54 protein-coding genes (2 of these 54 cut by a window edge) are annotated in these 57671 nt (G+C 54.8%); 29 read left to right on the top strand and 25 right to left on the bottom strand.

Annotated elements, in window-relative coordinates; translation table 11 throughout:
* The 3 genes from GP473_RS06215 to GP473_RS06225 form a co-directional block, all read left to right on the top strand.
* Window positions 1–22, top strand: partial view of a magnesium transporter gene (locus GP473_RS06215; RefSeq protein ID WP_185770058.1) — the 3' end only. 1289 nt of this gene lie to the left of the window's left edge; the window shows 22 of its 1311 coding nt (coding positions 1290–1311); its start codon lies off the left edge, out of view; the stop codon is at window positions 20–22.
* 28 nt (window positions 23–50) lie between these two features.
* Window positions 51–611, top strand: coding sequence for a DUF1003 domain-containing protein (locus GP473_RS06220; protein WP_185770059.1), 561 nt, complete (start codon window positions 51–53; stop codon window positions 609–611).
* 125 nt (window positions 612–736) lie between these two features.
* Window positions 737–1867, top strand: coding sequence for an Mrp/NBP35 family ATP-binding protein (locus GP473_RS06225; RefSeq protein ID WP_186276726.1), 1131 nt, complete (start codon window positions 737–739; stop codon window positions 1865–1867).
* A gap of 81 nt (window positions 1868–1948) precedes the next feature.
* Here GP473_RS06225 and GP473_RS06230 read toward each other — a convergent pair whose 3' ends face one another.
* The 3 genes from GP473_RS06230 to sigE all read right to left on the bottom strand — a co-directional run bounded on the left by GP473_RS06230 (window position 1949) and on the right by sigE (window position 3693).
* A complete protein-coding gene (locus GP473_RS06230; RefSeq protein WP_186276727.1) occupies window positions 1949–2575 on the bottom strand; it encodes a twin-arginine translocase TatA/TatE family subunit in 627 nt (208 codons plus the stop codon).
* Between the two features lie 40 nt (window positions 2576–2615).
* Window positions 2616–2984: an anti-sigma factor family protein gene (locus GP473_RS06235; protein ID WP_186276728.1), complete on the bottom strand. Its 369-nt coding sequence runs from the start codon at window positions 2982–2984 to the stop codon at window positions 2616–2618.
* A gap of 121 nt (window positions 2985–3105) precedes the next feature.
* Entirely contained in the window at window positions 3106–3693 is a 588-nt protein-coding gene (gene sigE, locus GP473_RS06240; RefSeq protein WP_246394715.1) for an RNA polymerase sigma factor SigE, read from the bottom strand.
* A 237-nt stretch (window positions 3694–3930) separates the two neighbouring features.
* On the opposite strand from sigE, the gene GP473_RS06245 reads away from it, so the two are divergent.
* Window positions 3931–4599: an O-methyltransferase gene (locus GP473_RS06245; RefSeq protein WP_246394717.1), complete on the top strand. Its 669-nt coding sequence runs from the start codon at window positions 3931–3933 to the stop codon at window positions 4597–4599.
* A gap of 119 nt (window positions 4600–4718) precedes the next feature.
* Here the strand turns inward: GP473_RS06245 and glgC are convergent, their stop codons facing one another.
* Window positions 4719–5936, bottom strand: coding sequence for a glucose-1-phosphate adenylyltransferase (glgC, locus tag GP473_RS06250; protein ID WP_185770064.1), 1218 nt, complete (start codon window positions 5934–5936; stop codon window positions 4719–4721).
* A 232-nt stretch (window positions 5937–6168) separates the two neighbouring features.
* On the opposite strand from glgC, the gene glgA reads away from it, so the two are divergent.
* Both glgA and GP473_RS06260 read left to right on the top strand, forming a co-directional pair.
* Window positions 6169–7353 (top strand): glycogen synthase, encoded by a 1185-nt coding sequence (gene glgA, locus GP473_RS06255; protein WP_186276730.1) that lies wholly within the window; start codon window positions 6169–6171, stop codon window positions 7351–7353.
* A 23-nt stretch (window positions 7354–7376) separates the two neighbouring features.
* Window positions 7377–8927: a glycoside hydrolase family 32 protein gene (locus tag GP473_RS06260; protein WP_185770066.1), complete on the top strand. Its 1551-nt coding sequence runs from the start codon at window positions 7377–7379 to the stop codon at window positions 8925–8927.
* Window positions 8928–9011: 84 nt separating this feature from the next.
* On the opposite strand, the gene GP473_RS06265 is transcribed toward GP473_RS06260, so the two are convergent.
* The 5 genes from GP473_RS06265 to dapE form a co-directional block, all read right to left on the bottom strand.
* A complete protein-coding gene (locus GP473_RS06265) occupies window positions 9012–9884 on the bottom strand; it encodes a methyltransferase domain-containing protein (RefSeq protein WP_185770067.1) in 873 nt (290 codons plus the stop codon).
* A 167-nt stretch (window positions 9885–10051) separates the two neighbouring features.
* Window positions 10052–11509, bottom strand: a complete 1458-nt coding sequence (locus tag GP473_RS06270) for a leucyl aminopeptidase family protein (protein WP_185770068.1) — start codon at window positions 11507–11509, stop codon at window positions 10052–10054.
* Window positions 11506–11874: a DivIVA domain-containing protein gene (locus GP473_RS06275; protein ID WP_185770069.1), complete on the bottom strand. Its 369-nt coding sequence runs from the start codon at window positions 11872–11874 to the stop codon at window positions 11506–11508. Before GP473_RS06275 ends, GP473_RS06270 begins: the two co-directional genes overlap by 4 nt.
* Window positions 11875–11897: 23 nt before the next feature.
* Entirely contained in the window at window positions 11898–12740 is an 843-nt protein-coding gene (locus GP473_RS06280) for an LOG family protein (protein ID WP_186276732.1), read from the bottom strand.
* 267 nt (window positions 12741–13007) lie between these two features.
* The gene (gene dapE / locus GP473_RS06285) at window positions 13008–14204 is read right to left on the bottom strand and encodes a succinyl-diaminopimelate desuccinylase (RefSeq protein ID WP_185770071.1); all 1197 of its coding nucleotides are present in this window, start codon (window positions 14202–14204) and stop codon (window positions 13008–13010) included.
* Between the two features lie 96 nt (window positions 14205–14300).
* Between dapE and GP473_RS06290 the strand changes: the two genes are divergently transcribed.
* Both GP473_RS06290 and dapD read left to right on the top strand, forming a co-directional pair.
* On the top strand, window positions 14301–15692 hold the full coding sequence (locus GP473_RS06290) for an amino acid permease (protein ID WP_185770072.1): 1392 nt from the start codon (window positions 14301–14303) through the stop codon (window positions 15690–15692).
* Window positions 15693–15824: 132 nt separating this feature from the next.
* The gene (gene dapD / locus GP473_RS06295; RefSeq protein WP_185770073.1) at window positions 15825–16808 is read left to right on the top strand and encodes a 2,3,4,5-tetrahydropyridine-2,6-dicarboxylate N-succinyltransferase; all 984 of its coding nucleotides are present in this window, start codon (window positions 15825–15827) and stop codon (window positions 16806–16808) included.
* Window positions 16809–16897: 89 nt separating this feature from the next.
* Here dapD and dapC read toward each other — a convergent pair whose 3' ends face one another.
* From dapC to typA, 6 genes are all read right to left on the bottom strand, one after another.
* Window positions 16898–18028, bottom strand: a complete 1131-nt coding sequence (gene dapC, locus GP473_RS06300; protein ID WP_185770074.1) for a succinyldiaminopimelate transaminase — start codon at window positions 18026–18028, stop codon at window positions 16898–16900.
* A gap of 57 nt (window positions 18029–18085) precedes the next feature.
* Window positions 18086–18403, bottom strand: coding sequence for a ferredoxin (gene fdxA, locus GP473_RS06305; protein WP_185770075.1), 318 nt, complete (start codon window positions 18401–18403; stop codon window positions 18086–18088).
* A 106-nt stretch (window positions 18404–18509) separates the two neighbouring features.
* A complete protein-coding gene (locus GP473_RS06310) occupies window positions 18510–19010 on the bottom strand; it encodes a hypothetical protein (RefSeq protein WP_185770076.1) in 501 nt (166 codons plus the stop codon).
* 28 nt (window positions 19011–19038) lie between these two features.
* Complete coding sequence (mshB, locus tag GP473_RS06315) at window positions 19039–19989, bottom strand: N-acetyl-1-D-myo-inositol-2-amino-2-deoxy-alpha-D-glucopyranoside deacetylase (protein ID WP_246394719.1); 951 nt, start codon at window positions 19987–19989, stop codon at window positions 19039–19041.
* Window positions 19986–22103, bottom strand: coding sequence for an ABC transporter substrate-binding protein (locus GP473_RS06320; RefSeq protein WP_185770078.1), 2118 nt, complete (start codon window positions 22101–22103; stop codon window positions 19986–19988). The genes mshB and GP473_RS06320 overlap by 4 nt, the downstream gene beginning before the upstream one ends.
* Before the next feature lie 175 nt (window positions 22104–22278).
* Window positions 22279–24201 carry a translational GTPase TypA gene (gene typA, locus GP473_RS06325; protein WP_186276734.1) on the bottom strand — a complete coding sequence of 641 codons (1923 nt, stop codon included), beginning with the start codon at window positions 24199–24201 and terminating at the stop codon, window positions 22279–22281.
* Window positions 24202–24592: 391 nt separating this feature from the next.
* On the opposite strand from typA, the gene GP473_RS06330 reads away from it, so the two are divergent.
* Both GP473_RS06330 and GP473_RS06335 read left to right on the top strand, forming a co-directional pair.
* Window positions 24593–25264: an Rv1157c family protein gene (locus GP473_RS06330; RefSeq protein ID WP_185770080.1), complete on the top strand. Its 672-nt coding sequence runs from the start codon at window positions 24593–24595 to the stop codon at window positions 25262–25264.
* Between the two features lie 236 nt (window positions 25265–25500).
* On the top strand, window positions 25501–26034 hold the full coding sequence (locus GP473_RS06335) for a ribonuclease FAU-1 family protein (protein ID WP_185770081.1): 534 nt from the start codon (window positions 25501–25503) through the stop codon (window positions 26032–26034).
* A 750-nt stretch (window positions 26035–26784) separates the two neighbouring features.
* On the opposite strand, the gene GP473_RS06340 is transcribed toward GP473_RS06335, so the two are convergent.
* Window positions 26785–27954 carry an acyl-CoA dehydrogenase family protein gene (locus GP473_RS06340; RefSeq protein WP_185770082.1) on the bottom strand — a complete coding sequence of 390 codons (1170 nt, stop codon included), beginning with the start codon at window positions 27952–27954 and terminating at the stop codon, window positions 26785–26787.
* Between the two features lie 318 nt (window positions 27955–28272).
* On the opposite strand from GP473_RS06340, the gene GP473_RS06345 reads away from it, so the two are divergent.
* The 4 genes from GP473_RS06345 to GP473_RS06360 all read left to right on the top strand — a co-directional run bounded on the left by GP473_RS06345 (window position 28273) and on the right by GP473_RS06360 (window position 33094).
* Window positions 28273–28989 carry a DUF4232 domain-containing protein gene (locus tag GP473_RS06345; RefSeq protein ID WP_185770083.1) on the top strand — a complete coding sequence of 239 codons (717 nt, stop codon included), beginning with the start codon at window positions 28273–28275 and terminating at the stop codon, window positions 28987–28989.
* A 202-nt stretch (window positions 28990–29191) separates the two neighbouring features.
* Window positions 29192–31051 carry a DUF2339 domain-containing protein gene (locus GP473_RS06350; RefSeq protein ID WP_185770084.1) on the top strand — a complete coding sequence of 620 codons (1860 nt, stop codon included), beginning with the start codon at window positions 29192–29194 and terminating at the stop codon, window positions 31049–31051.
* Between the two features lie 87 nt (window positions 31052–31138).
* Window positions 31139–32146, top strand: a complete 1008-nt coding sequence (locus GP473_RS06355; protein WP_185770085.1) for a DUF808 domain-containing protein — start codon at window positions 31139–31141, stop codon at window positions 32144–32146.
* Window positions 32147–32158: 12 nt separating this feature from the next.
* Window positions 32159–33094, top strand: coding sequence for a patatin-like phospholipase family protein (locus GP473_RS06360; RefSeq protein WP_343061379.1), 936 nt, complete (start codon window positions 32159–32161; stop codon window positions 33092–33094).
* Window positions 33095–33229: 135 nt separating this feature from the next.
* On the opposite strand, the gene GP473_RS06365 is transcribed toward GP473_RS06360, so the two are convergent.
* A complete protein-coding gene (locus tag GP473_RS06365) occupies window positions 33230–33949 on the bottom strand; it encodes a hypothetical protein (RefSeq protein ID WP_246394721.1) in 720 nt (239 codons plus the stop codon).
* A gap of 31 nt (window positions 33950–33980) precedes the next feature.
* Entirely contained in the window at window positions 33981–34424 is a 444-nt protein-coding gene (locus GP473_RS06370; RefSeq protein ID WP_186276735.1) for a DUF488 domain-containing protein, read from the bottom strand.
* A 110-nt stretch (window positions 34425–34534) separates the two neighbouring features.
* Here GP473_RS06370 and GP473_RS06375 point away from each other — a divergent pair, with 110 nt between their 5' ends.
* The 3 genes from GP473_RS06375 (at window position 34535) to GP473_RS06385 (ending at window position 36589) form a co-directional block, all read left to right on the top strand.
* Window positions 34535–35605 carry an FUSC family protein gene (locus GP473_RS06375; RefSeq protein ID WP_185770087.1) on the top strand — a complete coding sequence of 357 codons (1071 nt, stop codon included), beginning with the start codon at window positions 34535–34537 and terminating at the stop codon, window positions 35603–35605.
* Window positions 35606–35670: 65 nt separating this feature from the next.
* Entirely contained in the window at window positions 35671–36078 is a 408-nt protein-coding gene (locus tag GP473_RS06380; RefSeq protein WP_222104975.1) for a YccF domain-containing protein, read from the top strand.
* Between the two features lie 10 nt (window positions 36079–36088).
* A complete protein-coding gene (locus GP473_RS06385; protein ID WP_246394723.1) occupies window positions 36089–36589 on the top strand; it encodes a DUF4334 domain-containing protein in 501 nt (166 codons plus the stop codon).
* Between the two features lie 54 nt (window positions 36590–36643).
* Here the strand turns inward: GP473_RS06385 and GP473_RS06390 are convergent, their stop codons facing one another.
* Window positions 36644–37165: a 2'-5' RNA ligase family protein gene (locus tag GP473_RS06390; RefSeq protein WP_185770089.1), complete on the bottom strand. Its 522-nt coding sequence runs from the start codon at window positions 37163–37165 to the stop codon at window positions 36644–36646.
* A 391-nt stretch (window positions 37166–37556) separates the two neighbouring features.
* Complete coding sequence (ychF, locus tag GP473_RS06395) at window positions 37557–38642, bottom strand: redox-regulated ATPase YchF (protein ID WP_185770090.1); 1086 nt, start codon at window positions 38640–38642, stop codon at window positions 37557–37559.
* Between the two features lie 521 nt (window positions 38643–39163).
* On the opposite strand from ychF, the gene GP473_RS06400 reads away from it, so the two are divergent.
* The 4 genes from GP473_RS06400 to GP473_RS06415 all read left to right on the top strand — a co-directional run bounded on the left by GP473_RS06400 (window position 39164) and on the right by GP473_RS06415 (window position 43837).
* The gene (locus GP473_RS06400; protein ID WP_186276736.1) at window positions 39164–40804 is read left to right on the top strand and encodes a sodium-dependent transporter; all 1641 of its coding nucleotides are present in this window, start codon (window positions 39164–39166) and stop codon (window positions 40802–40804) included.
* Between the two features lie 5 nt (window positions 40805–40809).
* Window positions 40810–40974, top strand: a complete 165-nt coding sequence (gene metS / locus GP473_RS06405) for a methionine/alanine import NSS transporter subunit MetS (protein WP_185770092.1) — start codon at window positions 40810–40812, stop codon at window positions 40972–40974.
* A 290-nt stretch (window positions 40975–41264) separates the two neighbouring features.
* Complete coding sequence (locus tag GP473_RS06410; RefSeq protein ID WP_185770093.1) at window positions 41265–42902, top strand: AI-2E family transporter; 1638 nt, start codon at window positions 41265–41267, stop codon at window positions 42900–42902.
* Window positions 42903–42913: 11 nt separating this feature from the next.
* Window positions 42914–43837, top strand: a complete 924-nt coding sequence (locus tag GP473_RS06415; RefSeq protein ID WP_185770094.1) for a DUF6542 domain-containing protein — start codon at window positions 42914–42916, stop codon at window positions 43835–43837.
* A 24-nt stretch (window positions 43838–43861) separates the two neighbouring features.
* Here the strand turns inward: GP473_RS06415 and GP473_RS06420 are convergent, their stop codons facing one another.
* The gene (locus tag GP473_RS06420; RefSeq protein ID WP_185770095.1) at window positions 43862–44881 is read right to left on the bottom strand and encodes a 4-hydroxy-3-methylbut-2-enyl diphosphate reductase; all 1020 of its coding nucleotides are present in this window, start codon (window positions 44879–44881) and stop codon (window positions 43862–43864) included.
* 209 nt (window positions 44882–45090) lie between these two features.
* On the opposite strand from GP473_RS06420, the gene xseA reads away from it, so the two are divergent.
* Complete coding sequence (xseA, locus tag GP473_RS06425; RefSeq protein WP_246394988.1) at window positions 45091–46305, top strand: exodeoxyribonuclease VII large subunit; 1215 nt, start codon at window positions 45091–45093, stop codon at window positions 46303–46305.
* 17 nt (window positions 46306–46322) lie between these two features.
* Window positions 46323–46568, top strand: a complete 246-nt coding sequence (locus GP473_RS06430) for an exodeoxyribonuclease VII small subunit (RefSeq protein ID WP_186276737.1) — start codon at window positions 46323–46325, stop codon at window positions 46566–46568.
* Window positions 46569–46600: 32 nt separating this feature from the next.
* Here the strand turns inward: GP473_RS06430 and GP473_RS06435 are convergent, their stop codons facing one another.
* Entirely contained in the window at window positions 46601–47194 is a 594-nt protein-coding gene (locus GP473_RS06435; RefSeq protein WP_246394725.1) for a DUF4245 domain-containing protein, read from the bottom strand.
* A gap of 108 nt (window positions 47195–47302) precedes the next feature.
* Here GP473_RS06435 and glpX point away from each other — a divergent pair, with 108 nt between their 5' ends.
* The 4 genes from glpX to GP473_RS06455 all read left to right on the top strand — a co-directional run bounded on the left by glpX (window position 47303) and on the right by GP473_RS06455 (window position 52523).
* Entirely contained in the window at window positions 47303–48340 is a 1038-nt protein-coding gene (gene glpX / locus GP473_RS06440) for a class II fructose-bisphosphatase (RefSeq protein ID WP_185770099.1), read from the top strand.
* Between the two features lie 202 nt (window positions 48341–48542).
* Window positions 48543–49943, top strand: coding sequence for a class II fumarate hydratase (locus tag GP473_RS06445; protein ID WP_185770100.1), 1401 nt, complete (start codon window positions 48543–48545; stop codon window positions 49941–49943).
* Between the two features lie 160 nt (window positions 49944–50103).
* Window positions 50104–50862, top strand: coding sequence for a TetR/AcrR family transcriptional regulator (locus GP473_RS06450; protein WP_246394727.1), 759 nt, complete (start codon window positions 50104–50106; stop codon window positions 50860–50862).
* A gap of 71 nt (window positions 50863–50933) precedes the next feature.
* The gene (locus tag GP473_RS06455) at window positions 50934–52523 is read left to right on the top strand and encodes an MDR family MFS transporter (protein ID WP_260620030.1); all 1590 of its coding nucleotides are present in this window, start codon (window positions 50934–50936) and stop codon (window positions 52521–52523) included.
* A gap of 341 nt (window positions 52524–52864) precedes the next feature.
* Here the strand turns inward: GP473_RS06455 and GP473_RS06460 are convergent, their stop codons facing one another.
* The 3 genes from GP473_RS06460 to GP473_RS06470 form a co-directional block, all read right to left on the bottom strand.
* Entirely contained in the window at window positions 52865–53464 is a 600-nt protein-coding gene (locus tag GP473_RS06460; protein WP_246394729.1) for a GNAT family N-acetyltransferase, read from the bottom strand.
* Between the two features lie 624 nt (window positions 53465–54088).
* The gene (locus tag GP473_RS06465; RefSeq protein ID WP_186276738.1) at window positions 54089–54679 is read right to left on the bottom strand and encodes an LGFP repeat-containing protein; all 591 of its coding nucleotides are present in this window, start codon (window positions 54677–54679) and stop codon (window positions 54089–54091) included.
* 331 nt (window positions 54680–55010) lie between these two features.
* Window positions 55011–55625 (bottom strand): LysR family transcriptional regulator substrate-binding protein, encoded by a 615-nt coding sequence (locus tag GP473_RS06470; RefSeq protein WP_246394731.1) that lies wholly within the window; start codon window positions 55623–55625, stop codon window positions 55011–55013.
* A 68-nt stretch (window positions 55626–55693) separates the two neighbouring features.
* Between GP473_RS06470 and GP473_RS06475 the strand changes: the two genes are divergently transcribed.
* Together GP473_RS06475 and GP473_RS06480 are read left to right on the top strand one after the other, a co-directional pair.
* Window positions 55694–56047, top strand: coding sequence for a DUF5997 family protein (locus GP473_RS06475; RefSeq protein WP_185770732.1), 354 nt, complete (start codon window positions 55694–55696; stop codon window positions 56045–56047).
* Window positions 56048–56822: 775 nt separating this feature from the next.
* Window positions 56823–57671, top strand: the 5' portion of a protein-coding gene (locus GP473_RS06480) for an acyl-CoA dehydrogenase family protein (RefSeq protein ID WP_185770103.1). 327 nt of this gene lie beyond the right edge of the window; 849 of the gene's 1176 nt are visible here — the first part of the coding sequence; its start codon is at window positions 56823–56825; the stop codon falls past the right edge of the window.

Genomic DNA, 57671 nt, shown 5'->3' on the forward strand with positions numbered 1-57671 from the left:
CCCCGCGCATCAGAGCAACTAACAACACGGAAAGGAGGGCTTAAGCGCCTATGGCAACCAACTACAAGAAGACCGACCTGGATACTCCCAACGCAAAGGTGAAGCGCAAGCGCATCAACCTAGACGGCGACACCGTCGGTAGGGGGGCGGAGAGCATTGCCCGCTTCCTGGGCACGGGTAAGTACCTCGCCTACCAGACCATCTTCGTGGCAGGCTGGGTGATTGCGAACATTTTGATGACCGTCAAGGCATGGGATCCCTACCCCTTCATCCTTTTGAATCTAGCGTTTTCCACCCAGGCGGCCTACGCTGCCCCTCTGATTCTTCTGGCTCAGAACCGGCAGGATGACCGCGACAAGATCGCCCTCAATGAGGATCGACGCCGCGCCGCCCAGACAAAGGCAGATACTGAATTCCTCGCCCGTGAACTGGCTGGCGTGCGTGTTGCCGTGGGTGAATCCGTCACTCGTGACTATCTGCGCCGAGAACTCGACGAGATCACCGACCTCCTCCATCGCATCGAAGACAAATTGGAGGATCGCAGCCACGACGATAATACCCTCACAGATGACGTCAATAGCACGACGGGCGTTTCGCACCCAAAGATCTAGGTTTCATACCATCGATGATGGCTTTCACATCACCGGAGAAGATCACACCTTCGATGAGATATAGTCCACACAATGTGCTCTACTTTTCTTGCCCATCAACAGCGCTGCGTTAGACTAGAGCAATCATGTCGACTGTCACAGAATCCGCTGTCCGCAGCGCGCTTTCCCGCGTAGAGGATCCCGAACTCAACCACCCCATCACCGAGCTGGGCATGGTGAAATCAATTGACATCAACGGCTCTGACGTGGCTGTTGAAATCTACCTCACCATCGCTGGATGCCCGATGAAAAACCATCTCGTCGAGGCAACTCGCAAAGCTACCGAGTCCGTCGAAGGAGTCGGTAATGTCACGGTTACGACCGATGTCATGAGTGATGAGCAGCGTCGCGAGGTACGTATGAAGGTGCGCGGTAACACCGCGGACCCGGTAATCCCATTCGCACAACCAGATTCCACCACCCGCGTGTATGCCATCGCTTCCGGAAAAGGCGGCGTAGGTAAGTCCTCCGTCACCGTCAATCTGGCTGTCGCCCTAGCACAGCGCGGACTGAAGGTGGGCGTGATCGATGCCGATATTTATGGTCACTCCATCCCTCATCTCATGGGTTCTACCGACAAACCGCACCAAGTTGATGAGATGATCATGCCTCTACAGGCTCACGGAGTGAAACTGATTTCCATCGGCCACTTTGTCGGGGACAATTCTCCCGTGGTCTGGCGTGGGCCCATGCTGCACCGTGCGATACAGCAGTTCCTGGGTGACGTGTTCTGGGGGGATCTTGATATTCTTCTACTTGACCTTCCGCCCGGAACGGGCGACGTCGCTATCTCCGTCGCTCAGTTGGTGCCGAATGCTGAATTGCTCATCGTCACCACGCCGCAAGCAGCTGCAGCAGAGGTCGCTGAACGAGCGGGCTCTATCTCTCAGCAAACCCGCCAGCGCATCGGCGGTGTCATCGAGAATATGAGCTGGATGGTGCTGCCTGACGGCTCACGCATGGAGCCATTCGGTTCGGGTGGTGGCCAGTTCGTGGCGGATCGCCTCACTCAGATTTCCGGGGCAAAGGTTCCTCTCCTAGGCCAGATTCCTTTGGATCCCAACCTGCGCATCGGCGGCGATGTAGGCAACCCCATCGTCAAGGCAGAACCTCACTCTGCTGCCACCCAGGCCTTCGGTGCCATAGCGGACCACTTGTCCCTACGCCGTTCCTCCTTGGCCGGGAAATCCCTGAACTTAGGTGTCACCAGGAAATAGATCAAATACGTCGAACTCCGGTGCCAGCCGGGGGAAGAAAACATTAGCTGAGCACGCTAGCGGTCTACTGGACGGCGCGTGTTAGAGCACGTCGTCCCATAAGTTATTGATGGCAGGCTGTGGCTGAGACTGGGACTGCGCGTCTCCCGAGGGCTGAGGCTGCGAGTGAGGCTGCTTATGTGCTTCTGACGCTTCTGACGAGGCGACCATGTTCTCAGCGGCGCGTTTCACCGCGGAGCCTTGTTCACGAGATTCTCCCACCGCACTTTGCTGAGTCACCGGAACTCCCCCGCTTTCAGAACCTGATGCCGCCGCTTGCGGGCTGTGGGGAGCGGTTTGGCCCCTACCGCGCAGCGCCTCTCGCAGATCGGGCTTTCGAACAGAATCGACGGTGTCTTTGACCTGCTGGGTTGTGGAGCCCATGGACTCCAAGAAGCTATCGTCGCCGTCAAGCAGAGTCTTAGTGAGAAAACCCTTCGCACCCATTTGACGCACCGAGTTCAGCTCGGCCAAGGGCTTCGAGAACTGCTTCATCTCCTCGCCAAACTCGCCGTCGAGCTGTGCGCGTGCTTCGGAGACAGCATTGCGGAATGCCAAAAGGACAGCTCGTACTTCTTTAATGAGACCCGGAAGACGCTCAGGGCCGATAACGAGCAACCCCACAACGAGGAGAACGAGAACCTCTCCCCAACCAACGCTTGAAAACACTCGTTTACCTTATCCCACTTGAGATCGAACCGCCGAAGTATCAGCTGGACTTCGACTTTCTTTGTATTCGACGAAAGAACAGATCCACACCGTCAATAAGAGTTTCGGGCCGGCGGCGACCATCCACGCCAAATCCACGATCGCGGCTATATTCTTCGCAGCATTCGGGTATTCTGGTCAGCCGCTCAATGAGACTTCCAGAAGCGTGCACTCCGCAATCATCACGCAGCCGTTCGGCCGCCCGACGTTGCTCGCGGACTTCATCCCGGCAGCGTTGACAGTGAACCAAGTGAACTTTTGCCCGGTGTTCAGCGCGCGGCGATAGTTCGCCATCAACCAAGGCAGCCATGGCTTCTGGCGAGAGGTGCTCTACAGACAGAGCGTGGTCTGGTTTATACGCATGCACCATCTGACGTTCTCACACCTCCTTGGTCGTTAATCACTGCCGAATGTACCTGTGCACCGAGAAATTGTCAGCCGCAGCTCCACGAGCCTTCAGCCGGCTGGACATCCTCGATCAACTTCTGACGCTAACCGACATAACTCAGCGAGCCTTCCCCTTGATCCCGCTCAAGCATCGCACGTAGCTGCGCACGCGCACGGTGGATACGGGAACGCACAGTTCCCATCTTCACGCCAAGAGTTTGGGCAATCTCGTCATAGGACATTCCTAAACCATCACACAGGACTACTGCGACACGGAAGTCTGGACTGAGCTGATCAAGAGCCTTTTCTAGCGCTGGATCCAGATTGTTAAGTTCGAAGGCGTTTTCAGGGTCTGGTTGGTTACCGGCAATCCGGTCATAGTCATCTGGTAGTGCCTCCATGCGGATAGTGGAGCGGTGACGCACCATATCCAGGAAAAGGTTGGTGGTGATGCGATGTAACCAGCCTTCGAACGTGCCCGGGCGATACGTCTTCAAACTCCGGAAAACACGCATGAATGTGTCCTGGGTGAGGTCTTCAGCATCATGCTGGTTACCGGTAAGTCGGTACGCCAAGCGGTAGACGCTATCCGCATGCTGTTCAACGAGTTCCGCCCATGTCGGCATATCTCCCTGACCGGCATCAAAGTCGGCCGTACTGCGGGGAGCTGAGGAAGGACGTGTGGAACTCATGATCTCTATATTGAAGCATGTTTGTGGTGTCCAGGTCATCTTCAGCTGGCAGATTCCTGTGAACATCGGGGAACTCCCCATGTCACACACCGTGAAATCTCCAATGAGCACCTTCACACAGAGGATTCTGGTCACTGTTGTCACAGTTGTTCACTCTTTTTTCTTTTTTCGACGCCACCCATGACACTCCGCGCTTTAAGCCACCTTTCCAGCGGTTTCTCCCATAAGGTGACTTGCGTGAATGCTGCGAATAACTCCCCCGCCGACGCGATCCGTGATTACGTAGAGCGCACCACGGATCCGGACGAAGTATTAAGCGCTGCGAACGAAGCTGCAGATGAATTCGGGCTGCTCACTCCGGATGCCATCACCGGCGAGTTACTGACGTTCCTTGCTGCCCGCGCTGCCGGAAGCAGCGCATTGGATGGACACACGCCCACCGGCATCATCATGTCCCCGGCGTGTGGCGTCATCGGTTTGCACATTTTCGCTGGTATCGGTTCTGGCCATCTCACCTGCATCGAACCTGAGGTGCAGCACCAACAGCTCGCCCGAGCGGCTTTTCAGGCAGCTGGGGTACGTAACAACATGTATCGCTTCCTCCCCTCGGCTCCTCTGGATGTTGTGGGCCGCTTGGCTCAAGAGTCCTACGACCTTGCTGTCGTGGATGCCGCAGAGGAAGATCTTCTCCAAACCGTCCAGGCCACGTTGCCCGCTTTGCGCCCGGGTGGCCTGCTCATTCTGCTCGATTCCTTATTGGATGGTTTGGTGGGTGACTCCTCCCGCACTGACCGCCAAACCATCGCTGCTCGCGAAGCCGACTCGGCTCTCCGAGAGATGGTGGGAATTACCGTCGCACGCCTCCCCCTCGGCGCTGGTGCCACCCTCATCACCAAGAACGCCTAAGACCTCAGACGCCTACGCCCCCAGCATTCACCTTTGCAGCGGCTACCGAGAATTGACAAGGCTGCGCATGCTGAGACTCGCATGCGCAGCCTTCACTCTCACTGCTACATCCTGGACCCTCACACTGTTTCGTTCTTACCGACGCAAACCACCCCACCCTTGGAGACGCTGAACCTCTCCTCGTCAAGAGCACGATCCACACCGATAATCTGACCTTCAGTGATCTGAGCATTCTTATCCACAATGGCGTGACGCACCACAGCGCCCTTACCTACACGCACGCCCGGCATCAGTACGCACCCTTCAACGGTTGCGCCTTCTTCGACAATGACATTCTCACTGAGAACTGAATTCCGTACCGTTCCGGCTGACACGATGCAACCGGCGGACACCATGGAGGACTGAGCAATGCCACCCTTGACGAACTTTGCCGGAGGAAGGTTTCCGGTCTCAGCAGTGTGAATAGGCCACTTCTGGTTATACAGGTTGAATACAGGATGGACGGAAATGAGATCCATGTGTGCCTCGTAGAAGGCATCGACGGTACCCACGTCACGCCAGTAGCCCTTATCGCGTGACGTCTCACCCGGCACAAAATTCGAGGAGAAGTCGTACACATAGGCTTCATTCCGGTTCACGAACATTGGAATGATGTCACCGCCCATATCATGGTTGGAGTTCTCGTTTTCAGAATCCTCCTTCAGCGCATCGATCAGCGCCTGGGCGGTGAATACGTAGTTACCCATCGAGGCGAAGGAAACCTCCGGATCATCTGGCACACTTGGAGGCTCTGCTGGCTTTTCCAAAAATTGTTCGATCTTGTTATCCTCGCCAGCTTGGATCACACCGAAAGCCGTGGCTTCCTCACGCGGTACGCGCAATCCCGCGACGGTCACAGAGGCTCCCGAAGCGATGTGTGCTTCCACCATCTGCTCCGGATCCATACGGTAAACGTGATCAGCACCGAAGACGATGATGTAATCGGGGTTCTCGTCATATACCAAATTAAGAGACTGCAAAATTGCATCCGCAGAGCCCGTAAACCAACGCTTACCCAGACGCTGCTGAGCAGGAACCGGAGTGATGTACTGACCTGCGAGTCCGGATAGCTGCCACGATTGAGAGATGTGACGGTCCAAAGAGTGGCTCTTGTACTGGGTGAGTACACAGATCTTGTAGTATCCGGCATTCACCAGGTTAGACAGCACGAAATCGATGAGACGGTAGTTACCGCCGAACGGTACAGCTGGCTTGGCGCGGTCTGCCGTAAACGGGTACAGACGCTTTCCTTCGCCGCCAGCGAGAACAATGGACAGGACGTTAGGAGTGGTCTTCACACCTACTACGGTAGTTAGGTTTCAAAAATTTCGCCGGGCAAGTTTCGATTCCTACCCCGAAAATCCCCACTTAATACCGAAAAGTGTTCATGACTTTCGCCACAATTAGATCGATTTTTCACGACCAATTGGGTCGGTTATATCCCCCGATGGCAGCCAACCCCACCATTGGTCAGGATCTACCGACTATTCGCACAGACAGCATTCCCCCGAGCGAACTACAGTTGAATGTATGCGTATCGCGATGCTGACAAAAGAGTACCCACCTGAAATCTACGGCGGCGCGGGAGTACACGTCACCGAACTCACCCGTTATATGCGTGAGCTGGAACATGTCGACGTTCACTGCATGGGAGCCCCCCGTGAGGAAGCCGATGTCTACGTCCACGGCGTGGATCCCGAGTTAGCGCAGGCCAATGCCTCCGTTCAGACGTTGTCTACCGGGTTGCGCATGGCACATGCTTTAGGAGACGTAGATGTTGTGCACTCCCATACGTGGTACACGGGGCTCGGTGGACATGTCGGCGCCCTACTTCGTGGCATACCCCACGTCGCAACAGCTCATTCTCTCGAGCCACATCGTCCATGGAAGCGGGAGCAATTAGGTGGCGGTTACGAAGTTTCTTCGTGGTCTGAAAAGAACACCATGGAATATGCCGATGCCGTCATCGCCGTATCTGCCAAGATGAAAGAAGCGATTCTCGATGCCTATCCGAGGATCGAACCTGATCGTATTCACGTGGTTCTCAACGGCATCGACTCGCACCTATGGCAGCCACGTCCTGTCTTTGCTGAAGCCAAGGAAGTCACCGGACGTTCTGTACTCGAAGAACTCGGTGTTGATAATTCCCGGCCGATTATCAGCTTCGTGGGCCGTATTACCCGCCAGAAGGGCGTGCCTCACCTGCTGAAAGCTATCAAGCACATGAACCCAGACATCCAGGTTATCCTATGCGCTGGCGCCCCAGACACGCCGGAAATCGATGCTGAAGTGACTGGCCTAGTTCACGAGCTCCAGGAAGAACGCGACGGCGTGTATTGGGTGAAGGAAATGCTGGACAAGAAGTATCTCCAGGAGATCCTCACTGCCTCTGATGCGTTTGTCTGTCCATCTATCTATGAACCTCTGGGCATTGTGAACTTGGAAGCTATGGCGTGCAGCACTGCTGTGATCGCCTCCGATGTGGGCGGCATCCCCGAGGTAGTTGTCGACGGCGCCACAGGCACCCTTGTTCACTACGATGAAAAAGATCCCGAGAGCTTCGAAAGACACCTCGCTGCAGCCACGAATGACCTCCTCAGCGACCCAGCACGGGTGAAGGCCTTCGGCGAGGCCGGACGCGAACGAGCCGTCACAACATTCTCTTGGGCCACCATCGCTCGACAAACCATCGATGTCTACCGCTCCCTAATGTAAATTTCGCTGGTACAAAAGAAGGCATGCCAACTTCCTTCAATTCTGAAAACCAGGCACAACCGCACAAGCAGCGCCCGGAACTTCACGTCACTGCCGAACTCGGTGTACTCGAAGCTCCTGCGGGCGCTGTTGTTGTCGACGGGAACCTTCACGTATTCCATCAATTCCGTCCGCGCGCTCATGAAGGCTCCCGATGGGCTCACCAAGTTGCCTCCGAGGTTCCTTATGATTGGGATGTTTGCGACGATGTGCTCACCCCTACCGACGATGAGCTGGACGTGCTGGCGGGTTCCGCTGTTGCTCTGTCTGATGATCCGAATTGCCCAGAGGAATCTCGTAACTCCGTCGAGTTGTTCTTCGTGACGTCGGCAGCCAAAAATAGTGAAGATAAGAATAGCCGCGCCTTGCTCGGCAACCGCATCCCCCACGGAGAGCGTGGTGCACGGAGTTTCACCGTCCAACGCGCGCTGATTCCTGATCTCAGTGAATTAGAGGACGTATCAGACGATCCTTCGCAGGCAGACCATCGCGTGGAGCGTCTCGGCCCCATTTCCATCGACGACAGCGCCTATCCTGTCAGTGATCTTGTGACCCCTTCCGTTGTATGGCACCGCGACAGCTGGCTGATGATCGCGTTATCTCTCGAGGGAGACACCGAGGCGCAGATCGTCAAACTTCGCTCGCAGGATCGGCAGAATTGGACTGTAAAGGGGGCACTGAAGATTTCCGATCACTCAGGCATGCCCAGTGGCCGCCCATTTGCCCCGCGCTTGATCTCCCTCAACGATGCTTCAACCGGGGAGCCACGCGACGTCCTTTTCATCACCTATCCAGGAGAAGATGGGGAATCTCACGAAGTTGTTGGTTATCTCGTGGGTCACTTACAAGACGATCACTTCGAAGTCACCACTCCATTTACAGTCTTTGATTACGGCCACGATTACACGCGGCCACGCCTCGCTCAAGCCTCGGAGCCGCTCATTTTCGGATTAGTGGGCGCGCACCCGGATTATGAGGGACAATGGGCCAATTGTTTGTCCTCACCGCGTTTTTTAAGCCTGGTTGATGGTCATCTTTATCAAGACATCGTGGGCACCCCCCGAGCGGTCAAGGGATATTCCGACCGCGCGTTAATTTGGACCGGGCAGCTAGACACCACCTCCGGCAAGGTCTGTGTGGATGCCCTAGACAGTGATGGACATCGGCTGGTTCGCGTAAGCCACGACGCCACCTCTGTCACCCTCACCCGTGACGACAATGACACTGTCACAGCGAAACTGAAAGAATCTGATTCCTCCACTCTCACCGTTTTCGTAGACGGCCCCGTCTGCGAAGTGTTTGCCGATGGTGGCGCTACTTCCCTCACGAGTGCCATTCCTGCCAGGGTCCCCGTGGCCGATGTCGATGTCACCGTCACCGGTGGGGCGAAGATTATTAACTCGATGGTTACGGTTGGCCAGGAGTTATTGCGCAGCCGCGCCGGCTTGGATTCCCCTGAGGAACAGGAGCGTTTCATGGCGGAGGCGCTAGTTGCGGATCGCGAAGTGGCCGAAGGGCTCATTGACGAGGAATAGCCATCCCTCTCGGAGTTCCCGTAGTCCGTGTGGCGGATGCACCGCGCGGCACGGTGGATGCGCTTCACAAGCTAAGCCACGCGTTTAGCTAATGCGCTTGAGACGGGTGATTGCAGCTCGCGCGGTCACCTGCATGGTGTGTGGTAGATCCGCAATGCGTTCTTGCAATACGTCCGGATGGATGTGTCGTGCAGAGGGACTCATCCCAATCTGGGCAGCGATGGATGCCTGATCGAGACTCATTGTGAACTCTACGATCTCCGAATCTCCAACTGGTTCAAGGTGACCAGATGCTTGTGCAATCATGCGATCCACCTTGCCCTTCTCCACGTCGATAATCCCCAAGGGCTCGCGCAGCTCGGAAAGGTGGCCAGCGTCCGCAGTGAGGACTACCACTTCTCCTTCAGGCTTGAGAATGCGAGCGAATTCGGCAGCGTTACGGGGTGCGAAGACAACCATGATGGTGTCCACGCTGGCGTCGCGTAAAGGAAGACGGGACCATGCATCAGCAACGACAGCTCCCACCCGAGGGTGAGCATTCGCCAGCCGTTTCGCTGCGGCGGTAGATACGTCAAGCCCGACGCCTCGGGAATTGTGAATGGTATCTAAAGCATGGGAGAGGTAGTACCCCGTACCAGCGCCTACCTCAACGATGCCAGGGTGAGCCTCATCTGCCACGCCAGCATCATCCAGCACTGCCTCTACGTGGGAGGTTACGGCCTCGACGAAAGGCGCGAAATGGCCACCGGACAGAAAAGTCTCGCGAGCCTCGATCATGGAAGCATCATCACCGGAATAGCGCAGACCAGTGCCTCCGGCAAGAGTCACATAGCCCTGGCGGGCTACGTCGTAGCTGTGGCCAGAGGCAGAGACCAGCGTACGCCACTGCTCATCGCCAGCGGAGAGGTCAGTCCCATCCACAGGATCTGCGAGCAGATCAATCACGTCAGAAAGCAACGTACACGCTCCTTAAGCGAGATATTGTCAAGACAAGAAACCAGTGTATGCGAATAACCGCGTCGCTACGGAATTAGCTCACGGATTTAGCTGCCACATAGGAAGCAAAGAAGCACAGCGCTCCTAACCACAAGCCCGCCACACAAGGTACTTATTCACAGTTGGCGCTAATTGGAGAGCCACTGCACCAGAGTGCGCGCCCCAAAACCGGTGCCCACTGGTGTGACCTCGTCATACGTCGATTCGGCGCGTCCCGGACCGGCAATGTCCAAGTGGATAAACGGGGTGTTGCGTGTGAAACGGCGCAAGAACATCGCCGCGGTGGTGGCTCCCGGCCCCTTCGGGGCTTGGCGAACATCAGCGACCTTAGAGTCAACCTCGTCCTCCAAATACTCAGGCATGGGCATTGGCCACCATCGTTCTCCAACAGCGGCTCCCCGGCGACTCACTTTAACCGCCCGCGACCATGTTGGAGCAAACACAGCTCCGGTCCGCAGGCCGAGAGCCACCTTCGCCGCGCCCGTGAGGGTGGCAATACTGACCACGGTCGAGGGCTTGAACTTCTTGCAACCATAGCTGATGGCATCTGCCAGCAACATACGTCCTTCTGCATCCGTATTAGACACCTCAGTAGTGATCCCGCCGTAGTGTTCAACCACATCTCCCGGCCGGTATGAGTTACCGTCCACCATGTTCTCGGCAGTCGGTATCAGCGCCACGATTTTCCTGTGTACCTGCTTCTGAGCAAGCAATCGGAAAGCTGCGATCACCGAAGCTCCGCCAGTCATGTCGGTTCGCATAGTGTCCATTCCAGCGGCTGGTTTGATACTCACGCCGCCCGTATCAAATGTCACGCCTTTCCCTACAAGCAACACGGTGCTACGTCGGCGCCTTTGACCGACACTTTCCGGATCCCACACCATATGAATCAACGCTGGCGGATGGGCAGAGCCTTGTCCAACAGCGAGAATCCCACCGAAGCCCTTGTCCTCTAGCCATGCAGTATCGCGGATTTTCACCTTCACACCCGCAATATCCTTGGCGACAGCCTTTGCCTGTTCAGCCAACCATTCCGGGGTCTTTACGTTGGAAGGCATATTGGCTAAATCACGACTCAGGCACGTGGCGGCCCCTAGAGCACTCCCTTCCTTAACCGCGGCAGCCATGATTTTCCTGTTCAATTCACTGGCCGCCACAATGTGTACATTGCGCACCCTTGCCGGACGTTTCTTATTGGTGGTTACAAAACTATGACCGCCCACAGTCAGCCCGATAGCCAAATCTCGCAAATTCCGGGCAGTTGTGGTCATAGGTAGAGCTATCTGAACGAGATGCCGCTTCGCCTTCACCGGATGTCCCGCTATGACAGTATTCAGACGACGGATCAACGCCGCCCCAGCTTCTCTCCAGCCCCCATCCTGGAAGTCCTCGCTGTCGTTGAGATCAATAAGCTGCCGTGGCGTATCCAAGACACCGAGCTCCCACACACCGTCGGAATTCAATTCGACGCCTGTAGCTCCCGGCACGATGGTGACGTCGATCACCTCGTTTCCTTCGACGCGAGAGGAAGTATCTCCATATGTCACTTCAACGACGGGCTGGGGAATACTTGGGGTTGGTGTCACTGTCGGTCTCCTCGTGCTTCGTTACGGGATTGTTCACTACGGGGCACTATGGGGCGGGTTACTGCCCCAACAGTTTTCGCCGGGCGTGCTCCTTGCTCTACCAGCTTCTGCTCATAGTCTTCCAGTTTGGCAGCAATTCGGCTGATATATTGGTCAACCTCATGTTGGTTATAGCCGCGAAGAGACTGAGTAAACCTCACGTTTTCCACTGAACCAGAGGAAATCTCGCCATCTTCCAACTGTGCGCGATGCTGTTCGGCGTAGGGATCAGTGCGGATCGAAGGTAGATCTTCACCTCTGCCAAAGACCTTGGCAAGCAAGTATGTCAGCAACGCTCCTACAAGAAGCGCCCCAACAAGAGACATGATCCAATACATACTGCTCTAATCTACTCGCATTCCATCCGCCCAATTTCTTCATCCAATTTCTCTGCCTCTGCCCATAGTTCGTCACGGCGTTGACGTAAATGATCAATCCGATGCTTGTGAGCATGCACGCAAATATCCACAACTTCCTGTGGATCATCGGTCACGAAGAAAAGTTCTGGATCTTCAGGGCTGATCATGCCTTCGTCTACCAGGCGGGTGCGAATCCAGTCCACCAGCCCACCCCAAAATTCCGAACCCACGAGGATAATCGGGAATTTCTGGATCTTCTCAGTCTGCACCATCACCAACGCCTCAAATAATTCGTCCAAAGTGCCGAAGCCACCGGGCAGGCACACAAAAGCTTGGGAGTACTTGAGGAACATGGTTTTTCTAACAAAGAAGTAACGGAAATTCAGCCCCACATCGACCCAGTGATTGAGGCATTGTTCCCTTGGTAACTCGATCCCCAGCCCAATAGACATCCCACCGGCCTCATGAGTTCCCCTGTTCGGCGCTTCCATAAGACCTGGACCACCACCTGTGATAGTGGCGTACCCTGCCTCAGAGATAAGACGACCCAGTTTGCGTCCCAGTTCATAATAAGGATGATCTTCTTTGACTCTGGCTGACCCAAAGACAGTAATAGCCTTTGGTATCTTCGCTAAGGCACTAAAACCATCCACGAATTCGGACTGAATGCGCATGACGCGCCAAGGATCTGTGTGAAGCCAATCAGTATTGGACTGCTCACCGAGCAGTCGCTGATCCGTAGTGGACTTCTGTTTATCCTTCAGTTGCTTTCCACGCAACATGACAGGGCCACGCAGGCTGAAGTCACGGTGCCGCTCATTCATTTCAGACATGTCGGTATGTGCCCTTTCTGTCTTTTTCATGCCACATAGACGCCCCTTATAGGAGTACTCCCACTGTGGTTCTTACTCTGTGGTTCTGATTACGGGCGCGCCGGTTCTCATTAACTCACCGTGCAGTGGTCACCTTTGTCGCTGCGATTCCGATTCGCACAACGTTACTCATTATGGCCCAAACCTTCTTCAGGAACCACAGCAGTGAATAAACGTTGAACCATTCGTAGTGAGTAAAAATTGAGAGGGCGGGAGGACTGACGGGGACTAGTGAGTCAGGTAATCCAATAATTGTTCGGACACAGTCTTGATCTGATCGATCGGACAGCGCTCATTCTTAGTGTGAGCCAATCCGGGATCACCAGATCCAAAATTCACCGCAGGAATGTTCAATTGGCTAAAGCAAGCAACATCCGTCCATCCAAACTTTGGCCCCACATTTCCACCAGTGGCCTTAACGAGCGCAGCCGCCGCAGGGCGGTCGAGACCAGGTAAAGCACCAGCGGCGGTGTCGTCGATCTCCAACGTGAAACCCTCCGCAGGATTGTCTGGAGTGCCGACACCCAACACTTGGAAGGTGTGATCGAGAGCCGCCTCCACGCTACGGTTTGGTGCGAAGCGGAAGTTTACAAAAGCCCAGGCCTCATCGGGGATAGTGTTTGTCGCCACACCGGATTCAGCGACAACAAAATTCAGCCCTTCCCGGTACACCAAACCGTCAATGTTTACGCAACGCGGTTCGTAGTCCGCCACCCGAACCATCACACGCGAGAGCTTATGAAGGGCATTGTCTCCTAACCAAGCACGCGCAGAGTGAGCTCTCTGCCCATGGGCGATGACTTTGATTCGCAATGTACCCTGGCAACCTGCCTCAATTTGTGCATTGGAAGGCTCCCCTAGTAAGGCCAAAGATCCCTCCAGAAGGTCCGGGTCGGACTTCACCAATTTATGCAGACCGTTGTAGCGCGTAGCAATCTCCTCACATTCGTAGAGAACCAGGGTGAGGTCTCGGGTTAATGCGTCGGAATTTGCCAACGTTGCAAACGCATGGATATAGCACGCAGCCCCAGACTTCATGTCCACGCTTCCTAGGCCAAAGAGAGTTTCCTCCCCTGTCCGCTCATCCACGCCGATGCGGGACGGGAGATTCTCAGCAGGAGGAACCGTATCGATGTGGCCACAGAGAATCACGCGATCGCCCAATCCTCGGTTGGTACGTGCAACGAGGGTATTGCCCCGTCGGGTCACCTCCACACCCTCTAGCTCTCGCAGTGCAGGCTCCAGGGCATCGGCAATGACTTTCTCTTGCTGAGACTCGGAGTAAATGTCCACCAAAGATGCAGTCAAAGCGACTGGGTCAGAAGTTAGATCTAGCCGAGTAGATCCGGTGAAGTGGCCGTAAGACTCAATATTTGGGTTGTTGACAGGAGTTTCTTGGTACTGGTTCACAGCGTTATCAGTCATCTCGGTTCCACTACTCAGGGCGGGGGTGCGCCCACGTACAAATTAGGGTGTGCGATCGGTTCCATCAAGGAAAGTACTTGTGCGACAATTCATATCATGACAACACCAACCGCCGAGACAGACGCGCAGCTTGGGCACGGTCTGAAAACTCGACACCTCACAATGATGGGCCTGGGCTCCGCTATTGGCGCCGGACTCTTCCTTGGCACGGGCGTAGGCATCCAAGCAGCCGGCCCTGCAGTTCTCCTCTCTTATATCGTCGCCGGAATCCTCGTCATCTTCGTCATGCGCATGCTCGGTGAAATGGCGGCGGCGCGTCCGGCTTCCGGAACTTTCGCCACCTATGGTCGCCAAGCCTTCGGTGACTGGGCAGGCTTCTCTCTTGGCTGGCTCTATTGGTTCATGCTCATCATGGTGATGGGCGCAGAAATCACTGGTGCTGGCGCGATTATGGGCTCATGGTTCGGCGTGGATGGTTGGATTCCTGGCCTCGTGGCCGTGGTGATCTTCACCATCGTCAATCTCTCTGCTGTCCGCGGATTCGGTGAGTTCGAATACTGGTTCGCTTTTATCAAGGTCGCCGTCATCATCATTTTCTTGTTAATTGGTTTCGGTCTACTTTTCGGGATTTTCCCCAACTATGACTCCCCAGGTCTGTCTCACTTCTCAAATTTCATGCCCAATGGCATTTCGGGTCTTGCAGTAGGGCTGCTGGCAGTCGCCTTCGCATTCGGCGGTATCGAAATTGTCACCATTGCCGCTGCAGAATCCGAGAAGCCTTCGGAATCCATCGCATCCGCTGTCAAGGCGGTTATTTGGCGTATTTCCCTGTTCTACTTGGGGTCTGTGTTCTTAATCTCCGCACTATTGCCTTATGAATCCTTGGGTGATGCCGAATCCGCTGCAGAATCTCCATTCACCCGCGTTCTCGCTCTCGCGAACATTCCTGGCGTGGTGACTTTCATGGAAGTCATCATCGTCATTGCTTTACTATCGGCTTTCAATGCACAAATCTACGCCACGTCCCGCCTCGTGTTCTCCTTCTCCAAACAGGGTTACGCACCCAAATTCTTCACGACGCTGAATTCTCACAAGGTGCCGATCCTTGCGGTGATTTCCTCTCTTCTCTTCGCGTTCATATCTGTTGCTCTGCAGATCTGGGGACCGCCAAATCTCATCAACATCTTGTTCAATGCGGTGGGCGGTTCGCTGCTGGTGATTTGGGCGATGATCACCCTGTCCTCGATCCGGCTACGTCCTCTCTACGAGCGCGAAGGTGTTCTGAAAATTCGCATGTGGGGGTACCCTGCCCTACCGTGGTTCACCTTCGTCATGGTCTGTGCGCTGGGCGTGCTGATGCTTTTCGACGAAGGCGCTCGAATGCAGGTCATCACCGTTGCTATTGTCTTCGCTGCCCTGTCTGTACTTGGCTTTGCCGTCGGTAAGGGGCGTAAGGAGCCTGTTTACGACGACACTTTGCACCGTTAAACCTATACAGACCGCTACGTTCCCCATCGCCGCCTGCGCTGCACGCTAGCTGAGTGATGTTTTCTCCGAGAGGTGGACTTTCTCCCCCCCTCGGAGATTTTTTGTGCTGGTCTTTCGGTAGAATCGCCGACTATGACTGCTGCTATTGGTAATGGATTTGCAACGTTAACCGCGGACGGAACCGTCCTCGACGTCTGGTTCAATGACTTCAACCTCGTAGATTCCGCTCCTTCCGAAACCGGCACCATGACTGTGGATGCCGCTGACTTGGGGCAAGAAGCTATTGACATCGTTGGCGAAGACGATGTCCGTGGTGTTACCCGGGTAGCGGTCCGCACCGTGATTTCTTCCTTAGACGATGCACCAGCCGACGCCTACGACGCCTACCTACGCCTACACCTCATCTCAGGCCGCAAGCTCCAGCCACACGGCTGTAATCTCGACGGCGTATTCGGCATCCTCACCAACGTTGTGTGGACCAACCACGGCCCTTGCCAGGTTGAAGGGTTCGAAAATACCCGCGCTCGCCTTCAAGCCCAGCGCGGCCCAGTGACTGTGTACTCCATCGATAAGTTCCCGCGCATGGTGGACTACGTTATTCCTACCGGGGTGCGTATTGGCGATGCCGACCGTGTCCGTCTCGGCGCGCATCTAGCCGAAGGAACGACGGTCATGCACGAGGGCTTCGTCAACTTCAACGCCGGCACCTTGGGCTCCTCGATGGTAGAGGGGCGAATTTCAGGTGGCGTGGTCGTGGGAGATGGCTCTGACGTCGGTGGTGGAGCATCGATCATGGGCACCCTCTCCGGAGGCGGCAAGCAGGTTATTTCCATCGGAGAAAAGTGCTTGTTGGGCGCTAATTCCGGCGTGGGAATTTCTCTCGGTGACAACGTGACCGTTGAAGCTGGTCTCTACATCACTTTTGGTACGAAGGTCACTGTCAAGGGCGCTGTTGCCGATGCCCTCGGTCAGGAAGATGGAGCCGTTGTCAAGGCAGCGGAGCTGTCCGGGGCCTCCAACATTCTGTTCCGTCGTCACTCAATCTCCGGCTCCGTCGAAGCAGTTCCTGCCAGCGGTGAGGGCGTAGAGCTCAACGAGGCGCTACACAAGAATTAAACGAGCGGAGGGGACAGCGAGCGAAGACGGGGCTCAATTTCGAACAGCTGACCCCCGCCCCGTGTCATCCCCTAGGCTCTGTCATCCCCCTAGGCACCAGTTTCCCATTGCGCAAGGCGCTTGGCCGCTGCCTCAATAGCTTCATCAGTGGCGGTCAGTCCGATACGGACGAAGTTCTTGCCTCGTGGGCCGTAGAAATCCCCTGGGGCGCAGAGAATTCCACGCTCAGCGAGGCGCTCTACTGTCTCACGGCCATCGCGCCCCTCAGTAGCCCAGAGGTACAGCCCCGCCTCTGAGTGTTCAATAGTGAATCCGGCCTGCTCCAATGCAGAGCGAAGTACCTCACGCCGTCTGCGGTAGAGCTCTTTCTGCAGCCGTTCATGGCCATCTTCTTCCAGGGCAGCAACCATTGCCGACTGAATCGGCCCCGGGTTCATCAGCCCGGCATGGCGTCGAATTTCTAGCAATTCCTGAATAAGAGCACCGTCTCCTGCTAGCCAACCAGCGCGGTATGAAGCCATGTTTGATGTCTTAGACAGTGAATGCACAGCGATGATATTGGTGAAATCACCATCACACACCTCCGGATCGAGAATGGAAACCGGAGGCTGTCCTTCCCAACCGAGCCCAAGGTAGCATTCATCAGAAATGATGATCACACCGCGTTCGCGCGCAAGCTGCACATACTTCTTCAAATGCTCCACCCCCAAAACCTGTCCGTGAGGGTTGGCCGGGGAGTTGAGGTAGATCAAAGCGGGGGTGTCCGGGCCGAGTTTCAGAATCGAGTCGCTGCGCACCACAGCCGCCCCCGCCAACTTGGCAGACACCTCGTATGTGGGGTACGCCAACTCTGGAATAACCACCGTGTGGTTCTCCCCCAGACCCAGCAAGGTCGGAAGCCACGCGATCGCTTCCTTCGTACCAATTACCGGCAGGACATCACGCTCAGCATTCACCCCCGTGACACCGAACCGGCGTTCCATCGCACCAACAATGGCGTCACGCAACCGCGGCGTACCTTTCGTCTGCGGATAACCTGGCGCGGCGGCGGATTCAGCCAAGGCGAGCTGAATCGTCGGTGCTACTGGGTCAATTGGTGTACCAACGGACAAGTCCACCATGCCGTCAGGGTAGGACTTAGCTTTCTTCGTGGCCTCGGCTAGGGAATCCCATGGAAAATCCGGGAGTCGATTGCCTACAGGTATGCGCTGCGCGGTCATAAAGTGTTGTTCTCTCGCCTGGGTGGTCTCAACCTTGGAGGTATGAAGAATGGCTATCTACGCCTGCGGTGGCAGATTCGCAATCAGTTCTGCGTCAAAGTCCTGCGGCCCCATCTTGGCTGCGCCACCTGGTGAACCGAGGTCATCGAAGAAGGCAGCATTGGCGTCATTGTATTCTTCCCATTCTTCCGGCACGTCATCTTCGTAGAAGATCGCCTCGACTGGGCACACCGGTTCGCAGGCGCCGCAGTCTACGCACTCATCTGGGTGAATATAAAGAGAGCGCTTACCCTCGTAGATGCAATCTACTGGGCATTCTTCCACGCATGCGCGGTCCATCACGTCAACACATGGCTGGGCAATGGTATAGGTCATTGTCGTCTACCGACCCTTCCCAAGTTGAAAATATATGAACAGATCTGTCTAGATTAAGAATATATCTGATCTTAGGCGAAAAGCCCTACTGTTTTAAGCTCACGCCCTATTGTTTCACCGCAGGGGCGTCAAAAGAAAACTGAGGTAATAGAGGCCACATTCCTCCGATAGCACCCGCGATCATCAGAGCGAGCGCCCAAATATTTCCCGCCACCAGCGTATCGCCTCCAAAAGGCAGCGTCGGCCACGCCGCAAGAACCACGAACCCAAAAATCCATACCCACACCGGGATACCCGCGACCATGCGGTTATTGGTCCATAGCAATGCGGTCTTGGTGATCGCCCGGTTCATAAAAAATGCGAATATCACGGTCCACGGCACAGGAATGCTGGCCTGCCCCAACGAGAGACGAGTTCCAATGTATAAAACGCTGATGAAAAGGCAGAACAACCCACCAATTGTTAACCAGGCGATGCCGGAAATACGTTCGGCGCGGGTGGTATCCCTGCGCACCTGCGATTTATTGGGATTACCCCAATCAGGCTCATCCGCCAACGAGTTGGCGTGCTCTCCTCCAGCATTAGAGTTCGATGCAGACGTACTCATAGTCTTTTAGTTCTCGCTCTCAATGGTCTCAGGGACGGGGGGGAACGTCACCGTGAAGCAACTCTTCAGCGAATCTCTGCGACACGCCTTCAGCAGTGTATCCAACCTCGTAACTCTCTGTGCTGATGATCGGCTGAGCGATGAGATTAGACAAGCACCACAACACTGGAGTTCCCGCGGGCACAGTACGCGCATGAGGGTTCACATCAGTCACCGTGCCATCGGCCACCCACACCTGTGTTGCATGAGCGGCCATAGCGCGTTGCTTCGCAGCAACATCCTCTCTACTACCGTGGAGGACGAAATCCACCTGCTCTGAATCCACCATGGCCACATCCCCTTCTCGCGGATAAGACCAGCCATCCGGAACAACTGCACCGTCCAAACCTGCGTACACTTTGGAGCGCTCAGTGACGGCCCATAAAATTTGTTTCACGCTGGGTAGCTGACCGCTGTTGACAGCAGCATGGGTGATGCGGTGTGCCCGAACATGATCGGGGTGCCCATACCCCCCGTCTGAACCGTAAGTAACCAGGATATCCGGCGTCAGCTCTTGTAACGTTGCCACGAGCTGTGCCGTTTGCACTGTCTTATTGTGTTCGTCATTTTCATTGGCAAATGCGTCAGGGCGCTGAATGGATGGAGTCCCAACCATCCCGGAATCGCGCCACGTTCCCACTCCTCCTAAGAGGTGCGGATCCTGTTCCAGCCCCAATGCGTCCAAGGCGCGCTGCAGCTCAGCGATGCGGTATCCACCGAGCATGCCATTGCCATCGGCTTGCAGGCTTTGATATTTTTCACCGATGACCTCACCTTCTTCGCCGAGCGTGCATGTCACCACGTGAACGCGCGCTCCTCGTCGGCGGGCATTGGCCAGCAACAGCCCCGTCCATATGGATTCATCATCCGGATGAGCGTGAATGGCCACTATGGTAATGCCGCCCAAATCAGCGCTGCTGCATAAATCCTGGCCTGTCAATGGCTCTCCTCCATTGGCTCGGCTGATAAGCTTTCTTTCTTTTTCCACCGTGGCGCCGTCGCCATGATTCCGCTCACGGGGTCTGTCTTCCATTGTCCCAGTGGCCCGCTTGGCCCTTCGAGCGATGGGCCCACCGCCACAATTTGGCGGTCTCTCACCAGTGGCACCAGTACGTTGGCTTGAGCAACTAGTGCGTTAATCTCTTCTCGCGCCTGCTGGAAGGACTCTGTGCCGCTTGCCATCCGGGCCATGAGTGCGCTGAGTTGCGTATCGCACAATCCAGTGATGTTTCCACTACTGTTTGGCCTCTGCGTCGATTGATCGGAGCTCTTATTGTCTCCCGTTCCACGACTAGTTGTCGAGGACTCAGGTGCTTCGTCGCTATCTTGCTGCGTCACAGGGGTTGTCGTAGATGTGGATGCGGTCGTAGACGCAGCCGCCGTATCGGTTGTGAGGCCGCTGGGTTGTTGAGATTCTTCCCGCATTGATTCTTTATTAGCGACGCAGTGAAATTGATTGAGATAATCCCCGATACTCCGGGGTGTCTTATACCAAGACACCACCGCATCTACGTCACCCGATGGAATATCCACGGAAAACAGCTCGGTGGGGTCTTTGACAACTGTCTTGGCAGCAATTCCCGCCTCATTTAATTGATCCACGATCATGCGCGCAGCAGAAAGAGATGGTGTGTCATCCGTTGGCACTGCCACGATGAGTGGAGCTTTAAGGTCAACATCGCCCAAGAAACGAGAAGCCCCGCCCTCATCACCAGTTTTTTTGCCAGACCGAGGAGTATTCCTCTGGGACCCTTTCTGAGAATCCTTTGCCTCCCCATCTTGAGCTGCTGTCATGCTTGTGCTCTCTGCGGTATTTTCCGCACTCTTGCCGTCCTGTGCACCGTTGACGTTGGTGTCGCCCGGACTGACGGTATCGGCACTGGCAGCGTCGCTGCTGGCAGTATCAGCACCGGCGTTATTTGCGGGATCCACATTCCGAGCAGCAGCCGGCTTGTTCTCGTCCTGTTGGTTGCTCGATACCCCTACGCCGTCTGTAGTGGCGTCAGCAACCAGCGATGGTTCGGTTGGTGCAACAGCGTCCGGTAAACCGGTAACAACCTTGGCAATCGCTCGGGTGTTGAGAGCTTCCACCACTCGTTGACGCTGCTTGAGGCTAGACATAGCCTTGCTTCTGGTGTTCAGCGCCAGACCGAGGTCTACTTGCCTCTCGACGGTACGATGGCTGACCTCTGGCAATTGACCCAAAGCCGTATCTGAGATAGCGGTAGGCCGGGACATCATCATTTGCAGCTGCCCAGTACGCATCATCTGTGTCGACGCAACAAGATCCGGCACAACTTCGAAAATGAGTTTATCTGTTGCGGCTGGAGTCTCGCCCCAGTAGCGATCATTGCGTCGAAGCTCCACACGTCCACGGTCTGCATCAACGGAGGTGACATTGAAAACCCCACCAGACGCGGCCAAGGAACCGTCCATCATCGTCGCAAACGGCCGAGCTTCGGAACGGTAAATGTGACTCGGAAGCAAGTGCCGGAAAAGTTCTTTCCATCCGGCGAATGGTTTACGGAACGTCACTTTAATAGCTCCGCCCCGCTCTGTGGTTATCGATTTAATCTGCCCATATGAAGCTACTTCCCGGGCTCCTGGCTCGTGAACAATGCGCTCCGCCAAATATTGAAAATCGGAGATGGACAACGGTGTACCATCCGACCACTGGGCGGCAGGGTTCAGCCTATATACAACTGTATTGGGGCTTTCCGGATTATCGGGGATGACCTCCGACAATAACTGAGAGTTCATCGTCCAGTCATCGCCAGAAGGCACAAAGGCACTCGGCAATGTGAGATCCGCAATAGCGGAAATCACCGGATTCATATTGCCCACAAGGTGCGGGTTAAGGTTGCCGCTAAAGGAATCCACACTGACGTTGACACGCAACTGATCGGCAGTAGGAGGGGCGGTCGGGAGTGTTGTCCCCGTTGTTTCGGCGGTGTCTTCCTCAACCGTTGGCGCATCACCCGGATTTGCCTGACACGCCACAAGCGCGGCAGCAATCACCGATGCCGACACCCCAGCACCCAGACGGCGTGTCATTGATGCCCTCAACGAATCGAAACGACGAACCACAGTAGAAGGACCTCCGGTGATAATTGCGGTTCACCCGAGCCCCACTCACAGAGTCAGGAGCCCCTCACCTGGTGCACACAAGGGGGGTGAACAGATCTGATGCTAGTACCAGCATCGGCGCCGCCACTAGCTAGGTTCCAGCTTATGACTTGCTAGCTTGATTGCGCTGTTTCTCGCGGGAACGTGCACGAGCACGTTCGGTGGCGTTCAGGATCACCTTGCGTACCCGAACCACATCCGGAGTAACCTCCACGCACTCATCGCTGCCACAGAACTCCATCGCCTCATCCAGAGAAAGCACATGTGCCTTGGAAAGTGTCACCGTGGCATCCGCGGTAGCAGAGCGCATGTTGGTAAGTTTCTTCTCCTTAGTAATGTTGATGTCCATGTCTTCATCACGGTTATTGGCGCCGACGACCATACCTTCATAGGCTTCCATGCCCGGTTCGACGAAGAAACTTCCACGATCCGCCAACTGAATCAAAGCATAAGCTGTAATCTGACCCGAGCGATCCGCAACCAACGACCCCGTGGCTCGATCCTTGATCTCACCAGCCCACGGTTGATACCCCGCGGAATAACTGTTGGCGATTCCCGTGCCGCGGGTTTCAGTCATAAAGACGGTTCGGAAACCAATGAGGCCTCGAGCTGGCACAGTAAAGTTCATACGGATCCAGCCAGAGCCCGTGTTATCCATCCCCTCCATGCGACCCTTGCGTGCCGCCATTAGCTGAGTAATAGCGCCGAGATGCTCTTCCGGCGCATCGATCACGAGGTGTTCGAATGGCTCATGGAGCGTACCGTCGATCGTGCGAGTAACCACTTGCGGCTTGCCGACAGTCAGCTCGAAACCTTCGCGACGCATAGTCTCCACCAACACGGACAATGCCATTTCGCCACGGCCTTGCACCTCCCAAGCGTCTGGGCGTTCAGTGGGCAATACTCGCAGAGATACGTTACCTATGAGCTCCTGATCCAAGCGAGCCTTCACCATGCGCGCGGTGAGCTTATCCCCGCCGCCTTTACCAGCCATGGGGGAAGTATTCACACCAATGGTCATCGAGATCGCTGGCTCATCGACAGTGATCCTCGGCAATGCCACCGGGTGTTCTGGATCAGCGAGTGTATCACCGATCATCACGTTGTCGATGCCTGAGATTGCCGCGATGTCACCTGCGATGACCTCATCTGCAGGAACTCGAGTCACTCCCACCGTGCGCAACAGCTCGGCAATCTTAGCCGTCTTGACGTGCTGATTGCCTTCATCGTCGTAGTGAATCCACGCCACCTGCTGGCCTTTACGCAGTTTGCCCGCGTGCACACGCACTAAACCGATGCGACCTAGGAAGGAGGATGAATCGAGGTTAGTGACGTGAGCTTGCAGAGGAGCATCCAACTCCGCGGAGGGCTCTGGCAGGGTATCATACAGAACGTCGAATAAAGGCTGCAGGTCCTCTGAGTCGGGCACGTTGCCGTTGCCTGGATTCTCTGTGGAGGCCTTCCCCTCACGACCAGAGGAATACAGCACTGGGAGATCTAGAAGTTTCTCGGCCGCCAGCGCAGCCTCGTCATCTTCAAGAGTGGAAGCCAATTCGAGCAGAAGGTCTTGGGCTTCTTCTACAACCTCGTCGATGCGGGCATCCGGGCGGTCGGTCTTGTTCACGCAAATAATCACGGGAAGCTTAGCCGCCAGGGCCTTACCCAAGACGAAGCGAGTCTGTGGAAGGGGTCCTTCAGAAGCATCGATCAGGAGAACGACTCCGTCCACCATGGACAAAGCGCGCTCTACTTCCCCGCCAAAGTCGGCGTGCCCGGGGGTGTCAATCACATTGATGATGAGATCCTGGCCGTCCTTGCCAGCGCCCTTGCGGCGAATCGCGGTGTTCTTGGCCAAGATGGTGATGCCCTTTTCCTTTTCCAGATCACCAGAATCCATGACGCGCTCTTGCACCTCACCATGTGAGTCAAAGGCGCCGGACTGCAGCAACATGGCATCCACCAGGGTGGTCTTTCCGTGGTCAACGTGAGCGACGATCGCTACGTTGCGAAATTCAGTCAAGGACACAGATCAAGTACTTCCTATAGAGAACTAGGGGCGAACGTTTCAAGACTACTCTCTCAGGCCGCAAATATCGCATTCAACAAGTAGCGACATCTACACCACCGAACCGGGGTCATCCTCGGGTTCTATCCCGAAAAGCAGGGACGAGCAGACTACGTGCACCGATCACCATGGAATGAAAAAAATTCAATCTTTTCTTTATTTTTTCTACAAGTTGTTTTAGTAGTGATAACGTATAGTCACGCCGACAAAATCTTCGTTGACAGAGTGACATCCGTGACGGATGTGACTATTGTTACAAACAATGAGTAGTCCTGCACTGCACAATGCTCGATCCTTAACGCCGAGCAGGGCTCACCCCAATGATTAATCAAGAGGAAATGAAAGGTTGACCGTGGCTATTTCCCGTCGTGCCTCTCGAGCCATCGCAGCGCTCACTACCACTCTCGCACTGTCTGTTCCAGCAACTCTGGCACCAGCATCCGCCAACCCACTAGTTGACAACCTGGGTCGCCCATCACCTGAGGTTCTTGCCCAGCTGGAGAAGATCTCCCCACAGCTGCCTGGTGAACTCGGTAGCGCCCTGGACAAGGTGATCGGTTTCATTCGCGGCGACGGCGAGCCTGGCGTCGATATTCCACAGAACGGCCCAGCGTTTACCCAGTTCGGATGGCCAACCATCGCCGGTAAGTGCATCGGCGGCAAGTCGAACGCGGTGGGCCTCGCTTCCGCCGTTCCTGGCCCAGCTCCGTTGCCATTGCCAGGCGTAAAGCCTGGACAAGTGAACTTCGTTTTCACCGCACTGGGTACCGGTACTGTTGCCAAGCAGCAGAACACCTCCATGAACGTCCACTGGGTCAATATCAACAACGCCAAGTATGGCTCCACCAAGCTGGGATACAACGGCATCAACCCTGAAGGCCCAGCGACTATCAACGGCGCTGCCGATACCGGCAATGGCACCGTTCTCGCCGTTCTCGAAGGCGGCGTGACGACGAACAACGAAAACGCAGCCCCATCTGACTGCAATTTCATCCCAACCGCTGCGATTATCAAGGTTGGGTAAAGGCGGCCAGCGCCTTCATGGCGTAGCCAATCCCCACACGTCAGACATAGAGGTCAGCTCTGGGTAGAGCGCGGGTTACTTTCGCCCGCGCTTTTTCCATGCCTCTGTAATGTCATCTTCTTCCCTCCCTCCGCACAGGCCTCAAATTTCCCTGTCGGCATCCTCGTTTCCACGCCTCTGCGCTTCGCCCCCACTAGCCGGAAAGTTCATTCCTCCTCCCTCCTTATCTTTTTGTTATGGTCGATCTTCACCCCATCAAGCAAGAAACTTTCGACATTCAAGCAAAAACAAATACCGACCCCAAAGGCATCATCCGTCCTGTTGATCATTACAACATCATGCAGGGGGCGCTTTATATGGCTCGGTCCGCGGATCACCCTCGCTTTCACTACTTGGAGTCGTGGCTCATCCCACCACTGGACATGCGTATAACCTGGTTTCATTTTCGCGACAACATAGCGCCTACCCAGGAGCTATATGTTGATGTTGCGCACATCGATAGCTCGGATCAACAGGTCTGGACAACGCGTGATCTCTACGTTGATGTCGTCACTCACCGAGGCGGAAGAATCCAGGTACTCGATCTCGACGAACTCGGAGCTGCCCTAGCAGAGGGATATATAGGCGTCGACGATGCAAACAGAGCGCTGAGAGCCAGCCAGAGAATCCTTGACGGTATCAACCTACATGGCAGCCTCCAGGGCTGGCTCGCACAAGAAGGCTATCAACTCGCCTGGCAATCCCCCATGTCAACGGCGAAAGAAACGTAAAACACAGCGGATCCTCAGCAACCCAAAGCCGCTGTGTGAGCCGAGTGAGGTCCAGCATATGCGCCGCCGGGACTCGAACCCGGACAATCCAACGAAATACTTGGCGGCACGTTAAACAGAAAACAGCCACTCCGCAACTGCCTTCTTCTTCACGCGGAAAGGCTTGCCAATTACATCCAACGCCTCCAACAAAATAGGCAGACAATTCGGCGGCCCCTGTCTGTCCATTGAAGTTAGCTCATCAGAGAACCTATCCAGACTGGACGGCTTTCTCACTAACATCGCTGACCTCTACATCCACGATCGGTAACCCAGCACGCTGAACACAAGTCTCTTCCCTCCAGACCCGGTGGAATGAAAAACTCCTGCTGATTCAGCTAGACGGCCCCTATCCTTTCGATGATCTAAGTCACCTCAACTATCCAGTATCTCAAAAGGATCGCTTAATTGAGCCCGCCACACTAAAACACTAGCGGTCACGCCCTCGTACCAGTGTCTGTTATCTGCAACACAGACTCTGGGCTCCGAAACCATCCAGGCCAAACGTGCGTCGGGGCGCAACGATACTTTTCAACCTAGACCAATTCCCGCCATCCGAATGCACGGATGGCGGGTTTTCATTGAATCTCTGTGGATTCGGATTCTGCTCTGCGGACTCTCTACGGACTTTCTGCGGGCTTTTGTCGACAATGCCCCCGCGCTGGGTGTAGTGGAGTGACCCGGCGCGGGGGCAAAAGGCCCACTGACCTGCTATGCGAGGATTTGTCGTCCCATGACCATACGACAGATTTGGTTCGTGCCCTCGTAGATTTGGGTGATCTTAGCGTCACGCATCATGCGCTCTAGAGGGAAGTCACGAGTGAAGCCATATCCACCCAAGAGCTGTACAGCATCCACAGTGACCTGCATGGCCACATCGGAAGCGAATGCCTTGGAACCCGCGGCAAGCAAACCGAGCTTCTCACCGTTTTCAGCCACTCCACGCTCAGCATTGGATGCTGCGGTGTAGATCATCAGACGAGCCGCATCGATCTTCATCTTCATGTCCGCGAGCATGAATTGCGTGTTCTGGAAGTCCGCAATGGCCTTGCCGAACTGCTTGCGCTCCTTGACGTATTCCACGGCGGCGTCAAATGCGCCCTGGGCAATACCCAACGCCTGAGCGCCAATGGTCGGACGGGTGTGGTCAAGAGTTTGCAGCGCCGTCTTGAAACCGGTGCCCTCTTCCCCGATCATGCGGGAGGCTGGCACACGGCAGTCTTCGAAGTACAGCTCAGCGGTGGGGGATCCCTTAATGCCCAACTTGTGCTCCAGGCCTCCTACACGGAACCCTGGGTCATCCTTGTGGACCATAAAGGCGGAGATTCCGCGAGCACCGGCCTCTGGGTCCGTGACCGCCATGACGGTGTACCACGTGGACTTGCCACCATTGGTGATGAAGCACTTGGAGCCGTTAATGACCCACTCATCGCCATCCTTGACAGCACGAGTTTTCATCGCCGCCGCATCGGAGCCTGCCTCGCGCTCGGTCAAGGCGTAGGACGCCATAGCGCCGTTGGCGATGTCCCCCAGAACTTCCTTCTTCAACTCGTCAGAGCCGTTAAGTATCAAGCCCATGGTTCCCAGCTTGTTCACCGCGGGGATAAGCGAGGAGGAACCACACACGCGGGCTACTTCCTCAATAACAATGACGGCAGCGAGAGAATCGCCACCTTGGCCACCGTATTCCTCTGGGATGTGGATCGCGTTAAATCCGGCCGCATTAAGTGCTTCTAGTGCTTCCTCAGGGAAACGCTCATTTTCGTCAACGTCTGATGCGTGAGGAGCAATTTCCTGTTCTGCCAGGCCCCGGATTGCCTCGCGCAGTTCAATGTACTCCTCCGGAAGGCGGAAGGGCTCAAAGTCTGGGTTGAATCCCATGATGATGAACAACCTTTCGTAGATATGTCGTGTCCCTGCGCAGCGCCCATGAAAACGCCCACACGGGTTAGGTATGAAATGTGAACTGTCCCTCAGTGTAGTCGGTTTGCGTCATAAGTCACCCTTCAACCGCGGACCAGGTGAGGCATTTCCGACGCCACCACTCCGACTACCGTGCGTATGCAGGAAGAAACCAGCACATCCGGTGGCACAAAATGTCACCAAAGGATCACAAATGGGAAGCGGTTCCCCATCAATTCACCATAGATCCCTCCGAGAACTTCTATGTACGCCGTGTGTGACGCTAACTTAGGGAACATGGTTACTAACAATAGTTCTCATCATGCCGCCGATAACCAGGTCTGGTCGGCCTCTGGAACTCGCCGGTTTTTAGCTGGTGCCACCGGCGTGATGCTGACAGGTCTTCTATTAGCGTCGTGCTCAACCACGACTGAAGAACCAGCAGAGGACTCTTCGGCTGCCGTGGCATCGGCGGATAACGCTGAGGAAGGAACCGGGGGCTCTCCGCAACCAACCACCGGTGGGCACAACAACTCACCAAATAAGCTCGTGGGTAACGGACGCCACTCCGAAGACGCTTCCGATGGGGGTGCTTGCCGCACACGCCAATTGAAGATCGACACCGCCGGCATGCAAGGCAGCGCGGGAAGCAAACTATTCAACATTGTGTTCACGAACACCAGCCACAATCCTTGTTCCCTCAACGGCTTTCCCGGTGTCTCTTTAGTAACCGATAACAATGGCACCCAACTGGGCAAGTCCGCGGTTCGGGAAGACGTATCCTTCGAACCCGTGATGCTCGATCCAGGTGGTGCAGCCATTGCTCCGGTGAAGTTGACTTCTACCGGCCCCTTAGATCCAAACGAATGCGAACCAACCCGCGCCGATGGACTACGAGTCTATCCACCGGGAGAAACCAAAGCGGCGTTCATCCCCATGTCCAATGTTCAGGGGTGCAGGGGGGATGTGAACGTTCTCTCGGTTCAACCCGTCACCCTCGCTCCTCACGAATAACCGGGGATCACCGGCCTGCGGGCGAACAGCTCGCAAACAACCAGCCTAGGAGCGAACAGCACACGAGTAGATGCCTCGTATCACCCCCAGTTTCCCCACACATCGTTCCCGTTGTTCCACCTCACGGTGAAATACACACAAAATCCGCACAACTTGCACGGTTTTCTACGCCTTTCGTCGCCCGCACGCCTATCGTGTTCATGTGAGTAATTCCCCATCCGTTTCGATAACAAAGCGCGGTACCGGTGCCCAACAGTCATCATTGCTGTGGATAGGCCTTTTAGGACTTCTCGCCTTGGTAGTGCGTGCCGTTCAGCTCTCTCAACGCACGTTCTATTGGGATGACTTGGTCATCCCGGCGCGTTTCCGTCACGAGAGTGTCGTGGGCTACTTCAGCGCGTACGACGGCCACGTCATGCCATTATCCATTGCCGTTCAGGTACTAGCTGACAAGATTGCTCCCCTACAGTTTTGGCTACCCATTACAATTATTGTGCTCTTGTCAGCCGTGGCATTTGCTCTCTATGCGGTGGCTCTCCAACGGTTGGTCACTCGCCCGTGGGTGCGGGTGCTCACTTTCACTGCAATAGCCTTTTCCCCTTTTCTGATGGTGGCCTCCGGCTGGTGGTCTGCTTCACTCAACGCTTTAGGCTGGCAGTTGGGGTTTGCCGCGGTGTTGCTGTGTATTTCTTATGTACCGGTATCGGCTCCACAGGAGACGTTGCCCACAGAAAAAGAGGGACACGGCCCTAAACTTTCTCGAACCACTTTGTCAGCGGCATCTGGAGACTCCCTCCAACCTTTTCTTCTCGGTGTTTTCGCAAGCGTAGCCGTCTGTGTAGCTTTCCTTTTCACGGAGAAGTCACTGTCTATCGTTCCTGCAGCCTTTGTTGTTGCGTGGTTTCTGCGTCGAACCAATATTCAATTTTGGACCCTGCCGTGGGTTGTTACCGCGGTGTGGGGTTTTGTGATGTCACGCATCACAGATTTGACTAGTACCGACAGCACGTCCACTATTTTCGATTCCATACCCACCACCTTGTCTCAGGCGATTGTGCCGGCCATAGTGGGCGGCCCGTGGCAATGGGGGCGTTGGGCTCCGTCCCAGGCGTTCACCGCACCTGCTGACTGGCTACAAGTTATTGCGTGTATTGGTGTAGTCGCCGCCCTGGTCTGGTACCTATGGCGCGGCCTCAAGCGAGCGTTGGTGTTTATTCCCATCGTCGTCTTTTTCGTCGCCATTATTTGGGTCTTGGTTGACACCCGCACGGGTCAGGGAACGACGGATCTCCTCACTCGCAACCTGCATTACTACGCGGATTGGTGGGCTTTCACTGCCGTTGCTCTGGCTGCAGCATCCCTGCGTTTTCCTTCTTCCCGACGCCACTTCCCCCAACTCCTCACAATCAGCTCCCTTGTGCTAGTCATTTCTTCCATCATCAGCACAGTAACTTGGGTTGGCGCCTGGAAGGACGATACAACCGCCGAGTATTTGGCTAACCTCCGGGAGTCCATGACGGCCACCAACGGACAGCTGTTGGATCAGCCAATGCCGATCGAAATTCTGAGCCCACTAGTGAATCCGTACAACACGGTTTCCGCAGTTACGGGGAAAAGCGCCGCTCACTGGATTACTGAGCCTCGCGTCTTGAATCCCAGCGGCAAAGTTGTCCCTGCCGACGTATGGGAGCATGGCACCACCAGTGGCGGCAATGTGAAAGATTGCGGTAACCGCCTCTACGCGGGAAGCCAAACCATCCTGAAAATCAGCAACCCTCTGCCATTTGGTGAGTGGACCTGGAAGATGAACGCAGTGGCGTCGGCTCCCAATATGACGGTAACCCTCACCACCCCGAATGGTCTGGAGACAGAGCAGCAGAGCCGCGAACGCGCCGTAACGGTACCAGTGCCAACTGAACTGGGGACTCAGTATGTTCGTGTCAACGGCGGTGGCGGTTTCCTGCAAGTAGAGGTTCAAGGCAATGGCGTCAATGATCACGTCTGCATTGCAGCCGGAGCTATTGGTCCACTGCTGCCGGTGCCGGATCAGGCGCAGCACTAACCACCTCCTGTGAGCAGCCACGCCTTGTCGGTTTTCTGTCTAGAATTTCTTTTTAACCCACCAATCTAGAACAGGACATTGAGCACCATGGCAATTGGCCTCGCTGCACTCCTTGACGACGTTTCCATGATTGCGCGCACCGCAGCGGCAAGCGTGGATGATATCGGTGCTGCCGTCGGCAAAACGTCTGCGAAAGCCGCAGGGGTGGTTGTGGATGATGCCGCAGTCACCCCTAAGTTCGTCGACGGAGTTACACCTTCCCGAGAGTTGCCGATCATCTGGAAAATTACCAAAGGCAGTCTGCGCAACAAGCTCGTCATCATTCTGCCCATCGCGTTGTTGCTCTCCGCCGTCGCACCATGGATGCTCACCCCACTATTGATGTGCGGCGGTACCTATTTATGCTTCGAGGGTGCAGAAAAGGTCATTGGTTCCTTTACAGGTCATAGCGACCATACTGAGCCTGCCGGTGACTCAGCCGCCCACGGTGACACTGGTAGTGATCTCGCAGACCTCGATAAAGCTTCCAATGGCTCAGCTAGCCACAGTGACACTGGCACTAACTCGGCCAAAGACGAAGACACTTTAGTCAAGGGGGCTATTACCACAGACTTCATCCTCTCTGCCGAGATTATGGTGATTTCCCTCAACGAGGTGGCGGATCTGGGGTTTTGGATGCGCGCCCTTGTCTTGGCCATCGTCGGTACGTTAGTGACCGTCCTGGTCTACGGCGTCGTCGGTCTATTGGTGAAGATGGATGATGCCGGCTTGGCACTGAGCACAAAGAACTCCTCCGGCCTGCAAAAAATTGGAACCTCCCTAGTCAAGGCCATGCCCATTGTTCTTTCAGTTATCTCCGTCATTGGTACTGCCGCCATGCTGTGGGTGGGCGGCCACATCCTGCTGGTCGGCTTCGAGGAGCTATTCTGGCCGTGGCCGTACGAAACAGTCCATCACATCGCCGAAGCGGCCGGTAGCAACGGCGCAGTCCAGTGGATAATCACCACATTCTTTTCCATGGTCTTTGGTCTCCTCATTGGCTCAATAGTGGTAGGCCTGACCCACCTCATCCCGTCCAGAAAAAAGCCTCACTAAGCTAGTCACAAGGTGGCCACGACCACCATGCAACTGGAACGCACTATTGTTTTGCAGAGGCAGGCTCCCACCATGGTTCATGCTGAGAAAGTAGCACTCATCTACGAAGGCGGCGGAATGCGTAACGCCTACACCGCAGCGGTGGTAGATCGGCTCATCTACAATTCTGTGACCTTTGGTTGGGTTGGCGGGATCAGCGCGGGGGCTACGCACACAGCCAATTACTTGTCCGGAGACCGCGTCCGTGCCCGCAAGTGCTTCGTAGAATTCGGCGCTGACCCCCGTACCGGCGGTGTACGCAGTTTTCTTCGCGGAACCGGTTACTTCAACGCTGAGTACATATACGAGGCCGTGGGATTACCCGATGCTGACCTCCCCTTCGACTGGGAAGCTTTTCATGCCAATCCCACCCCATTTCGCATAGGAGCTACCCGCGCAGATACCGGAGAAACCGTTTACTTCGGCCGCGAAGACGCGCCCACTGTACAGGACCTCATGCGCCGTGTCCGTTGCAGTTCCACACTCCCTGGGCTTATGCCAGTACCTGAAGTTGGCGGTGTGGAATATGTCGACGGAGCGTTAGGAAAATCCGGTGGGCTTCCGGTCGATGCTGCGATCGACGATGGGTTCGAGAAGTTCCTCATCATCCGGACTCGCCCTCGTGGGTTCCGACGCACCCCGCCCCGTTCTCCACAACTCATCCGGCGCATGCTCCGCAAGCGCCCGGTTGTGGCTGACCTCATGCTGACCCGACATGAACGCTATAACAAAGCCTGTGAACTCATTGAAGATCTAGAACAGTCAGGTCAAGCCAAAGTCTTCTACCCAGAAAATATGAAGATCGCCAACATTGAGCGCAATTTCCCCAAGTTACAGCAGGCCTTCAATTACGGCCTCGAACAAACCCAACGCGAATGGGACGAGTGGATACAGTTTCTAGGAAACTAGAAGATTTCCAACCCCCCTGGTCTCAACCAAACGCTCACTCACAACGCCGACAACCGTTACCCCGACGCAACCAGACACTCGCCCATAACGCCGACAACCATTACCCCGACCCCAACCAAACGTGCCGATAGGACACTAACCCATCGTGTCGATGAGTTTAAGCACACCAATAAAGACCAACACTGCTGCCACGATATAACCGGATCCTGCCGTCAATCGTTCTTTGTGGCGCCCCATTTTTTCTATTAAGAGGGCTACGGGCGACTCGGGGTGGCGCTGGATAAAACCAATCAGCATGGCAAAGACAAACGGCAAGCTTAGTGCCAAGCTGGCGTACAACACCACACCAAGGTACTTTGCACCCATAGGTATATCGGTCACCGACAAATAACCCAAACCCGCAAAAAAGGGAAAAGAGGTCGCCGATTGAATAATGCCCAACACCATGCCAGCAGTGAAAGTCGTGGCATTGGGGGCCTTCAGTGGCGCAACAAGCGTATTAATCAGAGGAGCCGGATCACCTCCGCGAAATGATAAAACGGCACTGAGCAGGCCAACCGCAACCAGCGTATAGCCCATAATCGGCGATTCTAAGAAATGCCGAACCGGTTCCCCAATCCAATCAAAAAACAGCAGCGTGGCCAGGCTCAACAGAAATACGCCGAACCAGTCACCGAATACCAGCAAGCTGGCCACCCGGGCATACTTCCCCGTACGCGCATGAATCACCGCAACCGCAAACAGAACCCCAACGAGAAGGACATTCAGTGAGTCCAACAATGCATAACTCACGGCATGCAACACTGCAATGGCCTCCAGGAGGTTAACAACAAACGCATAAGGATTGAATTTCAAGCCCCGCGACAACCGAGGAATAATGTAACCATCAGACTACATTGTCAACATTGCCACAAAGCCACTCCGCAAGAACAACGGCATGGTTGACTTCACGATCATTCGCCGCAAAAACAAGAACTAGCGGTCGATCTTCTGTGGCACGACGAGCACGTTCACACAGATCGGCAAGGTCTTGCCCTGCAGGTTTGGCACTTTCTGTCTCCTGCCCACCTGTATGTTCATCGATTTCATCAGCATGCTCGTCAAGCTCTGCGATATAAAACTTACGGAACTGTTCAAACTTAGACTGCTCATGGTTAAACCATTGACGGAGTTCCGGTGACAGGGCTACCTCCTTTAACCAAGCATGCAGCTTGACACTATTCTTTTTCACTCCGCGAGGCCACAAACGGTCAACCAGAACCTCCGTACCTACAAGATCCACGTTCCCGTTCAGTAAGTCATGAATCTTCACGGTCTGAATATAAGCCATGTGCCCAACAATAGATAGTCTCTGAAAAGTTACAAGCCTCAACAGTTGAGCACTCTCCTGTGTCTAAGCGTCACCGCAGCTGCTAACATCATTGCCGTGGTGAATGCGACATGAATCAACTCAAGGCCATGTTCGAGCTAAATCCCTCGAACCGCGACCATATTCCTGCCTTTCGCATTGCTTTTGGAATCGCCGTACCGCTCCTCCTATTGCTCGCCATTAACCGCTTAGATCTAGCGATTTACGCGACCTTTGGTGCTTTTACAGGATTATTCGCACGTCACGAATCACGTCGCTCCCGGTTCCTCCGCCAATCACTCGCCGGCACCATTCTCACCCTCTGTGCTCTCACAGGAGCCATTATGTCATGGTACATGGTGGGTTTTTGGGTGATAGTAGTGGTGACATCGTTTATCTCAAGTGGCGCAGCTATGCTGGCCGCACAATACAATCTCCGACCCGCCGGCTCCATCTTCTTCGTTTTCGCTGTATCAGCAATCGCTTCCATACACGGAGGCCAGGAAGGCGTACATCCCCTCCTAGCTACAGTCGTCGCTGCAGTCACGGCTGGGTTCTGCGTAGTTCTTGGAGCTTTCGCGCACCTCATTGGGGAAGGCCCACAACCCGGTTCTGAAACACTTCCCGACCAAACGTACACACACCGTGAGCTCCGCGGGCATGGCTTACGTTTTTTCATCGCGCCTCTTGTTGCTGGGTTCCTTGGTGTACTCTCTGTGACCACAATCCCTGAGCTCTCACACCCTTATTGGGCAATGGTAGCTGGAGTCGCTCCCCTCACCCCACCACATCATGCTGGGCGTATCCAGCGTGCTCTACAAAGAATCCTCGGCACACTCGCAGGCGTGGTAACTGCAGCCTTCCTCCTATCATTCCCCACGCTACCCTGGCAAGTAGTGGTGTGGATTATCATTTTGCAATTCCTTGGAGAGATTTATATCGGCCGTAACTACGCGCTTGCCTTAACGTTCATCACCCCAGTCGCCCTCATGATGACCCAAATGGCTCACCCCATTCCTGTCGATGCCCTTCTCCTGGCTCGTACAATCGAAACAGTTATCGGCGCCTTCGTTGCAATGGGAATCGTCGCTCTCGGCTACTCCATAGATAACCCGCATATTGTCATAAAGTTTGGACAAACGATGAAAAATGAGAGTCGTTAGAGCTTCCTCTAGGCAATCATCACGCCCCGTCTCTCACTCTTCGATAGACTGAAGTCATGCCTCTCATTCGACTAATTTTGAATATCATCTGGCTCCTCACTGCCGGGATCTGGCTCTGGTTGAGTTATATCCTCGCGGGTCTCATTGCATGCATCTTTGTCGTGACAATTCCGTTTGGTTTGGCCTCATTCCGCATCGCGAATTTTGTACTCTGGCCTTTTGGTCGAGAAGTTGCTGAGACCAAGCGAGTCGGGGGTATATCCACCGTCGCTAACATCATCTGGTTTATCATCGCGGGTCTGTGGTTAGCCATCGGACACATCGCCACTGCAGCGGCGCAAGCTGTCACTATCATCGGAATCCCCCTGGCATGGGCAAATCTTAAGCTCATCCCTGTGACTTGCTTCCCATTCGGCAAGAAGATTGTCAACTCGTCTGCCGAACGTTCCCGCCTGCTCCCCACCGCACGTTAAAGGTTTGTGTGTGCATTCTTCTGAAGCAGCGTTCACACTTTTCGACGCCAGCCCTCCCCTCGACTGCGAAAGCATGTTCGGCACCTGGAGAGGACGTAGCTTCCCAACAGGCCATATTATTGACGGCGTGTTAGAAGCAACGGGGTGGTACGGAAAACGCTTCGAAGGCATTAATGATGTCCACCCTCTTGTCTTTGGCAGCGCTGGACAGCTCTACAACGTGAACCCAAGACTCTTGCCGATGAACCAGGCGGAGCGCCTTAGTACGGTTATCAAGAAGCCAATGGTTGCAACGATCAGCAAACTGCTCCTTCATTGTGTGACAACGTCGAAGCCAAAAGCTCGTCTCCGTATGGTTGACTACCGTGGTAAATGTACGGCGACTATGCTGTACGACGATCTTCCTATTGTGGATCATTTCCGTCAGCTTGACGAAAATACTGTCCTGGGTGTTATGGATCTTCGCGGTAGCGCTCCGTTCTTCTTCACCTTAGAGCGCACTGTGTTATAAACGGTCTGTTCTATTCTTCAGCCGTCTAAGTTGTCCTCACTCCTCACGTTTCGCTTACCCGCTTTGACCAACAATACCGTCTGCAAGAATGCGCATTTCCCTTGTACTCGGTTTCCAATACACCGCACGTTGAGCAGTAAGCACTGTGAAATGGGGCGATGCGATCTCGTCAAGAGCTCGAATGTACTCTGGAACAAGCTCTCTCGGTAGTCGCAGCCCCATCGTTAAATGCGGAGTCCAGCGAGGTCCCCGGCCTTGCGGATTCAATGCACAGAGTTCTCTTGCTGCTATCTCCAATTCATCACTGGTTTCCAGTAACCAGCAGACAGTTTGCTTGCGTTTCGTACCGAAGATCACAGTACCCACACGGCGAAACTGTGCAGGAATGACAGATGGCAGAATCTCTGCAGCGCGTTTGACAACCGACTGATCCATCTCGGGTGAAAAAGTGATCGTAATGTGTGGCGTCTGGTGCTGTTTAGGAAAACCTCTCACCTCAAGCTCAGCGAATAAATTTCTGACCTGCCGCTCCTGCTCAGAAGACAGATGAATAAGGATGTTCTCTGGTGAAGTCATCGGATCCTACCACTCGTCAAGAAACACAGCATCCACATAGAACCAGCACCCGGCGCGTCTTTCAAAAACGAGGACACTCGGATAAGCCAACGTTCACACAAGCCACCGCACTTAACGCAGGACGAGGCAGTCCACTCCCATCAGTATCATCTCAGTTGCTCACAGCAAGGCGGAGGCGCCGAAAAGAGCCACAGAATTCCGCTAATTATAGGACGTTCCCGCATGAGCACATACGCTCCCCTTAGCACACCCAATCATAAATCCGAGCCATCTTAAGAACGCAATCTTACGTTGCTCAGACCTGTTCCTCACAGAACCAGAGAAAACCAAGATCATCATCAAAGCGTAAAGCAACGACAAGCAACTCTAATTATTATCCTACGCCAATGTTCTAGACGTTGAACTTAAACTCGACCACATCTCCATCGCGCATCACATAGTCCTTGCCCTCTTGGCGAACTTTTCCGTGTGCACGTGCCTCAGCCATAGAACCGAGGTCATCAAGATCATCGAATGCGACGATCTCAGCCTTAATGAATCCGCGTTCAAAATCGGTGTGGATCACGCCCGCGGCCTGCGGGGCGGTCGATCCCTTGCGGATAGTCCAAGCGCGAGATTCCTTCGGTCCAGCCGTGAGGTAGGTCTGAAGTCCCAAGGTATCAAACCCTGCTTTAGCGAGAGTCTGTAGCCCGGGTTCCTCCTGACCCACCGACGCCAGCAGCTCAGCAGCCTCATCGTCATCGAGCTCTAAGAGCTCAGCCTCAGTGGCTGCATCGAGGAAGACGCACTCGGCGGGAGCAACAAGCTCCCGCAGTTCTTGCTTCTTTGCATCGTCGGTCAGCACTGCTTCGTCGGAGTTGAAGACATAAAGGAATGGTTTTGCGGTCATCAGGTGAAGATCACGCACGGAAGCCAGGTCAATCTCCCCGTGTGCAGCTGCTGAAGATAATGTTCGCCCATCTTCTAGAATCTCTTGAGCCTTCTTCGCTCCCTCAACCTGCTCGACCAGATCCTTATTTTTCTTTGCTTCCTTCGTCAAACGCGGCAGTGCCTTCTCGATGGTTTGCAGATCCGCAAGGATCAATTCTGTCTCGATCACAGAAATGTCTGCAGCGGGATCCACACGTCCGTCGACGTGGATCACGTTATCGTCCGAGAACGCCCGCACAACTTGGCAGATGGCGTCGGCCTCCCGAATATTGGAGAGGAAGGCATTACCCATGCCCTCTCCATCCGATGCTCCCTTGACGATGCCGGCGATATCCACAAAAGACACGGTGGCCGGAAGAATGCGCTCAGAGCCGAAGATCTCAGCCAAACGGTTCAGGCGGGGGTCTGGCAGCTCAACTAAGCCAACGTTTGGTTCGATGGTTGCAAATGGATAATTGGCGGCCAGCACGTCATTACGGGTCAGGGCATTAAACAAGGTGGACTTGCCAACATTCGGCAGACCAACGATTCCGAGAGTAAGAGTCACGTCCGTAATCCTAACGTGTCGCTTTAGTTACCCAAACCCACACCACCACCCGTTCACGGCAAGCGCATCACCCGCTCACAGCAGTGACCCCACCACTGCTCAAAACAACCAGGCCGCGCCCCAAAACCGCCCCACCACTTCTCAAGACACAACCAGGCCGCACCCCGGACCGTCACCCCACGGTTCCCTCACAACACGCATTCCACACGTCGCACCCCCACAACTCGCACTCCGCACAGTGGAGACACCCCTTCCCCCACCCGTTGCCCTGTTTTCCACACAAAATCCCAGATTCGACTATGTAAAATGGGTCTCGTCTGCCTATATTCATCACACATTGTTTTTGTGATCCCAATTAAAGTCGGTATGCCCAAGCGACGTAACAGACACGTCACTGACAGCGCTTATCCCCACAGTCGGTGACGGTTCGCCAGCAGAGACCCCAGTTGGCCGGACTGTACCTGAAAAATCGCGGACGTTGTTCGACTTCTAAGAAGGATCTGGCAGGAAGAGAAATGAGTATGGCCAACACCACTCAGAAGTCCCCCGCCAAGCGGGAGACATTTAATAGCCGCCTGATGTTTATGATGGCTGCCATCGGCTCGGCCGTGGGCCTTGGTAACATCTGGCGTTTCCCTTATGTCACCTATGACAACGGTGGCGGCGCGTTCCTGATTCCTTATCTGGTTGCTCTTCTGACCGCAGGTATCCCCATCCTGTGGTTCGACTTCGCTATCGGCCACCGCTACCGCGCCTCTGCGCCTTTGGCTTTCCGCCGGATGGCTCGCTGGGCTGAACCGATCGGTTGGTTCAAAGCTGGTGTGGCTTTCTTCATCGCGATCTACTACGCGGCTATTCTGGCTTGGGCAGGCCTCTACACCGTCAAGTCTTTCAATCAGGCGTGGGGCGATGATCCAGAGTCCTACCTGATGAATGACTTTCTCAAGATGGATTCCTCATCCACTTTCTCCGGCGATTTCGTCCTCCCTATTTTGGTCACACTCATCGCTGTGTGGATCTTTGCCATTGCTGTTCTCGCCATGAATGTGAATAAGGGCATTGGTTCACTGACCCTGGTCTTCGTGCCGGTACTGATTATTCTGTTCGTCATCATGGTTGTCCGCGCTTTGTTCTTGGACGGAGCTTTGGAGGGGCTGAATGCTTTCTTCACCCCTGACTGGTCTGCGCTTTCTAATACGTCTGTGTGGATCGCGGCGTATGGTCAGATCTTCTTCTCTCTGTCTGTGGGCTTCGGTATCATGATCACTTACGCTTCCTACCTCAAGCCACGCAGCAACCTCACCGGCACCGGCATGACTACCGCATTCGCTAATTCGTCCTTCGAGGTTCTCGCAGGCATCGGTGTGTTCGCCACCTTGGGGTTCATGTCTGTCACGAGCCACGTTGCTGTTGGTGATGTTGCAAGCGGTGGTATCGGATTAGCGTTTATCGCCTTCCCGACCATCATTAACCAGATGCCAATGGGCGCACTGTTCGGTGTGATGTTCTTCGGTTCCTTGTTCTTGGCTGGCATCACTTCATTGATCTCCATCATGGAGGTCGTTTTCGCAGCGCTGAGCGAGAAGCTCGGATGGAACCGTGCAACGACCGCGATTGTTTTCGGTACCATCATGGCGGTGCTGTCCACTGTGATGTTCGCCTCCACGTCCAGCTTGGTCATTTTGGACATCATGGATAAGTGGACCAACAATCTGGGCATTGTGTTCTGTGCAGCGATGGCTTTGCTCATCGTCGCCTGGGTCACTGGTCGTCGCAATGAGATTGCCCAACACCTCAACGCAGTTTCCTCTATCCGTGTTGGCCGTATTTGGGAATTCTGTGCCTTTATCCTCACGCCGGTTGCGCTCATCATCATGATGTTTAATGAGATCAAGAGCATGCTTGCCGAGCCTTATGGTGGCTACAGCTCGGCTCAGTTGAATTTGTTCGGCTGGGGCACGTTGGCTGTGATTGTGATTGCCGGCATTGTGTTGTCTGCTCTGCCGTATAGTAAGAAGACCATCACTGATCGCATTCCTGGTTCTGACTTCGGCGTTCCTGCGAAAGGACGTAGGAAGGGTGAGCCTAATCCTTTGGTTGTAGGGGCCGTTTCCTCTTCGACCGACGCCACTTCCACCACGTCCACCACCCCAAGGAGCTAAGAGTCATGTCTGCAACCGCAATTGTTATGATGGTCCTGTTTGTGTTGGTGATCTGGGGTGGCTTGGTCGCTTCTATCACGATGCTGAGGGACACTGACGATGACACCACCGGTGAACTGGGCAACGCACCCGGTACTGACGATGCGTCGCTTCTCGCTGCTCAGCACTAAAGAGCACTCCCGAAAGTACTCTCTTCTGCGACAAGGATGTCAGCAGTGACAACAACGCCCTGCCCGGGGCCGCGTAACATGAACGCGGTGTTCAGGCAGGGCATTATTCGTGGGCCGCAAAAGCTGTCATGTGAACGCTCGTCTGTGCCATGTCAGCGTTCATCTGTGCACCAATAAGGGAATCCAAACGTACATCGATATGCACATTCGTCTGGGAAACAATATGGATGATATTGTGTGCCGCCTCTCATCAATGCAAAAAATCGCACCTTTAGTGCACAATAGAGAGAATGAACTCTAGCACTAACGGTCGCGCCTCTCGCGACAATAACGAAGGCCGAGATTTCGCTGATTTCTTGGCGGGGTCGAGGCGCATGGATCCTAAGAACATGTTACCTCTGCCTGACTCCGCAGATAGCGACCGCACCGCTCCTGTTATCCCTGAAGGAATCACAGAGGATCCGGAAACGAAGGTGGTGAGCCAAGAGCCAACCGATACGTCGACTCAGGACATCACCGACGAAGCACTCCAACAGCAGGAAATTGAAGGGTCTGACTTATCTCTTTCCAAAGTCACCCCCGCCCAAAAGCGGCTCATAGAGAAAAAGGCTAAGAAAGCGAAAAAATCAGGGGATTCTGTCGCTGATGCTTATTCAGAGCAGACTCTCAACCCTGAGCAGCGCGACCGGGCGGAAGTCATCGGCAGCTCTGTCCGATGGTTCGCCGGTTGGTGCTTACGCTTTTTAATTATGGCTCTAGCGGCATACGTTCTGTTTAACGTCATTGGAAAACTGTGGGCAGGTATTCTTCCGGTTCTGCTATCACTAATTGTCTGCAGCGTGCTGTGGCCAGTGGTGCGTTTCCTCCGCAAGATGAAGATTCCCAATGGCGTCGCCGTTTTGCTCACGATCTTGGGCTTCTTCGCCGTCATCGGCGGGATCTTTGCACTCATTGCACCACCAGCGGTGGATCAGTCACGCGAGCTGGTGAACCAGGCGAACGATGGTATCCGCACTATTCAGGACTGGCTGGCGGGACCTCCTCTGAATTTGGAGGAGACTCAGCTCAACGATGCATTGTCGCAGGCCACCTCATGGCTACAGAAGCAGTCCGGAAATATTGCCTCTGAAGTTGCCGCCGGCGCATCTGCTACCCTCTCTGCACTGGTCACTTTGCTGATCATGCTGGTTTTGACCTTCTTCTTCCTGAAGGACGGGGAGAATTTCCTCCCGTTGATCCGCCGCATCACTGGCCGTCGCGTCGGTTGGCACCTCACCGAGGTTCTCACCCGCATGTGGAACACCCTGGGTGGTTTCGTTCGTACTCAGGCCATCGTCTCCTTCATCGACGCTTTCTTCATCGGCATTGGCTTGATAATCCTCAATGTTCCACTGGCTGGGGCTTTGGCGGTACTAACGTTCTTCGCTGGATTTATCCCAATGATCGGCGCTATTACCGCAGGCACCCTGTCCGTTCTCATCGCCTTGGTTGCAGTGGATTTCCAGACTGCCGTTATTGTGTTGATCTTGATCATCGCGGTGCAACAGATCGAGGGCAATATCTTGCAGCCTGTCCTGCAGTCGCGCGCGATGGATGTTCACCCAGTGATCATTTTGCTGGCGGTCACTTTGGGCGGCACTCTCTTCGGCATTATCGGCGCATTCCTGGCTGTCCCCGTTGCGGCAATGATCGCGGTGGCGCTGCGCTATATGGGGGATTTAACGGATCTTTCAACCGGTGAGAAAACAACCACCGACATTAATTTCGCAACCAAGGCCGGAACACTCACAGGCGCTCAAAATGAACAAGCCGCTAAGCGCTGGCAGGAGCTGCGTCAACAGATGAAGCAGGATGCCGAAAAATTAAACTTTTCCAACCTGCTTAATCCACTACGTGGCAATGACAAAAGTTCAGGCTCACATAAGTAGTATCTATTCCCGTGAACGATAAGCCCCGCTCCCGCTCGCATGCGAAATCGCGCCACTCTGCGCCGCCATCGAACCGGCCGATGTTCCCTGTCTGGGCACCTCTGCTGGTGATGGTTGCCGTGGTGATCACGGGATTGATTTTGACAGCTGAGGGCGGCTCCGTCCCAAAGTCTTATTTCATCCTCTTCGCCATCGCCTGCGTGATCTGCACGCTTTTGGTGGAGGCTCGTGGTCTCTTTCTGACCGTGGTGGCCCAGCCGCTGTATTTCCTTATCGGTGCGCTTGCCATCGGATGGATATCCGCAAAAGACTCCACCGGTAGTGGTTTTAAAACTAAAATTCTCACGTCGGTTTATCCGACCATCGAGAATTTCCTTTGGCTGCTCATCCCTTTCCTCATATCAGTGGTGTTAGCTCTCCTGCGCTGGCAAAAAGCGAAGAATTCTTTTTCGCGACACCAAGAGTCGGAGACGAAGCAGCGTGAGCGGCGCCGAAAGTCCGATGATTCTAACCGCGCATCGTACGCCCGTTCTCGTCATCGTGATGAGGAAGCTAAGCGCCATGCAGAGCGGGAGGCCGCAGCCAAGGAGCGCGAGGACAATAGGCGCCGTTCTGTTGAAGAGCTCATGGCTCGCAGTGAGGCGCGTAGGGCTGCTCGCGAAGAGAGGGAGCGCTTAGCCCGCGAACGTGCGTCGAGCAGAAGGGTGGCGTCGCCGCTGCCTCCACGCCGCCCCGACAACGAGGAACAAGGGCACAGTCACGCCGTGCGCCATGAACGATCACCTCTGCCGGCTGCTCGTCATGCATTACCGCATGACGAACCGGAACGCCTCCCCCGACACTATCGTGATGATCACGAGGATGATTATTTCACTGAAACGCGGCGTCCCCGTCACTACCGCGATGACGACGATTTCCCCTTCGAGGGGCGGTAGTACCAGCCCCACCGAGGGTTTAGTCTAGGCCTGCTGGGTCTGGGTACGCGCTGGACGCAATTCACGCGGCAGGGAGAAAATAAGATCCTCCGTTGCCGTCGTCACTTCTTCCACATCGTCATATCCTTGCTCCGCGAGGAGCTCCAGCACACCTCGCACCAACAACTCTGGTACTGACGCTCCGGAGGTGACTCCCACCGAAGTCACTCCCTCAAGCCACGCCAAATCCACCTGGTTGGCATAATCCACCAAATAGGCGTTCTTGGTGCCATGTTGCAGAGCAACTTCTACCAGGCGCTTGGAATTGGAAGAATTCTGTGATCCCACCACGATCATCAATTCAACCTGTGGCGCAATAGCCTTCACTGCCACCTGACGGTTCTGAGTGGCATAGCAAATATCGTCGGATGGGGGATCCTGGATGTGCGGGTACTTCTCGCGCAATAGCTTGACCGTATGCATGGTCTCGTCCACACTCAGAGTGGTCTGAGATAGCCAAATCAACTTGGTGTTTTCCGGAAAATCCAGTGCGTCTACATCTTCCTTACCATCCACGAGGTGGACAACATCCGGCGCTTCACCGGCCGTTCCCTCTACCTCTTCATGGCCATGGTGACCGATAAGGATGATCTGATAGCCCTGCCGCGCGAAACGCTTCACCTCTTGGTGGACTTTGGTGACAAGCGGACAGGTGGCGTCGAAAGTTTTCAACTCCAACTGGCGAGCTTCCTGATGCACCAAAGGGGACACACCGTGGGCAGAGAAGACAACGTTGGAACCCTTCGGTACCTCAGTGGTCTCATCGACAAAGATCACACCTTGATCTTCGAAGGTTTTCACCACATGCTTGTTATGCACGATCTCTTTGCGCACATAAAGCGGGGCACCGAACTTCTCTAGCGCTTTTTCTACGGTCTCTACAGCCCGATCGACACCGGCGCAGTAGCCGCGAGGAGCTGCAAGCAAGACACGCTTGGCGGATTGCTCCGAAGAGGGTTCCTGACTTGCGGTTTTAATGTTCTCAGCAGAGTGTGTTGAGGTCATGAATGCCATGGTAGTACACACCGTGAGCTCCAAGCAGCCACCCTTTGTCTCGTGGCTTAATACAATGAACAACCGTGACAAATAATCAGCACACGAATGCTACATCTGATGGCGCACAAACCACTGATGGTGCACACGCCACTGCGGCACCTCGCGCAGCAGAGCCCAGCCCCGATGCACCATGGCCGGTCTCTCAGCTCAATGCGAAGGTGAAGCAATGGATCGAGCGCCTCGGCCATATCTGGGTTGAGGGACAGGTCACTCAGGTCAATATGAAGCCCAGTTGGAAGCTGTCCTATGTAACCCTGCGTGATGTAGAGCAAGAAGCCTCCGTTCAGGTCACCCTCAGCACCTCCACTCTGCGTAGTCTCACTACTCCCCTCAACAATGGGGATCGGGTGGTGATGTATGGAAAGCCTGCCTTCTATGCAGGTCGTGGGTCCTTTTCTTTGTGGGTAACAAGAGTTCGGCATGTGGGGATCGGCGAACTTCTTGCCCGTATTGAAGAGCTCAAGCGCGCCCTTGCTGCGGAGGGCTTATTTGATCCCCGTCTGAAACGCCCACTCCCCTTTCTTCCTCGACGCGTCGGCCTCATCACTGGACGCGGATCCGCCGCAGAACGCGACGTTCTTTCCGTAGCACAAGATCGGTGGCCTGCCGTCCAATTTGAGGTCATCAACACGGCGGTTCAAGGTCCAAATACGGTACCTGAAATACTAGCCGCGCTGGAAAAGCTCGAGTCCAACCCCGACGTCGATGTCGTCATTGTGGCACGCGGCGGCGGGTCTGTAGAAGACCTCCTGCCTTTCAGCGAAGAGGCGCTATCACGTGCTGTGTCGCGTATGACCACCCCGGTGGTTTCTGCGATTGGACACGAGCCAGACAATCCCGTCTTAGACCACGTGGCCGACGTACGCGCTGCCACTCCTACCGACGCCGCGAAACGGGTCGTTCCAGATGTCCTCGCGGAAAAACAGTACGTCATGGAATTGCGGCAACGCGCAGCAGGTGCACTGCGTAGCTGGGTTGCGGGAGAAAAACGTTCCCTCAGTGATCTTCGTTCCCGGCCGGTACTGGCCGACCCTCTCTTGCCAGTCACCCGCCAGCGAGAAATCATCGAAGAAGCGCTCCAACGAAAGGATCGCGCCTTAGGCATGACAGTACGTGAGAAGCGCAACCAAATCACGTCTCTGAAAGCACAAGTCAATGCACTGGGACCCTCGCAGACACTGGCACGCGGTTATTCAATTGTTCAAGTTGTACCCCGTGATGGCTCTGGTCCTGCGGTAGTCACGACGGTCAACGATGTTCAGCCTGGTTCACAACTGCGCATTCGCGTCGCCGATGGAGCCATTACGGCAGCTGCCATGGCGGTGCAAGCGGCACCTGGTGGCACGGAACAAGACACTACAAAAACAGAATGAAAGGCAAGAGATCAGCTATGACGGAACAACAACAACAACAATTCCGACCTGTCGAAGAACTGAATTACGAGCAAGCTCGTGATGAGTTGGTGGAGATTGTAAAAATCCTGGAGTTAGGGCAGATGAGCCTTGACGAATCGCTCAATTATTGGGAACGCGGCGAAGAGCTCGCCGCATATTGTGAAAAATACCTCGATGGCGCTTCTACTCGTATCGAAAAAGCTCTCGAACACCGAAAAGACGCGGAGGATGATACCGCCTAAACACCCATGGCAGATCTCACGGGCGCTTCATTCTAGGAATGAGCCTTTTCAACGGGCTGTGCCTCCACCGTGTGTTCGGCAGCGGTTCGCATCAGATCGTCCGTAGCCATGCCCTTGAGGATGAAGCGAACGTCACCATTATCAGCAACCCAGAGAGGTCGTACGTCGTCCCCCTCGAGAACGTGCCACTGCTTACCCCCAATGTTTTCGATGCGCACTTCGTCGCGATAGTCATCATCCGGATGCATTGCATCCTTGAGATCAGCAGGGGTTTGTGTCAAGGAGATGTATTTATCTCCATCAATAACCCAGCCCGTAAGCACCGAGGTTTGCTTAGCTACTTGGGTGCGTCGCTGCGAATTCGGAACCCACCCATCGGGCATCGTAACGATGCGAATTGGAAAATTTAAAGCCTGCGCATCCATGTGCAAAATGTTGTCCACATCAACCTCATGAACCGGTCCGGATTGATCCGGCCCGCCGGGTTTCACCGAGCATAAGCCGGTAAAACCGACGACGAGGAACATCGCCAGAAGCAAAACGCCCAACGACAGCACCATGTCCTTTGCGGACTGAAACACGCGAGGTTTTTCGATACGCACGCCCGCCATTATTCCATTAAGCACCCCCAACCCCCTAATAGGTGAATCGAAAACTGCCCGAAAGAGTTCTGGGGTGACACAATGGAGGGGAACGCCAAAAGTTTTTAAGAAAACACGAAAAGGTTGGTGCGCATGTCCGCCGAAGCAAACATCAACAGCTCTGTGTCCTCCTCTCCCGAGGCTCCAGACCGTAACCTCGCAATGGAGCTCGTTCGCGTTACGGAAGCCGCAGCGCTGGCCTCCGGTAAATGGGTTGGCCGTGGCCAGAAAGAGTCTGGTGATGGCGCCGCCGTGGATGCAATGCGGCAGCTGATCAACTCCGTCAACATGAACGGCGTCGTCGTCATTGGAGAAGGTGAAAAGGATGAAGCCCCGATGCTGTTCAACGGTGAACAAGTCGGCACGGGACATGGCCCCGCCGTGGACATCGCCGTCGATCCGGTAGATGGAACCACCCTCATGGCCGAAGGACGCCCTAACGCTATTTCCGTGATCGCCGCGGCAGAACGTGGCTCCATGTACGACCCATCTGCAGTGTTCTACATGGAGAAGCTCGCTGTTGGTCCCGACGCCGTTGGTGTCGTCGACATCGAAGCTCCTGTCGCCCACAACATCAAAGCCGTGGCTAAGGCTAAAGGGACGGTTCCTGGCGATATCACTGTCGTCGTTTTGGATCGGCCACGCCACCTTGATCTCATCAAGGACATCCGTGAGGCCGGAGCAAAGGTTCGCCTGATTGGTGACGGCGATGTCGCAGGCGCTGTGGCTGCAGCTCAGGATTACCGAACCAACTCCGTAGACATCATGATGGGCATCGGCGGTACCCCTGAAGGCATTATCACCGCTTGTGCAATGAAGTGCATGGGTGGGGAGATACAGGGCAAACTGTGGCCAAAAGACGAAGCCGAACGCCAAAAGGCTCTGGACGCCGGCCATGACCTCGACCAGGTGCTCACCACCAATGACTTAGTTAGTTCCGACCACTGCTACTTCGTAGCAACTGGTGTGACAAACGGTGATATGGTGCGTGGCGTTTCCTACCGCAAGAATTCCGCCGTTACCCGCACCCTGGCTATGCGTTCCAAGTCCGGGACAGTCCGTTACATCGAGTCCGTACACCAGCTACAGAAGCTGCAGGAGTATTCCGTCTTGGATTACACCCGGCGGTAAACATCCGGTGCGATAATCCCTGTCACCCTAGGCAGCTACCCCGCATAGAGGAAAGAACCGCGGTTCTCCCTTAAAGTTTTTCGGGAGAGGAAACTAATCCCCCCATTTGGCCCGTCATGGCAGGTTCACCCTCGCAGGTGAACCTCCATGGCGGGTATTCTCTATTAAGAGAATTCATCTACCAGTGAAGGTGGCTTTATACATGAGCGATCAAGAGTTCCGCATCGAACACGACACGATGGGCGAAGTTAAGGTTCCAGCTAAAGCGCTATGGCGTGCACAAACCCAGCGTGCAGTGGAGAACTTCCCAATTTCTGACCGTCCACTGGAGTCGGCTCAGATCCGCGCGATGGGCATGCTGAAGGCAGCGTGTGCTCAGGTGAATAAGGATCGTGGTCTGCTGACCAACGAGCAGGCGGATGCCATCATCTCCGCTGCAAAGGAAATCGCTGAGGGTAAGCACGACGCAGAATTCCCCATCGACGTATTCCAGACTGGTTCTGGTACCTCTTCCAACATGAACACCAACGAGGTCATCGCTTCCATCGCGAAGGCCAACGGTGTGGAAGTACACCCGAACGACCACGTCAATATGGGTCAGTCCTCGAACGACACCTTCCCAACCGCCACTCACGTTGCCGCCACGGTTGCTGCAGTCGATGATTTGATTCCTGGCCTGAAGGTTCTGCAGGAGTCCCTCGCTAAGAAGGCTTCCGAGTGGGAACACGTGGTGAAGTCCGGCCGTACCCACCTGATGGATGCTGTCCCCGTAACCCTGGGACAGGAATTCGGCGGCTACGCGCGCCAGATTGAAGCCGGTATTGAACGTATCGAAGCAACGCTACCTCGCCTAGGCGAACTGCCTATCGGTGGTACTGCGGTAGGCACCGGCTTGAATACACCTGCTGACTTCGGCGCCAATGTTACGGCAGAGCTGATTAAACTCACCGGCGTTGACGCCCTTAAGGAGGCAAAGAACCACTTTGAAGCTCAAGCAAACCGTGACGGCCTTGTAGAGTTCTCCGCAGCGATGCGCGGTGTAGCTATTTCCTTGAACAAGATTGCCAATGACATTCGCTGGATGGGTTCCGGCCCACTGACCGGTCTGGGTGAGATCCATCTCCCAGATCTACAACCAGGTTCATCCATCATGCCGGGTAAGGTCAACCCTGTTCTCTGTGAGACCGCTACGCAGGTAGCAGCTCAGGTGATCGGTAATGATGCTGCCGTCGCCTTCGGTGGCGCTAACGGACACTTTGAGCTGAACGTGTTTATTCCTGTTATGGCTCGTAACGTTCTTGAATCCGCCAAGTTGCTCGCCAACACCGCTCGCCAGTTCGCGACCCGTTTGGTTGATGGCATCGAGCCGAATGAAGAGCGTATGCGCACTCTGGCAGAGTCTTCTCCGTCCATTGTGACTCCTCTGAACTCAGCCATCGGCTATGAAAACGCAGCGAAGGTCGCCAAGACTGCTCTGAAGGAAGGCAAGACTATTCGCCAAACTGTCATCGACATGGGCTTCGTCGACGGCGAGAAGCTCACAGAAGAAGAGCTGGACAAGCGCCTCGACGTTTTGGCTATGGCAAACACCGACCGCGACTAGTCCTTCGCTGGATGTCCGGCTGAGTCTTGGCTGACTCCCACTCCAGTTCCTCCCCTCTGCCAGGCACTCCTGGCGGAGGGGAGTTTCCGTTAGAAATACAGTGTGTGCAATATTTCACACGGTTTTAGTATGCGCCGCGGACAGGCGTAAAATCCCTCACGTGAACGATCGTCCAACTCTCTCACACTATCCGGTAGAAGGTGCAGCGAAGCCTGACCTGGAAAAGATGGGGCTACGCGAGCGCAAGCGACGTGAAACGTACCTTCGGATTGAGGATGAAGCCACGCGTTTGTTTCTCGAGAAGAGTTATGACGAAGTCACACTAGAGGAGATCTGCGAAGCCGCAGTCGTTTCCCGTCGCACGTTCTTCAATTACTTCCAGTCCAAAGATCATGTTGCTGTAGGCACTGTGCCTCCCTCTCTGACGGACGAGGACTATGAGAAGATTGCGACTTTCACTGTTCCCGAAGGCATGTCCATGACCGGTGCCATCTTGAGCATCATGGCTCAGCGGCATATCGATCATGCTGAGGCCATGGGAATACAGTCAATAAACCCGGAACTTTCTGCGCTCATCTCGCAGCGTCGTATTGAAATTCTGCGTCGAAACCCAACGTTGGGTCTTTCTAAATTAAATAGCTTCGAAAAGATTCGTGCGAGGTTGGCTGATGCCCTTTTGCGCAATTTCGAAGCTCACCCAGAACATCGCTCTTTGCCAGATTCTCCTCCCCAAGAGGAGGCTCGTATTTCCGTCGTCGCCATCATCGTGAGCCTGTGGACTTCTTCCACGCTCGTCCCAGAGCGACCGGAAGCACACCTGACAAGAGATACGGTGCAATCTACGGTGGACAAACTTTACACAATTTATTCGTCGATGACCGACGACAAGCTTTTTCCTGCCGCCCCCACGGACCACTAAGAGCCAACCCTGCGTTGGCTTCGTCCCGGAGGACGACACCTTCACACCATTCGCTACAGAAAGGTTGCTAGTTGTCAGATTCCACTAGTGCTCAGGTGCCTACTACCGGCACCACTCCGGTATCTCATCCTGAGAAACCAAAAAACAACGTTCCTGTCGTTGTCACATGTCTCATGCTGGGCATGCTTCTTTCATCCTTAGGGCAGATGATTTTCTCTACCGCATTGCCGACAGTGGTCGGTGAATTGGGCGGTGCCTCCCATATGTCCTGGGTGATTACCGCGTTCATGCTGACGATGACCATTGGCATGCCGGTGTATGGGAAACTCGGAGATCAGGTTGGTCGCAAGCCGCTGTATCTCGGGGCAATTGTTCTGTTTTTGATCGGCTCCGTTGTGGGTGCCCTGTCTCAAAATATGGCGACGATGATCGCCGCACGCGCTATCCAAGGATTGGGTGGCGGTGGCCTGATGGTGTTATCCCAGGCCATCATGGCTGATGTGGTGACCGCTCGTGACCGCGGTAAGTACATGGGATTGATGGGCGGTATCTTCGGCTTATCATCCATCCTTGGCCCGTTACTGGGCGGATTCTTTACCGACGGCCCAGGTTGGCGCTGGGCTTTATGGTTTAACATCCCGCTCGGTTTGATTACTTTGGCTATCGCTACCTTCGCTCTTAAACTCCCTCGCCGCCATGGTCAGGCAACTTTGGATTTGTGGGGAACGGTGACGATGGCTATCGCCACCACCTGCTTGATACTTACCGTCACGTGGGGTGGCCGCGATTATGCTTGGGATAGCACAGTGATCCTCAGCTTGATCGCTACGACAATTGTTACAGGCGCAGTATTCGTCTTCATCGAGCTGCGTCACGCCAATCCTCTGATTCCGATGACATTGTTCACCAGACGGAACTTCTCCCTCACCACGGTTTCAGGCATCATCATGGGCGTGGCTATGTTCGGCACGCTGAGCTACCTGCCCACTTACATCCAGATGGTTCACAACTTGTCCCCTACTGAGGCGGGACTGATGATGATCCCAATGATGGTAGGAATGATTTTCACTTCCACTGTGGTGGGACAGGCCGTGAGCCGTTCAGGCAAGTACAAATGGTATCCGGTGATCGGGATGGTGATCATGAGCGTTGGCTTGTTCTTCATTGGCCAGCTACATGCACACGATACGCTGGTTCATCTTGGCGTGGTGGAGTTCGTGATTGGTATCGGGCTGGGTATGACCGCTCAGACCCTCGTGTTGATCGTTCAAAATACCTTCCCTCTGCGGATGGTCGGTACGGCAACAGCCTCCAACAATTTCTTCCGCCAGATCGGCGGTGCTCTTGGTGCCGCTATAGTCGGCTCCTTGTTCATGCACCGTGTCACGGATGAACTCCAGCAGAATTTGCCGGGTGCTATTAAGCAACTGGGTCCGGAAGGCGCGAAGTATGCGGAGATGTTCTCTCACGGAGGTACAGGCTCGTTGACCCCTGCCCTTGTTCAGCAGATTCCCGACGCCCTGCGTGAGGTCATCATCAATGGCTATAACGACGCGCTGGTTCCTATCCTCGGCTCTATCGCCCCGCTGGCAATCATCGCAGCGATTGTGCTCGCTTTTGTTCGGCACGAGCGTCTCAAGACCACCCTGGAACGGGATTAAAAACATGGTGACGGGGCGGATATGGTTGCCTGCTGCCCCATTGTTTTTCTCTTCACCGTTGCATGCCCATCACCGGTGAAGCTCGCGCCAACCTTCGCGTCGCGCCGACCTTCGCGTTCCCCATTAACGGTAATTTTCTTAACGGTGGCTTTCCACCGTCATCCACTTACCGCCTGCTTTGATGGGCTTTCTTGCTATTTAACGACGCCGCCCCTGACCCCTCGGATTTCTCCGAGTAAGGTCAGGGGCTGTTGCTATTGAAGCGAACGCGTACCATGAAGAGTCATCGCTAATTGCGCGTACGGCTTGATGCTTCCTCATTGACGCACACGCCCGGTGGTCTAGTCACAATTACACGGTTGGGTTCGATCTTCTTCTTCACGGTTCTGGTAGGCCTCCCACGCGGGACCACCTTCCAGGATGATTTCCATGAGCATATTATCGCGCCACGTACCTGCTTTAGGTCCGTATTCCATCATGGACATGCTGTGCAATACACCGACTGGCGTAAAACCGCGCGACTCGTGGAGTTTCATGGATCCTACATTGTCCGGGAAGATGTGTGAGTGCATCGCCCAGTAGCCCTGCTCTGCAGCTGATTTAAGAAGGTGATCCAGCAGGCGACCTGCCACACCTTTGCCGGTAGCATTTTCGGAGACATAGATGGAGTCCTCAATCACGCCTTTGAATACCTCACGGTGACTGATCGGTGAGGCGGTTACCCATCCAAGAATCTCTGGCTCATGTTCGGTATCGGATTCTTCGGCCACGTATGCAAGATTCATCAAACGGTTACTCGTAAAAGCTTCCCATTCAGGAGCTTTACGCTCATACGTGGCCTCGCCAGTGTCCATGCCTGCTTGCAGGATGGCTTGTACTTGTGGGTAATCAGCTTCTGTCATCGGACGAATGCTGATGACTGCTTTTTCCGCGGAAGTCATAAGAGAATTGTGCATCACGTGTGCCTGGATGTGCCATTAATTCGGCAATGTCTATGCTTTTATTCCCATTGTTGGGGGTCACCTGTCTAGTGCATTCAACTCCGGCACGGTATTTCCACACCCTGACGAGTGGTACTAACCTGCCCGACCCCTTACTCCCCCTGACGAGTGGTTCTAAAGTTCGCCTCATCCTCACGCCTTGACGAGTACTTCTAGGATTCCGATCTCATCTCCTCTGACCTCCCCTAGTGGCAAACTCGCACATATCCCTGTTCAATTTCCCCTGGATTTCTCCGCGAGGTACACACTCTTATGGTGAAGAAAATCCACGCGTAAACCCCACCTCACGCGTAAACCCCACCTCACGCGTAAACCCCACTTCACGCGCGAACCCCCACTAATGCCGTGTCGCACCCGCGAATCACGTCGCGGCACGCACTCGAACCACTCCCACTGCGCCGCATGAAAACGTATGTGGAAATGATGAGCGCACCGGCGATATAGGACCGACGATACGTGGATGGGTAGCAGAAGAGGGGGTTTTATACAGCCGGACCACGTGACTAGTAGCTCATAAGTCTCCGCACTAGCCGCGATTGCGCCATGCCATAGGAATCACATGTGTTACTTCATGTCAATGGTGTCGGTGTATTCACCGTTTTCACCACGAGCCCACTTGATAGTTCCGTGTTCGAAGGTCTGAGTCCAGCCCTGAGCAGTGTCGCCCTGCTCTGGAGCAGTTGGAAGACCAACCTTGTTATCCAGGCCACCACCATTGACCCAGGTCTCACCGATCTTACCGATGAGCTTCACTGCGCCATGCTCCTTAGAGTTAGCAACCCAACCCTTGTCGAATGTTGCCAGTGTGCCCTTGTCGTTATTTTCAACGTTCTTCAAGGCACCCAGTGCACCGGTCTCTCCGCCTTCGTTATCCCACAAGGTCTGGATCTCAGCTGGCAGCTTGTCCTTGCCCTCGGAACCTTCAGCTTCGTTGGAGGAGGTAGCCTCGCTAGCGGCAGAGTTAGCAGCCGAAGAGGCCTCGTTGGCAGCGGAACCAGCGGCCGAGGTTGCCTCGTTAGCTGCAGAACCGGCGGCGGAGGTAGCGTCGTTTGCGGCTTCCTTGGCGTCAGAGCAAGCGGCAGCACCCAGCAGCAAGGCAGCGCCGGAAGCAAGAGCCAATGCAGCGCGACGAGTATTAGAGACGTTAATAGCCATAGTCAGTAAATCTCCTTCTTGTGGAACAGTTGTCGGATAAACGTCACAGGTCCGAACCACCTCCATGCACCGTCAGTGCGCATCCCCGGTGACGACGCCAGCCGAGTGGAAACGCTCACGCGTGACTTCACCGTGACCAGAGACGACTACTAACACGGAGAGCACCGGCACTTTCGCTACGAAAAACCGGCAAGGACAGTGATCCGTTAAACGTTTTTCCGCTTAACTCCACCCATTCCTACAGATTTTTCACTCGGGTAGTCACACTCTGAACCCAAAAGAAGCTCAATTGATGCGGAACCGTAACCAAATGTAGCCATTATGTGATCTGCTACTTTTGTTGTCTTTTACCGTTCGAACTGGTGTTTTGTTGCCTGGAGCTACGAGCTTTGCGCCCACGGCAAATTCCTACAAAATCTTGAACGAAATCGTCGTCTCGGTCGATTTTCCACACTGCCGCGACTCGCGTACGGCCGACAGACGTGGCGTCGAGAAGATCACGGTGCACCACGCCAGGCTGATTAATAGCTCGGAGAAGAGGCCGGGGAGCAATAGCCACACCCACATTGGCCTCTACCACCTGAAGCGCTTCGCGAACCTGTGTGGAATCGACCTCACCGCTTAACGGGGTCGTATATATTTCCATCTCCCCTTCCAATTCCGCGTGACGTACGCGATCCATCACCTTAATTGGGTGATCTTTTGGAGCAGCGACGCCTACCTGTTCCTCATAGAGCACTACCTGGTGGAACACGTACTTATCGACATCGGCCGCACCCAAGCGCACTAATGCGAGATCGGCCACTCCCCTGTCTACATATTTCAATGGGTCATCCGCCGCTGCTCCAGCCACACGCCACCCTGGTACACGCTCATCAAAGCGAGCAAACCACTTATCCGGCTGCACACCGGGACTAAAAACCACGCGCAAGAATTGGGGAGACATGTGGTTCATTGTAAGGGGGCGTTAGGATGGCCGTTGTGAGCTCTAATAACCAGAATTCCGGTCCTCTTATGAAGCCCCTCACCGCAGCGAAGAAATTGGGGATCCATCTGCCTGCAACCCCGCAGGAGTTTCAGGACACTGCACTGACCCATGATGCCTTTGTCGAACTGCAGAATAACCCGCCTGAATGGTTGCAAAAGCTGCGACGCGAAGGACCACATCCTCGTCCAGAGGTCGCCCGCAAATTAGGTATCACCATCAGTGCCCTCAAGAAGCACGACATGGATAAAGCTCTGACCACGGCAGAGATTAAAGAACTTTTAGAGAATCAACCCGCTTGGCTCAGCACCTCGCGTCGACAGCACGCTGAAGAACGCGAGCGCCAGCTGAAGACAAAAGACAACGGGGAAAGCGCTAGCTGAACACACCACAACAAGGAAACGAAAACAAAGAACACGAGGAGACCCAAGCCCCTTAGAGATTTTCTCGAGTTCTCCGCAAAAGCACATTCCGCTCGCCATGTACTCACCAGGACGGAGTAGGAAAAAGCAAGAGGCTCGCCTCCCCCTAGGACGGAAACCGAGGGAGGCGAGCCTCTTTGTGCCTAGTTTCTGGTGACGAGCCTGAAACTGTGCCTATTCAAAAGGTTGGTATCGCAGAGCCTTCATTGCGCGAGTGACGAGTTCGCGCCGGCTGCACAACGGATACCTCACGCCGCGTCGGTTTGAAATCTGCACATGCGCCTACTGGAGCATAAGGCATGTGCGGTGTGATCTCTCACCACGCCACCCAGCGAGAAGAGAACCGGATGGCTCAGCGGCTGATCCACAACTGCAGTGCATCCCAGGTGACTAGCCTGTGACACATTGATCAGGTTAGCCAGGCCTCACTTATTCTGTCAACCTTTTCGCAACATATTTGTTTCATAAATCGCTTTATCGCAGGTAAACGATACAAAATTGATGGAAATATTCTCTCGTTCACCCCCGATCGATTGACATCAACCCTCCCCCAGCACACCTTCGCTAGAAGATCACACACCCATCGAACCACTCACGCGACCACAATATGTGGATCTATTAGCACTAACAGCACTAAACCACTATGGTTATAAGTATTGAGAGGTGTAGGTCACATTGACCTTCGACTATCTCCTAAACCATACTTTTGGATTCTGCAACCACCAGAGAGGGTGCTATGAAGAACTACCTGCCACGCGATATTTTCGAAGAAGAACACAACATGTTCCGCGAGGCCGTTCGCGACTTCGTCGAGGCTGAAATCCGCCCAAATGTTGAGCGCTGGCATGACCAAGGTTACTGCGACCGCGAACTTTTTCAGAAGGCCGGCGCCCAGGGCCTGCTGGGCATGATGGCACCTGAAGAATACGGCGGCGGCGGTATGACCAACGACTACCGCTTCAATGCAGTCTTGTCCGAGGAATTGGCCAAGGCTGACTCCGGTTCCGTCATCGTGGGTATCCAGACCATTAACGACCTGGTCATCCCTTACCTGGATCGCTTCGGCAACGATGAGCAGAAGAAACGTTTCCTCGCACCTCTGTGCGCCGGTGAAAAAATCGCCGCTCTTGCGATGACCGAGCCTGGTGCAGGCGCCGACCTCGCTGGCATCCGTTCCTTCGCCCGCAAGGACGACAACGGCGACTACATCCTGAACGGTGCTAAAACTTTCATCTCTAACGGTATCCAGGCCGACTTCACCCTCGTCGTTGCGGTCACCAACCCAGAGGCTGGTCGCGCCGGCGTCTCAATGCTGATCGTCGAAGACGGCATGGACGGATACACCAAGACCGGTCCGCTGAAGAAGGTAGGTCTGAAGTCTCAAGACACCGCAGAGCTGTCTTTCGAGGACGTCCGCGTTCCAAAGGAAAACCTGCTGGGTGAAGAAGGCGCCGCATTCGGCTACCTGCGCACCAACCTGGCTCAGGAGCGTCTGTCCATCGCAGTTGGTTCCATCGCCACCTCCCGCCGCGCTCTGGATCTGGTAATTAAGCACTCTGAGGATCGTAAGACTTTCGGTCACCGC

Origin of the sequence: Corynebacterium anserum (assembly GCF_014262665.1) — a bacterium.
In the GTDB taxonomy this organism is placed as follows: domain Bacteria; phylum Actinomycetota; class Actinomycetes; order Mycobacteriales; family Mycobacteriaceae; genus Corynebacterium; species Corynebacterium anserum.

What these genes read in the sequence shown, in the direction of transcription:
- GP473_RS06220 (WP_185770059.1), top strand. Translation starts at nt 51, where the DNA reads ATGGCAACCAACTACAAGAAGACCGACCTGGATACTCCCAACGCAAAG.
- GP473_RS06225 (WP_186276726.1), top strand. Translation starts at nt 737, where the DNA reads ATGTCGACTGTCACAGAATCCGCTGTCCGCAGCGCGCTTTCCCGCGTA.
- GP473_RS06235 (WP_186276728.1), bottom strand. Translation starts at nt 2,984, where the DNA reads ATGGTGCATGCGTATAAACCAGACCACGCTCTGTCTGTAGAGCACCTC.
- sigE (WP_246394715.1), bottom strand. Translation starts at nt 3,693, where the DNA reads ATGAGTTCCACACGTCCTTCCTCAGCTCCCCGCAGTACGGCCGACTTT.
- glgA (WP_186276730.1), top strand. Translation starts at nt 6,169, where the DNA reads ATGCGTATCGCGATGCTGACAAAAGAGTACCCACCTGAAATCTACGGC.
- GP473_RS06260 (WP_185770066.1), top strand. Translation starts at nt 7,377, where the DNA reads ATGCCAACTTCCTTCAATTCTGAAAACCAGGCACAACCGCACAAGCAG.
- GP473_RS06275 (WP_185770069.1), bottom strand. Translation starts at nt 11,874, where the DNA reads ATGTCTCTTGTTGGGGCGCTTCTTGTAGGAGCGTTGCTGACATACTTG.
- GP473_RS06280 (WP_186276732.1), bottom strand. Translation starts at nt 12,740, where the DNA reads ATGTCTGAAATGAATGAGCGGCACCGTGACTTCAGCCTGCGTGGCCCT.
- dapE (WP_185770071.1), bottom strand. Translation starts at nt 14,204, where the DNA reads ATGACTGATAACGCTGTGAACCAGTACCAAGAAACTCCTGTCAACAAC.
- GP473_RS06290 (WP_185770072.1), top strand. Translation starts at nt 14,301, where the DNA reads ATGACAACACCAACCGCCGAGACAGACGCGCAGCTTGGGCACGGTCTG.
- dapD (WP_185770073.1), top strand. Translation starts at nt 15,825, where the DNA reads ATGACTGCTGCTATTGGTAATGGATTTGCAACGTTAACCGCGGACGGA.
- dapC (WP_185770074.1), bottom strand. Translation starts at nt 18,028, where the DNA reads ATGACCGCGCAGCGCATACCTGTAGGCAATCGACTCCCGGATTTTCCA.
- fdxA (WP_185770075.1), bottom strand. Translation starts at nt 18,403, where the DNA reads ATGACCTATACCATTGCCCAGCCATGTGTTGACGTGATGGACCGCGCA.
- GP473_RS06310 (WP_185770076.1), bottom strand. Translation starts at nt 19,010, where the DNA reads ATGAGTACGTCTGCATCGAACTCTAATGCTGGAGGAGAGCACGCCAAC.
- GP473_RS06320 (WP_185770078.1), bottom strand. Translation starts at nt 22,103, where the DNA reads ATGACACGCCGTCTGGGTGCTGGGGTGTCGGCATCGGTGATTGCTGCC.
- GP473_RS06335 (WP_185770081.1), top strand. Translation starts at nt 25,501, where the DNA reads ATGGTCGATCTTCACCCCATCAAGCAAGAAACTTTCGACATTCAAGCA.
- GP473_RS06340 (WP_185770082.1), bottom strand. Translation starts at nt 27,954, where the DNA reads ATGGGATTCAACCCAGACTTTGAGCCCTTCCGCCTTCCGGAGGAGTAC.
- GP473_RS06345 (WP_185770083.1), top strand. Translation starts at nt 28,273, where the DNA reads ATGGTTACTAACAATAGTTCTCATCATGCCGCCGATAACCAGGTCTGG.
- GP473_RS06355 (WP_185770085.1), top strand. Translation starts at nt 31,139, where the DNA reads ATGGCAATTGGCCTCGCTGCACTCCTTGACGACGTTTCCATGATTGCG.
- GP473_RS06370 (WP_186276735.1), bottom strand. Translation starts at nt 34,424, where the DNA reads ATGGCTTATATTCAGACCGTGAAGATTCATGACTTACTGAACGGGAAC.
- GP473_RS06375 (WP_185770087.1), top strand. Translation starts at nt 34,535, where the DNA reads ATGAATCAACTCAAGGCCATGTTCGAGCTAAATCCCTCGAACCGCGAC.
- GP473_RS06390 (WP_185770089.1), bottom strand. Translation starts at nt 37,165, where the DNA reads ATGACTTCACCAGAGAACATCCTTATTCATCTGTCTTCTGAGCAGGAG.
- GP473_RS06400 (WP_186276736.1), top strand. Translation starts at nt 39,164, where the DNA reads ATGGCCAACACCACTCAGAAGTCCCCCGCCAAGCGGGAGACATTTAAT.
- metS (WP_185770092.1), top strand. Translation starts at nt 40,810, where the DNA reads ATGTCTGCAACCGCAATTGTTATGATGGTCCTGTTTGTGTTGGTGATC.
- GP473_RS06410 (WP_185770093.1), top strand. Translation starts at nt 41,265, where the DNA reads ATGAACTCTAGCACTAACGGTCGCGCCTCTCGCGACAATAACGAAGGC.
- GP473_RS06420 (WP_185770095.1), bottom strand. Translation starts at nt 44,881, where the DNA reads ATGACCTCAACACACTCTGCTGAGAACATTAAAACCGCAAGTCAGGAA.
- GP473_RS06430 (WP_186276737.1), top strand. Translation starts at nt 46,323, where the DNA reads ATGACGGAACAACAACAACAACAATTCCGACCTGTCGAAGAACTGAAT.
- glpX (WP_185770099.1), top strand. Translation starts at nt 47,303, where the DNA reads ATGTCCGCCGAAGCAAACATCAACAGCTCTGTGTCCTCCTCTCCCGAG.
- GP473_RS06445 (WP_185770100.1), top strand. Translation starts at nt 48,543, where the DNA reads ATGAGCGATCAAGAGTTCCGCATCGAACACGACACGATGGGCGAAGTT.
- GP473_RS06460 (WP_246394729.1), bottom strand. Translation starts at nt 53,464, where the DNA reads ATGACTTCCGCGGAAAAAGCAGTCATCAGCATTCGTCCGATGACAGAA.
- GP473_RS06465 (WP_186276738.1), bottom strand. Translation starts at nt 54,679, where the DNA reads ATGGCTATTAACGTCTCTAATACTCGTCGCGCTGCATTGGCTCTTGCT.
- GP473_RS06470 (WP_246394731.1), bottom strand. Translation starts at nt 55,625, where the DNA reads ATGTCTCCCCAATTCTTGCGCGTGGTTTTTAGTCCCGGTGTGCAGCCG.
- GP473_RS06475 (WP_185770732.1), top strand. Translation starts at nt 55,694, where the DNA reads ATGAAGCCCCTCACCGCAGCGAAGAAATTGGGGATCCATCTGCCTGCA.